The organism is Streptomyces sp. NPDC104381, from assembly GCF_055583745.1.
In genome coordinates, this window is sequence record NZ_JBVJNK010000003.1 from 912,169 (window position 1) to 959,549 (window position 47,381).

The following is a 47,381-nucleotide window of genomic DNA, read 5'->3' on the forward strand; positions in this document are numbered from 1 at the left end:
GATGATGAAGCAACTCGACAAGCTGTGTCATTTGTGCAGTCAAGGTTTCCCTGGGCGCTCGAATCAAGCAGTCCCATGGTTGACCCTACGGCCGTGGGGACTGGGCAGAAGACCGTTAGATGGCGCCAGCGAGTGGACGGCGTCCTCATGCCGATGAGAATGGACGTTGTCGTCGAACCGAACGGCCGTATCTCTGCCTTCACGGGTCGCAAAGAAAAAGGGCCGAGCATACCTCCAGCTCACAAGATCACCGCAGCCCAGGCGCAGAAGATCGCTGAGGGCAGTGTCCCCAACGGTGAGTATGATAGCTCGGAAATGCTAGTACAAAAGAATGCGCAGGGGGAATGGGAAACTCGGTGGGCGGTCAATTTCGCACTTCCTCCAGTGGAGGGGAGTGGGGAAGAGGTGCCTGTGCAGCAAATTGCCTATGTCGTGATTCATGCGGAAACGGGGAAACTGATAGAAGTGAACTACGGTGACAAGGTAACCTGAAGACCCCAGCCCGGCATCAGAATGAGTGATCCCTTTCCATCCTGCGGTGGGTACACGTGAAGATGTTGATCGCTTCGCGTGCTCGGACGACGGAGTGAAGCCGATCATGGCTGGATTTCTCGTTGCTCGGGCGGGCCGGTCCGGGCCATGCGGAGGTTCGGCAGCTTGTCGCGCCACAGGTGCCGCTCGCCGGTGTCTTCGAATCCGTAGTGCTGGTAGAAGTTGATGGCCCGCTCGTTGTAGGCAGTAACCCACAAGCGGATGGGTGCGTCGTTGGCCCAGGTGAGGAATGCCGTCATCAAGTTGCGTCCGATGCTTCGGCCTTGCGCCTGGGGCATCAGGTACATCGGTCCGAGACTGACCGCTTCGTCGCGGCGCCCACACAGGAAGCCGATGATCTCGTCCCCCTGGCGCACGACACGGCAGAAGAGATGTGCGGGCCGGCGCTCAACCTCCTCGATGAACTCCCGCCACTGGGCGATGCCCTCGTTGGTGACCACGTCGCCGCGCTGCGCCCGGATCCATGCCTCGTCGATCCCTGCGTCCTGGTTGGGGTAGGTCAGTAGCCAGGCCGCCAGGAGGGTGTGGGCAAGGCCTGGGGCGTCCTCCACTCGGGGGGTGTCGATCACGAAGTCCACCTGGGCATTGTTCAGCGTGGTCCTTCGGGTTGTCTTGCGATATTCGTCGTCCCACACGCTTGCGGGGCCACCCGCTTCAGGCTGGGTCGAGATGAAGGGTGAGGGCTGCCTGCACGAGGTGGTTGATGCGGGTGGTGCTGCAGCGAAGTTTGCGGAGGAGGCGCCAGATCTTCAGGGTGGCCATGGCTTACTCGCCGACGGCGCGGATGCTGGCGTGGGCGACGTTAACGGCCTGCAAGCCGGGTGCAGGTGTCACCGCAGTGCAAGTGGGCGAGGACCAGCAGGGCCTGACGTGGCGCGGGGCAGGCGCCGCCAGCGGGTGCCCAGCCGACGCCGGTGCTCGGCGAGCAGCCGGGTCAGGAACGCAGGCGCGAGTTGGACAGGTCGATCCCGGGCGGGTAGGCAAGCCCAAGGAAGCTCCTGGTCGGGCGAGTGATTTTGATCGTGAACTCGTCCACCAGGAGCTTCGCTCTTCCGCCAGCCCAACTGGCCAGCGGCACAGCAGGTTGAAGTACGGGGTGCCGCTGTATACCCAGGGAAAGCGACCCGGTCCCTGTACAGGGTCGTGCGCCCCTGCCCAGGCCTGATGGGAACCTCTTCCCGGGCGCGCGGGGAGAGCGCACCCTGGTCCGCAGCGCCCCGCAGGCCAAGGCGCTGCAAGAGGCAGGGCGCACACGAAGGACGCATCACGCACTTCGGCCTGCTGGCCCAGTGCCCAGAGCGATCTCGCTTGTCAGACCCGCCGTCTATGGTCTGCCCATGACATCGATGGATCTTGTTGCATTCGATCTGGCGTGGGATCGCTTGGAATCCTGGCTCGTGGCGCATTCGCCCGCAGATCACGCTGCCCTTCGGCCGCCGGCAGAAGCTGGTGAGATCGCCGAGTTGGAGCACCGCCTCGGCTTTGCCCTTCATCCGGAGCTCAGGAGACTTCTCGCTCGGCGAAATGGTGTCGTCGAGCCGGAGTGGGGCAGCGGGTCCGGTTCTGGGTTCTTTCCGGCAGGGGGCATCCTGCCTCTGGGGCATCGACTCATCTCCATCGCCGAGGTCGCAGAGATGCATGCGATTCTTGTGGGCGTTGGTGAGGACAACGCTGAATCTGAGCTGTGGGATGAAGAGGATCTCGCTGGTCACCTCCACCAGTGCGTGCCCTTCGCTATGCCAAACGACGGTGGTTTCGCGTTCGTCGACCATCGCCCCGGCCCCACGTATGGACATGTATTCGAGATGGGAATCGGCTCTGGCGACCTCGAGGGAACACTCTGGGGCTCGAATCTGACCGAGTTCGTCGGGACCATTGCGAATGCGTTGGAGACCGGCGGTCCGTTCAAGTACTACTGGCCCACCGCCTTCGAGCACTCCTCTGGCCGGACCTGCGTTGAATGGGAGGTCCGTGCGTAGGCCGGCGAGCTGGAGCGACACCTCGTGTGGACCTTTTGGCTCCCGATTTGAGGGACCCCTGCGTGGAATTGTGAGGTGCGGAAGAGGACCTTGCCTCATGGCCCGGAGACCGACACGAGCATGATTTACCACGAAAGGACGACCGGGACAGCCCTTAAAGGCTGTCCTGTAAGTGATCTTGGAGCTGGTGCGTGCGGGCAACCGCTGGGGTCATCGTCGTCTATCCCGGCGAGCGCGAGATTGTGAAGACGGGCGATGCCGAGCATGGCGTGGTAGACGCCGTCACCTTTGAGCCGGCAGTCGCGGAGGATCTTCCAGCTCTTCATCCGAGCGAAGGTGTGCTCGACGCGGGCCCGGATTCGTTTGTGGGAGCGGTTGTGTTCTTCCTTCCAGGCCGGGAGATCTTCTCCCTTGGCTCGACGGTGCGGGATGACGAGTCCGGTGCCTCGGTAACCGCCGTCCGCGATGGTCATCGTCGTGCCGACGGCGTCCTTGACGCCGGATTCTTCCCGGCCACGGGAGTCGTGGCGGTTGCCGGGCAACGGCTGGCCAACCACGACGACCAGGCGACTGTCGGCGTCGATGACGACCTGGTGGGCGGTGGAGTAGCGGTGGTCTTTCGACTGCTTGGCGATCGAACGGTCGCGGGTGGGCACCAGAGTGCCGTCCACGATGAGCACCGTGTCCTTGGCGAACCGCTGGCGTGGATGGAGCGCGAGGAGCGGGCCGAGGTGGTTGATGACCCGGTCTGCTGGCGATTTCGAGATGCCGAACAGCGGGGCGCGCTGGCGCATCGTCAAGTTCGTACGCCAGTAGGCCGCAACCAGCAGGATGCGGTTCTCCAACGGCAAACCCCACGGCCTCCCGCGATGCGCGTGCGCGTTGGCTGCGGTCTCACGGCGTATCGCGGTGACCAACTTGCTGAAGCAGCGCGGGCTCAGCCCTGTGAAGGGGGCTATCCAGGACGGCTCCGACGCCGTGATCACACCAGCCACACCAAGATCATGTCAGGGGCGTGCGGTCGGCTCCGTAACCGCGCTACGTTCGCGGTATGCAGCAGCCCTCGGACAAGGTTCCCGCCCTTCTCGACGGACCGGCCGTGGACGTCTCTGACGCCCAAGAGCTCCTCCTTGGCTATCTGGACTGGTATCGCGAGACCTTGATGCGCAAGCTCACCGGACTGTCCGACGACCGGCTCCGTGCGCCTGTCGAACCGCTGGGCTGGTCGCCGCTCGGTCTGGTCCAGCACCTTGGCTGGGTCGAACGACGGTGGATGCGATGGGGGTTCGGCGCCGTGGACCTCATCGCCTATCCACCCGGCGGAGACACTGAGGAGTGGACGGTCGCCTCCAGCACCACCACCGCGCAGGTCATGGCCGACTACCAAGCGGAGGTTGCCGCCGCGAGCTCCCTGATGACGACTGCCACCTTGAACGACAAGGCACGTCTCGGTGGCCGCTTCAAGACACCCGACCAAGCACCCTCGCTCGGCCGGATCCTCTTCCACCTTCTCCAGGAGTACGCCCGCCACGTCGGCCACCTCGACGTCGCGCGCGAGCTCATCGACGGTGCGACTGGTGAGTGAAGCACCCGGGGCTGCTGATGCTTTACGGGACAGCCTTTAGGCAGCGTCGTCAAAGACTTCGGCCTGGGCGGCCCGCAGCATCCGGTCGAACGCCCCATCCGCCGCCCACCTGTGAATGCGCGTGTGGAACTGTGATCGTTTGAAGACACTCCCTAGTTCGTCCGGGGGGTACCGACGAGGGCGAGAACGAGGAGGTCGGCGTTGTGCGCGGCTTGGGTCAGGATGCTGTGCGCGGGGCCGTCCAGGACGTGTCTGTGCACGGTGACGCCGTTCTCGAGGGCGGTCCGGTCGGGGAGTGCCGCGTCGAGAAGTGCGTCGGCCGTCGGTGAGTCGGGGCCCGGTGGGTCCTGCCGCGTCTCCTGTCGGCTCCGGGCGTGAATCGCGACCAGGTCGCAATCACGGGCCCGTGCTTCCTGGAGGGCGTACGCGACGTGCGCCGCGCCGGTTTCTGTTCCCTCCGCGACACCGAGGACGACCTGCCCGGCTGAGGAGCGTTCCGGGACGGAGTCGCCGACGAACACGACGGGGCACCACGCTCGTTCGGCGACACCAGGCCCGATGGAGCCGATGAACAGGCGGCGCACGAGTGCATCGTGTCCGCGGTGGCCCACGACCAGCACGAAGGCGTCCTCTCCCGCGCGGACCAGGACCTCGATGGGTTCCCCTGGCAGTACTTCGGCGTGGACCCTGATCTCGGGGCGGCGCCGGCGGGCCCGGGTCTCGGCGTCGGTGATGATCTCTTGGAGTGCGGCGGTTTCGGTCCGGCCCTCAGGGAGATCCTCTGCAGGGGTGGCGCCTTCGAAGCGTTCCCATACGGAGGCGTGCACGATACGAAGGGGCCGGCCGTGCAGAGCGGCCTCGTCCGCGGCCCAGTCGATTGCTCTCATGCTCGATGGGGAGCCGTCCACGCCCACCGTCACTGGTCTGTCCACCGATCACGCTCCCTTCTGTCACCAGTGAAACGACCGTCTGCGGGGCCCGCAAGCCGCACGGGCCCTCCCGGCCTCCGGATGCTCGCGGTCAGCGTGGCGGTTCGCCGCGGCGGACTGAGCCCGGGGCACGCGCACCGTGGTGGTCGGCTCGCGCGGAGGAGAGGAGCTGCCAGGGCACGCTCATCACCACGACGCCGGGAGTGAAGCGCAGGCGTGCCTTGATCCGGAGTGCGGACTGGTTGTGCAGCAGGTTCTCCCACCAGCGGCCGACGACGTACTCGGGGATGTAGACGCCGAGGATGTCGCGGGGACTTTCGCGGCTGAGGGAGCGTACGTAGTCGACGACGGGCCGGGTGACCTCACGGTAGGGGGAGTCCAGGACCTTGAGGGGGACGTCGATGCCGAGCAGCTGCCACTGGTCCTCCAGCGCGCGTGTCTCGTCGTGGTCGACGGCGACGGTCAGCGCCTCCAGCCGGGCCGGCTTGGAGGCGCGCGCATAGGCCAGGGCCCGGAGCGTCGGTTTCTGGACGTTGGAGACCAGCACGATCGCCAGGACGCGGGAGGGAGCGGCGAGATCGGCGCGCGGATCGGTGCTTGTCAGCTCGGCGGCGGTGCGGTCGTAATGTCCCCGGATGGCGCGCATCAGCAGCCACAGCACCCCGGCGGCGACCACGGCCAGCCAGGCACCTTCGAAGAACTTCGTCAACAGGACCACCACCAGGACCAGGCCGGTGAACACCGCGCCGACCGAGTTGATGACCCTGGCGATGCGGTGGCGGCGCCGCAGCACGGGATCGCTCGCCGTGGACAGAACTCGGTTCCAGTGCCGGACCATACCGGTCTGCGAGAGCGTGAAGGAGGTGAAGACGCCCAGGATGTAGAGGTGGATCAGCGCCGTGACGCTGGCCCTGAACCCCCACAGCAGCAGGCCGGCAATGACGGCCAGCCCCACGATGCCGTTGGAGAAGGCGAGCCTGTCGCCCCGGTTGTGCAGCTGGCGGGGCAGGTAGCGGCGCTGCGCGAGGACCGACGAGAGCAACGGGAAACCGTTGAACGCGGTGTTCGCGGCGAGGACCAGCACAAGCGCGGTGGCGGCCTGGATGTAGTAGAAGCCGATACTTCTCTCCCCGCCGAGGACCGCGGCGGCGATCTGGGCGATGACGGTGCGCTGCTGGTAGGTGGAGCAGGCCTGACCCAGCCCGGTGAGCCGGCAGGCGTCATCGGCGATGTGGACCTTGGAGATGATCGCGAGAGTGGTGACACCGAGGAACATGGTGATGGCGATGACGCCCATCGCGGCCAGGGTGGTCGCCGCGTTGCGTGACTTCGGTTTCCGGAAGGCGGGAACGCCGTTGGAGATCGCCTCGACGCCGGTCAGCGCGGTGCAGCCGTTGGAGAACGCCCGCAGGGCCAGCAGCATCAGCGCCACACCGGCCAGCTGTGCGTCACCCTCCTGCGGCCGGATCCCGTACGAGGCGCTCTCGGCCACCGGCGCGTCCCCGGCCAGGTACCGGAAGAGCCCGGTGGCGATCATGATGAGGACACCGCTGACGAACAGGTACGTCGGCGCGGCGAAGGCCCGTCCGGACTCGCGTACGCCCCGCAGGTTCACCACCATGAGCAGTGCCACGAAACCCAGCGCCATCGGCACTCGCTGGGCGTGCAGCTGGGGGACGGCGGAGATGATGTTGTCCACGCCGGAAGCCACCGACACCGCCACGGTCATCACGTAGTCGACCAGCAGGGAAGCCCCCACCACCAGACCGGCCTTCTCGCCGAGGTTCGCGGACACGACCTCGTACGAGCCCCCACCACTCGGGTAGGCACGTACGACCTGCCGGTAGGACAGCACCACCACCGTCATCAGCGCGACGACCGCCGCCGCGATCCACGGCGTGAAATGCACATACGCCAACCCGCCCAACGTCAGCACGACCAGGATCTCCTGTGTCGCGTAAGCAACCGACGACAAGGGGTCCGAGGCGAAGATCGGCAGAGCCACACGCTTGGGAAGCAACGCCTGGCCCATCTCACTGCTGCGCAGGGCACGGCCGACCATGAGCCGCTTCGCCATCCCGGAGATCCTGATCACAGTAGCGAAGGTAGAACGGCAGCCTGCCGATCCGAAGGACCACCGCCCCGACGCACGTCAGCGCTTCCGGCCCACCAAGGCTTGCTCGCGCCGGCCGGGCATGCGCGAAGGGGGGAAGGATCCTTCCCCGGAAGAATCTCTCCTCTTTTCGGGCACGCGAGGCGGGGCCAAGGTGGATGACGTGGTGATGAGGCAGCCCCGGAAACCGGAAAGGAATTCCGGACGTACGAACCCGCTCCTCCACCCCGAAGGACTTTGCACATCATCCGGCGTGCGGCGCCGGAGACGCTTTCCGGAATGTTCCGGAGAACGGAGAAGAAGCCGCCGTGCGGCACAGCAAACGCGCAACCCGGCCGCTTCGCCGACGAGGTCCAGGCGGTCGCCACCGGGGCGAGGCGACCGGGGCCCGGGTGGCGCGGGCCTGGCTGCCGGCCAAGGGTGAAGACATCGCTCCGATCCCCGGCACCGACCGGGCCTCCCGCGTCGAGGAGAACACCGCCGACGCCCGCGTCCTGGCCGTCGACCAGCTCGCCCGTCTCGACAACCGCTGCTCATGGAGAAGCGACCCGCTCCCCCCTTTTTTTCACCTCCTGCCGGCCCGGCAGAGAACAAGGAGACACGCCATGTCGCAGGAACCCTCCGCGGCGCAGCAGGCCATCGGTGACATCACGCCCAAGCTGGCCGACCTGACCGACCAGGTTCTCTTCGGAGACGTCTGGGAGCGGCCCGGCCTCTCGCCCAGGGACCGCAGCCTGGTCACCGTCACCGCCCTCATCGCTCTCTACCGCAGCGGCCAGCTCGACTTCCACCTCAAGCTGGCGATGGACAACGGGCTGACCGAACAAGAGCTGAGCGAGGTCATCACCCACCTGGCCTTCTACGCCGGATGGCCCAACGCAATGGGCGCCGCCGGCCAGCTCAAGGCCATCCTCGCCGACTCCGGCCAGGCGGGAGTACCGGGAAGCAGCTCTTCGTGAGACCAGGCCCCGTCACCGGGGTGCCGCACGGCGTGGATGCCCCGCGCCGAGGTGCGGTGCCCACAGGGCCCACGAGCACCCAGCAGCCCCTCAGCAACCGCAACGATCCAGGAGACACCCGATATGGCCGACCACCCGTTCGAGCAGATCTTCCCGCTCGGTGATACGAACGACGCCTACGCCGAGAACTTCATCGGACAGAGCTACCTGGCGCCCCTGACCGGCGGGAGCGTCCCGGTCAGCAACGTGTCCTTCGAGCCGGGCTGCCGCAACAACTGGCACATCCACCACGGCACCGGTGGTAGTGGCGACCAGATCCTGCTGTGCACGGCCGGCAGCGGCTGGTACCAGGCCGAAGGCCAGGACGCCGTCAGCATGACCCCGGGCACCGCGATACGCATCCCGGCGGGCACGAAGCACTGGCACGGTGCGAAGGCCGAATCGTGGTTCTCCCACGTCGCCTTCATCACGCCGGGCGAGGACGTCAGCAACGAGTGGCTGGAGCCGGTCACCGACGAGGTGTACGGCCGACTGCCCAGGAGCGGAGAGAACGCATGAGCACCCTGAACGAGACCTACACCCTGTCCAACGGCGTCGAGATCCCCAAACTCGGCCTGGGCACATGGTTCATCGACGACGACAAGGCATCCGACGCCGTACGCGCGGCGATCGACATCGGCTACCGCAACATCGACACCGCCCAGGCGTACGGCAACGAGCGCGGCGTCGGAGAAGGCATCCGTACCTCCGGCGTGGCGCGCGGCGACCTGTTCGTGTCGACCAAGCTGGCCGCGGAGATCAAGGACTGCGACGCGGCGACCGCAGCGATCGACGAGTCGCTGGCGAAGCTGGACATCGGTCACATCGACCTCATGCTGATCCACGCCCCGCAGCCGTGGGACGACTTCCGCGGCGGCGACTACGCCGAGGGCAACCGCCAGGCGTGGCGCGCACTGGAGGACGCCCACACGGCCGGGAAGATCCGCACCATCGGAGTGTCGAACTTCCTCCGGTCCGACCTGGAGAACGTCCTCGCCCACGGGAGGGTGGCACCGCACGTCAACCAGGTGCTCCTGCACGCCGGCAACACCCCGGCCGAGCTGCTGGCCTTCTGCGAGGAGCGGAACATCCTCGTGCAGGCCTACTCGCCCATCGCCCACGGCACGCTCCTGGACAGCCGCCGGATCAGGACGATCGCCGAGAAGTACGCAGTGAGCGTCCCACAACTGTGCATCCGCTACACCCTGCAACTGGGCACCCAGCCGCTGCCGAAGACCGCGAACCCCGCGCACATGCGCTCCAACGCCGACGTCGACTTCGAGATCTCCGAGGAAGACATGACCGCACTGCGCACCCTCGACGAGCGCGACTACGGCGAGCACGCCGCCTTCCCCGTCTACAGCGGCAAGTAGGACCCGTACGCGGGCCGGCCGCCACGCACCACGCCGCGGCCGGCCCGCCGCGTCACCGCCGCCAGGACGGCGGCAGAGCCACACCCAGGGGGAGCTCCCACGCGACGGACACGATGAAAGCACTACTGCTCGGCCGCGGACCGGAGTGGGTCCTGGACGACGTGCCGGTCCCCGAGTCCGGACGCGGTGACGTACTCATCCGCAACTGTGCCTCGGTGACCAACAACGCTGACCTGCCCCATGCTCGCGGAAGCCGACCCCACCCACGGCGGCACCGGCAAAGGGGTCCATTGCCGGGTTCGAGTACGCCGGGGAGATCGCCGCCGTCGGCCAGGACGCCGGCGACTGGAGGACCGGGGACCCGGTCATGGGTACCGTCCCCTCCGCGTTCGCCGAGTACCTGGTCGCCGATCACCGGTTCGTACTGCCCCGCTGCAGGGCCCTAGCCCCAAGGCCTTCGCCCTGGTAGTGGCGTGCGCACTGCCGACCGCACTGCTGACCGAGTTCGGCGCGCTCACCATCGCGGGCTTCCGGCTGGGACAGAGTGTCCTGAGCACGGGAGCGTCGAGGGGCATCGGCATGATCGGCATCCAGATCACCAGGGTCTTCGTCGTCTACGGCGACCTGCTCACCAGCCTTGGCGCGCCCACCGTGATCGTCACCGGCAACAACGACGATCTCGCCCGCACGGTACTGGTCGCCACCGGCGACAAAGGGGTGGACGTGGTGCTCGACCACGTCGCCGGTGACCCCTTCGCCGCCTACAGCATCGCCTCGTTCGACACCAGGGGCACGGTGTCCACGCCGGGCAGCTGACGGCGTACCAGCCGCGTCCTGCCGCACCAGCCGGCGCCGTGGGGGTGCCCTCGCGGCGCGGCAGGACGGCTGACGTTGGCGGTCGCCTGACTCGACACCACAGGCATGGTGTCCACGCCGGGCAGCTGACGGCGCACCAGCCGCGCTGACAGCGGCAGCCGCCCTGCCGCACCGTGGAGTCGCCTTCCGGCGCGCCCTGCCGCCCGAGTACGGCCGGTTGTGGGCACCGCCCCCGCACGACCGCACGACCGCGACGCCCCGCACTGGAACGGCCCGGAACGGCCCGCCCGCCCGCAACAGCCCCCCACGCCCGCAACGCCCCGCAACGGCTCCGCCACACCCCCCGCCTGTCCTCTCCACCGCCCCCGCCCGTCCCCGTGTCTCCGCAGAAAAAGGAGCCGATCATGGACAAGAACGTCTACGGCCCGTGGGCGGTCATCGCCGGTGGATCCGAAGGAGTGGGTGCCTCCTTCGCCGACCAGCTCGCCAACGCCGGTATCGACCTCGTGCTCATCGCCCGCGTGACCGGCCCTCTGGAACAAACGGCCGCTGACGTCCGCGCCAAGGGCGTCGAGATACGCACCCTCCAGCTCGACCTGCTCGAGACCGGCGCCCTCGAGACAATCCGTACCGTCACCGACGGCCTGGACGTCGGCCTGCTCATCTTCAACGCCGGCGAACACCTACGGCCACGACTTCATCAGCGGCGAACTCGACCGTGTCCAAGGCGTGATCGACCTCAACATCACCGCCCAGCTCGCCCTCACCCACTACTTCGGCGAGGCGATGAAGGAACACGGCCGGGGCGGTATCCTGCTCGCCGGCTCCCTCGTCGGCTACATGGGCCAGGCACGCCTGAACACCTACTGCGCCGTGAAGGCGTTCAGCCGGGTCTTCGCCGAGGGCCTGTGGCCGGAACTCGCCCCGTACGGCGTGCACGTCCTCGAACTCGTCCTCGGCGTGACCCGCACACCCGCGATGCAACGGGCCGGCCTGCGCATGGACGCCTCCGGCCTCCATGTCGCCGACTCCGACGACGTCGCCCGCGAGGGCCTGGAGCACCTGGCGGACGGCCCCCTGCGGATGGCCGGCGGCAACCTGGCGACAACCGAGAAACGCGCCGCTGTACGGGAGCGCGCCGGCCTGGTCCGCGGCGCCCACGAGGCCTGCCAGCGCCTCCTGCCCAAGGAGTGACGGGCATGACCGTCGACGAGACCACCATCCCCGCCGTCCTTGCCCGTGCCGCCGCGGCCCACCCGGATCAGGAGGCACTGGTCGACGGCGACCTGCGGCTGACCAACCGTCACCTGCACGAGCGGGCCCACGCGGTCACCCGGTCGCTCATGGCACTCGGCATTCAACGCGGCGAACCCGTCGCCCTGTGGGCACCCAACAGCGCCCGCTGGATCACCACCGCGCTCGGCATCCTCGGCGCCGGAGCCGTCCTGGTCCCGGTGAACACCCGCTACACGGGCGACGAGGCGCGCCGGCTCCTGGACAAGAGCCGCGCCCGGCTGCTGTTCGTCGAGAACGGCTTCCTCGGCACACCTCCGGCGAGGACCCCCGTGCCCGCTCTCCCCGACCTGGCCCACGTGATCGACCTCGCCGAACCGGCGGCCACCGCCGGCACCGAAGGCGCCACCCACGGCGCCACCGGCGACGGTACGCGCCCAACCAGTGACGGTCCGCGCCCCACCGGCGGCGCCCAACGGCGCCCACGACGCCCACGACGCCCACGGCGACGGTCCGCCCCCCACCAACGACGCTCCCCGCGCCACCAACTGGCCGGCCTTCCCCCACCTGGGCACCCGCGTCCCCACCACCGACGCACAAACCAGAACAGCCCGCGTACGCGAGGACGACGTCTCCGACGTGCTGTTCACCTCAGGCACCACCGGCCACCCCAAAGGAGTGATGACCACCCACCAGCAGAACATCCGCACCTACCTGGGCTGGTCCCAACGCACCCCGACTCACCCGAGGCGACCGCTACCTGATCATCAGCCCCATGTTCCACTGCTTCCGGCTACAAAGCAGGCGCCCCGGCATGCCTGCTGCACGGCGCCACCATGGCGCTCCAGCCCGTCCTCGACCCCGCCCAGACCCTGCGACTGATCGAAACCGAGACGATCACCGTCCTGCCCGGCCCGCCCACCGTCTTCACCACCCTCCTGGACACCCCCCGCCGCCACCTGCACGACCTCTCCTCGCTACGCCTCGCCGTCACCGGCGCCGCCACCGTGCCGGTCACCCCCATCACACGCCGACGAGCCGAACTCTTCCCCGTCGTCGTCACCGCGTACGGGCTCACCGAGTCCTGCGGGACCGTCACCGTCTGACACGCTACCGACAACGACGAGACCATCGCCCATACCGCCAGCCGCCCCATCGACGGCGTCGAGGCCCGCATGACCGGAACCGACCACCACCCACTGCCCCCCGGACACGACGGCGAAGTCCAGGTCCGCGGCTACAACGTGATGCTCGGCTACCTCGACGACCCCGCAGCCACCGCCGCCACCCTCGACGACCAGGGCTGGCTCGCCACCGGGGACATCGGACACCTCGACGAAGAAAGGCCGGCTCACCCTGACCGGACGCCTCAAGGACATGTACGTCGTCGGCGTACCCGACGAACGGCGCCGAGATCGAACAGCTCCTCAACCGCCACCACGCCATCTCCGAGGCCGCCGTCATCGGCGTACCCGACGAACGGATCGGAGAGACCGGACGCGCCTACATCACCCTCCGCCCACACACCCACACCACCCCGGCGCAACTCATCACCCTCTGCCGCGAACACCTCGCCAACTACAAAGTGCCCCGCGAGATCACCATCCTCAACGCCTTCCCACGCAACGCCGCAGGCAAGATCAGCAACACCGACCTCTGGACACCCGACCCCACCCCACGCCCGGCAGGAACACCCGAAGGGACGACACCATGGGAAACACGGATCTTGAGGCGGTACGCACCCTGCTCCCGACGATCGCCCCCGTGCCCAGACCACCGACGAAAAGGGACAGGCCCCCCAGGAGACCATGCGCGCACGACGCGAGACCGGCATCTTCCGAACGCTCCAACCCCGCCCCTTCAGCGGACAGGAAGCCACCCCCACCAACTTCCACCAGATCACACGGACCATCTCGGCCGCCTGCTGCTCCACCGGCCGGATCACATCCGTCCTCGGCGTACACCCCTGGCACCTGGCGCTCTTCCCCGCCCAGGCACAGGCAGAAGTATGGGGCGAGGACACCGACACGCTCCTGTCCTCCGCCTACGCACCCGTGGGCCGGCTCACCCCCTCGACGACGGCTACCGGCTCACCGGCCGCTGGAGCTTCTCCTCCAGCTGCGGATACGCCCGCTGGGCACTGCTCGGCGCACTGGTCGTCGGCGGCCAAGGACGCCCCGTCGACTTCCTGACCGTGCTCGTACCCCGCTCCGACTACCGGATCGACGACTACTGGATCGAGGACGCCTGGGACGTCGTCGGCCTGCGCGGCACCGCCAGCAACGACATCATCGTCGACCAGGCGCACATCCCCCGCCACCGAGTGATCCGCACCTACGAGACCACCCAACTCAAGGCCCCCGGCCAGAAAACCAACCCTGGCCCCCTGTACAAACTGCCCTTCGCCACCGTGTTCACCACCGCCGTCACCGCACCCCTCGTCGGCGCGGTCGCCGGCGGCTACGAGTCCTACCTGCGCCTCATGAAGGACCGGACCCGGCTCAGCCTGGGCGGCGGCCGCTTCGCCGAGGACCCGCACACCCAGGCCGCCGTCGCGCGAGCAGGGTCCGAGACCGACGCGACGATCCTCCAGATGGACCACAACATGAGAGAACTGACAGCACGCGCGGCCGCAGGACAGGACATCCCCATGGAACTACGCCTACGCACGCACCCGCCGCGACCAGGTACGCGGCACCGAACGCGCGGTCGCCGCGATCGACCTCCCGTTCAAGACGGCAGGCGGCAACTCCCTGCGCCGCGGCAACCCGATCGAACGCGTCTGGCGCGACGCCCACGCGGGCAGCGTCCACGTCGCGAACGACGTCGAACGCACCCTGGCAATGTACGGCCGCAACGCCCTGGGCCTGACAGTGGAAGACAACCTGATCTGACCACCACCCGCCCGCCGGCACCGCACACCCGCCCCGGACCCCACCTCCGCATGGCACAGACATCCACGGCCCCACCCGCCATACCCACGGCACAGCACAAAAACGGGCACCAGCCCCGTACCGGAAAAACCGGCCCGCAGACCCACGCGCGGGCCGAAGGAGACCGCCACGCACAGAGGCACGCCAACCCTCCGCACCACACATAGGCACAACCCCACCACCCCACCACCCATCGACCGCCCCTCCCCGAACACGCCCGCCACCTCGCATCACGGCAAACGCCCCCCCCACCGACACCGGACGCTCAGCGCCTGGTCTCATACCTGGTCAGCACCACGCCGTCGGGAAACGTCCGCGTCTCCACCAGGGTCAGGTTCACCCAGTTGTCCAGAGCCGTGAAGAACGGCGTGCCGCTGCCCACCAAGACCGGCGCGGTGGCCAGCACATACTCGTCAATCAGACCGGCCCGCATAGCCGCTGCGGCGAGCGTGGCGCCACCGATATCCATGGGACCGCCGTCCTCGGCCTTGAGCCGGACGATCTCGGCGACCGCATCACCGGTGACCAGACGTGCGTTCCAGCCGACCACGCTCGCCGTCGAGGAGAACACCACCTTCGGCATCTTCCGCCAGCGGCGGGCGAACTCGATCTCCGCCGACGAGACATCAGGCCGCTGGTCGGCGGTCGGCCAGTAGGAGCTCATCGTCTCCCAAAGCCTGCGCCCATACAGCGCCAGGTCCGTCGCCCCCACCCGGTCGGACCACCACTGAAACAGCTCATCGCTCGGCACGCTCCAGCCGAGATCGTCACCGGGCGCAGCGACGAAGCCATCCAGACTCAGGTTCATACCGAAGATCAGTTTCCGCATGGCGTCAGCCTCCTGTGACTCGGACCTCGGCGTACAGACCAACACGCCCCGGCAAAAACACCGGTCAGGCCACACCATCCAGGGGCCCGGTCGCGATTCGGCAAAAGCCCGCCGGGAGCGAACTCACCGGCATCAACTGCAGCAGCTGCTCCTCGGCACTGTCCATCGCCTGGGCGATCAGCATGCACCGCCCTTCAGGCACCCCAGAGCCCGGCGCCCGTCCACTCCCTTCCCTGCCGAGCACCCGCAACCAGCAGGCAGCAACACGGCCGATCGAAGATGCCGAGATCTCCTGTGGCGGGGGAGCAAATCGACGAACTCCAGCACATGAGAGAGCACGCCGGACCCCAGCCTTCTGGCAGCAGATGAGTTGCGTGCGACAGCGGACAGCGCCCACCCATCCCTACGACCAGTCGAGCACCGAGGATCGACGACTTCTGGCACTGGACGACCGTTCCTCGTGGAGGTACGCCGGCGCCATACGGGGCATACAGGTCCTCAATCGTGCCCATTCGAGTCCGAGACCCGCTAGGGTGGTGAGCTGGTCGTCCGTCAGCTTGTCGCGACGGCTTCTGTGATTGCTGAGATCCGCCGGCCCGGAGGCCTCGGGAAAGACACCGACAGGGCGCAGCGGCGGGCCGCGGAGCTCGCCGCGATCGACCCTGACTGGAACCCTCGGCCGCTCGGGTGGACGGTGGACTGGCAGCGTCGCTACGTGGGCCTGGCAGGTTGGTGAGCCATTGCCCCACAGGCCGGTCGAGGGCGGTGGCGTGCCGGGGCGCGGCCAGCGTTCCGGCCTCCGCGAAGTACGCGCGGGCGGCGGCGAGGTTCTCCTCGAAGGCGGCGTCGGCGGTGTCCCACACGATCCCGAGCTCTTCCAGCTCGTCGGCGCGCCTACCGTTCATGGTCCCGGCCCGGTAGGAGCGCCTCTGGTCGGATAGCCACCGCCCCAGCGGGTAGGCGCCCTCGGCGTGCTCGTAGGGCACCTCCAGGTCGCCTTCGCGCTCGTAGTAGCGGCGGGCTGCGTCGTAGCCGCGCTGCCAGTCCTGGCGCTCGGTGTCGATGACGTTGAACCGCACCCACTTCGCGATCACCACCGGGTCACGGGGAGCCGCGAAGCGCAGCAGGAGCCGCGACTCCTCCTCGCCCTCCTCGGGCGGGGGACCGATGTACAGCGACGGGTCAACGACCGCCTTCTGCTGTTCCTGGGGAATGGCAAGCATCTCGACGGCACGTTCATCGTGTGCCCGCAGCCCCTCCAGAACCTTCACCAAGGGCCTATATGAGGCAGAGGTGAACATGTCCTCCGGTTTTTCACCGGGCGCGAGAAAGACGGGCACGATCAGGGTCGCCAATTTCCCCTGCCCCGGCTTTTGCCGCAGTGCCCGGCCGATGGCCTGGACGATGTCGACGGCCGACCCCTTGGGGTCGAGAAGGGCGACGGAATCGACGGCGCGGATGTCTACGCCTTCACCCAGGACGCGGCAGTTGGAGAGCACGCCGTGCCCGGCGCGTCGGCCGAAGTCGGTGAGGACCTGGCGGCGGTGGTCGGGTTCATGCTCCCCGCACAGCCAGTCCGCCCACACCCGCTCCGGATACCGCCCCGGGTTCGCCGCATGGAGCCGCTTCGCGACGCGGGGCAGCCCTTCCGCGAACGCAGACGCCTCAACGGTGCGGTGGTGAAAGGTGATGGTGGTCTGCAACCCGTGCTCGGCCATGGTCTCCAGCAGCGCGGCCTGCAGCGCGCCCATGCGTAGGCCGCGTACGTCCTCATCCCGTTTCCCCAGCCCGGACAACCGGGCCGGGGTGACGACCGGGTCGGTGAGCTCCACGACCACGACCTGATACCGCGCGCCAGGAGCCCCCGCGAAACGGCCGATGCAAGCGACAGCTCGTAGACGACGGGGCCGAAGATTTTCGGGTCGTCCATGGAACAGGCCATCTCCTGCGGCAACGGATCCCACAGCTTCCCGGCCCCTTCCCGCCGCTCGGCCACGGAAAGCCGGGCCGGGCGCTCCTTCCAGATCCGGGGTGTGGCGGTCATGTACAGCCGGCGCATGGCAGGGATGACGTCCTGGTCATGAACAGCCGCCCACGCCTTCCCAGCCGAACCACTAGTTCTGTGCGCCTCGTCCGTTTTACCGAGTCTGGGAGTGATCGGAATGTTCCTGAGCTGCTCCGATACGTCGCAGACATGTACGCGACACATGGAGCGAGGCGACACTCCCAGGTGCCGACGACGCGCTCATGCCGTCGTTGTTCAGCCTTTAGATCCGGTCGGAGGGCCAGCCAGTGTGACGGATGGTAACCGTCCCGTGGGTGCTTGAGTACCGAGGGTGGTGATCGGCAGGGTGAGTGCTGTTCGCTGTATGTCTATGCAGGTGGGTTTCGTCGGCCCCAGCCTTGTAGCGACGGGCGCGTGCTTATGGGATCTGTGCGGTGGCTCGGCGGACGCGTGCGCTGTTGTCGGTGCGGAGCCGCTCGGTGATGGCTTCGTACTCAAGGCGTTCGGCCGGGGGGAGTTCGGCGAGGGTGTGGGCCAGGTTGTGGCGGACGCTGGTGTTGGAGTCCTCGGCGAAAGTGCGTGCGAGGGACGGATCCCGGTGAACGGCGCGGCCCCAGCAGATCACGGCGGTCTGCCGCATGAACGGTGAGGGATGGGTGGCCATCAGGGACGCCGGCGCGGGGGACAGGCGGTCGAGCGCGAGCATGGTCTGTGCCTGCAGCCAGCCGTGGCCTGGTTTTTGTTCGGGATGGGACAGGTGTGGGAGCAGGCGCTGTTCGACGCGGATGGCTTGTTCGGCGGTGGTGGCGAGGACGGCGGTCGTGTGCAGGATCTCCGCGGGCAGACGCCAGTCTCCTCCAGCGTTGATCTTGTAGCGGCTCAGGGGGTGCTGGGTGCGTCGGTCGAAGGCGTTGGCAGGGTGCTCTGTGAGACCTTGGTACAGGTCCATGAGTCGTTCGAACGTGTCGTTTCGCACGGGCGCCAGCAGGGTTTCAGCGAGGATGGACAGTGCGCGAACGGCCTCGGAGCGTCGTTCGGCGATGTCGTTGTGGTCTTCGGCCCACAACAGCAGGTGTCCTGCGACGCGTTCGCGCAAGAGACTGTTCGGCTCGCCTGTGCCCATGCTGCTCTGGTCGTCGGAGCACGCTGAGAGGTATGCCGCGCACTGCTGCGCGGTGGTGCCCATGGCATAGAAGGGGCGGACGGTCCCCACCGGTTCGGCCAGCACGGTGTCGGCCAGCTCCCGCGCGGTCTCGGCTACAGACGGGTCGTCCACCTGCCAGTCGGCCAGGAGGGCCGTGGCCCCACGGTGCCCTTGCTGCGCCCGTTCGCGTACCACTGGCACAGCCGTCGGCAGGTGGGCATGGAGGCTGACAAGCAGACCCTCAGCGCCTTTTATGTCGAGCTTCCATGCATCCAGCAGGGCTTGAGCGGCCTGGTCGGCCACGGGCAGTTGGGCCTTGATGCAGGCACCCAGGAAAGCCAGCATCTGCTCATCGGTGAACCGGGAGATGTTCGGCTCTCTGGGGATCGATTCGACCAACAAGGGCAGTACCTGTTGCGCTGACGGGGCTGGCAGTCGCTCATCAAGCGCTGCAAGCGCTCCGAGAGCCTCCTTGACCGGTTGGATACCTGTCAGACCTGTCTGCGCGCCTGTGGTGACGATCTCCGTCAGGCGGGCGGCGATGCTCGCGAGGACGTCATCAGGAATGAGATCCGCCTGCTGGCCGATCACCGCTGCGGCCGCGCTGCATACCCATCGTGCACGCACCTCCAGAAGGTCGCGTACATCGAGGAACTCGAGAAGCGGTTCGGCGGCGGAACGTGCGTCTTTCCTGCGGCCGGCAAGGACGAACTGACGCACGGCGTGTTTTCCCTCTCCGGCGCGGTCGAAGACTTCGCCGGAGCGCTGGTGGGAGAGGTTCTCGTCGGTCAGCGCACCGGAGATCCGGTCCTGCCACAGCCACTGGTGCGAGGCCCGTGAGGCATCCGGCAGTCTGTCGTCGACCAGGGCTTCCAGCGCACTGACGGCCGGGTTGAAGGAGAGGTCGATGAGTCGCGTGCCCCTGGCACCGACCGTGCGGGCCGAGAGCATGGCCTGGGACGATTCCCTGAATCCGACGTTGTACTGGTCGGACAGAAAGGAAATTGACCGTAGGGCGTGCCGGGCGTCGCCTCCCAGGCCCTCTCGGGTAGCGGCCAGCACAGCGCGCCGGTAGACCTCGATGGCCTCGCTTCCGAGGTCTGCAAGGGCCAGGGCCCGCCCGCGGCGCATGTGTACCAAGACCGCAGAGCGTTCCGGTATGCGGCCGCCCAGAGCGCGCCGGTCGAGGTCGGCATAGGCCTCTTCTGGGCTTTGTCCGGCTCGTATGGCCAGGTCCGCCAGACAGCACTCCAGCCGAATCCGCAGAAGCCCTGTCTGAGAGGTGACAACCTCGGAAGCCAGATCAGTCAGCCCCGCCGGGTGATCGTCGGGGTGTTCGTCGACAACGATCTGCTCGATTACCGCCAGAACCAGGCGGGCTGCCAGGGGATCGCCCGCCTGCACCACAGCTGCAAGCACGGTTGTGATCGGCGCGAGGTCGTATCCGAACTCGAACCAGTCCGCCAGCGCCTTCAAGACCACGTAGATGTCGGATGCCGTGCCGCCGGCGTCGGAAGCCAGGCGCTCCAGGCGCTGATCTACGAACATGCGGTCGCCGGTCTCGTACCGGTCGAGCATCAACTTGGCCGCGACGGTGAATGCCGCGTCGGCCTGTCCTACGGACGCCAGCAGGTCGCGCTGCCGAGTGCGTAGCTGGTCGGCATGCCCGGTAAACGAGGCATGCTCAAGCGCATCCGCCAGATCGCCGAAGAGCTCGGCAGCCGGCCCCGGCTCCGTCTCCGCGAGTTGCTGAGCGCGGTGCAGGGCGGCCGCCAGACCCAGGTGCTCAAGCGGGTCGTTCAACAGCGCGTAGCCATGCGGCAAGGTCGGAACCGGAAGCGTTTCCACCCCGCAGAAGGCCTTGGCCCATTCTGGACCGAAGACGCCAGCGACAAGGTACGGGCGTTCCCTCAGGGACCGCGAGAGGGCGCCTGCGTCGTACAAGTCGATGTCTATGTCGCCCTGGTACTTCTCCTGCAGGGCGACGAGTTCGTTTTCCACGGCAGTGTCATCGACGACGCACCCCGTTGCCAGGACGAAACGCACGGCGTCGAACCGTCGCTCGGACCATTCCTCAGCAGGCGTCGTAGTGCGGGGCGGACCGGTGAAGTCGGTGACCGCTGCACGGAGTGCGGGCGCCGACAAGGAAACGATCCTGCGCACCTGGTAGACGTGTGTCTGTCCGTTGCGTCTGCCGATGAGGTCGAGTCCACCCTGGTCCTGCCCGGAGCGGCCGTAGCCACGGATGTCGTTCATCCCGTCGATAAGCCACATGACCTCGCCGACCAAGCGCTCGAACACAGGCGGGGGCAGCTTGCCGAAGGGCAACGTTTCGGGGGCCGAGAGGGGTGGACTGAGGGGCAGCTGACTTCGTCGACTGACGAGCGCACCGATACGGATCTCTTCCAAAGGTGATTCAGCGGCCATCCAGCTCTCCCTGCGACCCGCGGCGCTTGTGTGCAGTAGAGACGGATGGTATCGGGACGGACCGCCATAGATCTGCGGCACTGTTTCGGGATCAGATTGCCGTCCGGAGTTGGGTGTGCCCGGGGGATGGCGGGCGGTGGCCGCCGATCGAGGACGCAAGGTCTGCTTGGCGCAGGGCCGAGATACGTGTGTCAGCGTCAGCCGCCACCATAAGTTGAGTACACCCGTCCGGTTGTCAGTGGCAGGTGGCACTCTTTGAGCATGGCCTTCCGGGGAACGTGTTCATATCGAAGGTATTCCGACGTACACGGGCGGTGCTCCATGAGTGGTGGTCGGGTGATACGCGTGCATCGCAAAGACCTGCCGTCCCCTGACGGCTGCCGCTGGTGTGGCGACGATCCGGGTCACCACGGGTCTCAGTGGGTGGCTTCGGCCGGTCTGCATACGTGGGAGGCGCCGACGCCGCAGCAGCGGCTGATGCGTATGAAGGCGCGGCGCGCGGCTCGTCAGGCCGGGGCGGCTACCAAAGATGCGGCCCCGCGTCCTGCGCGCGACTGACGAGAGCATCGAAGACCGTGGACAGGGCGGCGGGGATGCGGTCCTTTGCGAGGTGGGCGGCGATGCCGACCATGAGGTCTTCCTTGTTTTTCGGTCCCTCAGGGGAACCGCTCTTGAGCAGGTCCAGCAACTGCGAGCTGAACTTGCCGGCCCGTAGCTCTTCGATCTCCTGAGGCTGCCAGGGGCCGCGTTCAGGGTTCGGCCTCCACAGCACGTTCGCTGTCTCAGCCCAGTCGTCGTCGGTGAAGAGGTCTTCGAGCTCGTTGGGGGAGCCGAGGTAGAGGCACTCCTCCTTGAGGTCGAAGCCGTGCTCCTTGAGCTTGTCGTCTCGGAAGGCGCGCTTCTGATTGGTGCGGCTGTCCTTGTCGACGACGAAGGCGACGTCGCGGCCGTGATCCTTGAGGAACCGGGCGAATCGCAGTGCGCCCTCGTTGCTGCCGCCGGCCCACAGGCAGATCCCGGCGGACTGGATCGGGAAGCCGGCGTGCTTGCGGAAGAGGATGGGGAACGCGGATGTCTCGGATACGCCCTCCACAGCGACGAAGAACCGCTCGTGCAAGAGGACGCTGTTGCGGAACCCCAGCGTTGTCGCGATCGTCGACAGATGCCGACGCACATCCTTGTCCGCGCTGTCCTCGCTCAGAACCTCCGCCCGAACGCGGCCCTCATGAGTACGCAAGTGCACCACAGAGGAGATGTCGACCCCGTCGATCAAGTTGAGCGAGTGCGTCGCCACGATGACGCGCGCGTTGGGCCGTGACGACTGCAACTGGATCAGCGCCATGATGCGCCGCTGATGGGAGTAGTCGAGGTGGGTGTCGGGCTCGTCGTAGACGAATACGACATCCGACTCGGACGCCTGAGCGGCGTCGCGCTGCCCCAGGTCGTTGCTGCTCTCCCACAGGGCCAGCGAGATCCGGCGTGAGCGACCGGTTCCGGCCGACGAGAGTGGGAACCGGCGGCCCTGCGAGTCCACAATGTTCAGCTCGACCCCGACCAGTGCCGGACGCACCTGCACCTGAGGGTCCAGTTCCACAGACGGCAGGGCGCACCGCCGCGCGATATGTCCGCGGATGCTGTCGATGTCCGCTGTCAGCGAATCGGCGAGATAATCCTCAAGGTCTGCTACGCGCTTGACCACCTCATCGGCCCGCGTGTACTCGGCAGCCGGGAGTTGAGCAAACTCTGGACCACCGCCTCAGGCGCCTGGACCGAGTCGCCCTTGAAATACACCATTGACGGCATCGCGGCGGCTACCTCGGAGTCCGCTGCCACCCATGCGTCGACCTGCTCCATCTGCTGGGCCAGTTCCCGCAAGGGCTGCTCCCAGCTGTTCCTCGCGTTCGCCTGCCCGACGGGCTCGACCCCGTGCGTGGCCGCGAGTTCCTTGAGGCCCGCCAGCTTCACCGATCCCAAGTCGCGCAGCTCTGGGTTCTGGCAGACGCGGCGGCGGATCTCCAGGAACGTTCCCGCCTCCGGGCGGAAGCGACGGCGGATCTGCACCCGCTCGGGCAGGGCGAAGTGCTGCTGCTCGTCGGCGCTGAGGGTGAACTCGCCCGTCACGGCAGTCTGAGGCACCCGTGCGTGCGGTGCGACCGCGTCCCCGTCGGGCACGGGTTCCTGTCGGCCCCCATCGCCGACGTAGGTAAGATCGCGCTCGCTCAGCGCGGTTCCGTGGAGCAAGAAGTTCAGCGCGTCCAGCAGAGCGCTCTTCCCACCCTCGTTCTGGCCAGTCAGAACTGTCTGTGGCAGGACTGGAACATTGGCGATATCTGCAAGGCAGCGGAAGCCCTCAACGGAAACGGAGCAGATCTGCACGCGCGCCTCAACTCAACAACGATGGAACGGTTTTGGATGAACTATGTGGACGTCAGCTTGAGATCGGGCGGTAAGGATAGTGACCCTTGATGAACCGAGCCAAGAAACCCCCCTTGCTAGGGGAAGCCATCAATGCCAGGTGCACGTCCGCAGGCACGTTGTCGTAGCGGTACACCCCTCCGCTGTGGAAAGCGACCTCGAGCACACGCTCCGCCTGGCTGTAGCCCACCGACCGGACGTTGGTGGAGCGAACCGGCTCATGCAACAAGGTGCCTCCAGCGGCCTACGTGACGGGCGTTGCACGATTGACAGAAAGGATAGCGCTGCGCGCTGCCCTCAAGGATGCAGTTGGTGCGAAGCGCCGCCTGCACCTGACCACGTCGGCCCGGTGACCTCGGTTTGAGCCGATGGCGGCGGATCGTCGACGGTCGAGAAGCTGTGGAACTCCAACGCCGTGACGAGTTGCGCCGACCAGGCCCCAGCGGCCACTCGCACACCGACTTTCGGCCTGCCCAGGCGACACCTCGCTCGCGCGCCACCGCCTACGCCGAGGAAGGGCTCGCAACGCGGCGTTTCACAAGCTTAAAGACTGCCAGCATCCGATCATGTCCGGTCGGTACACGGTTTCTCACGGCGCGACCGGTTCGCTGCATGACTCTCTCGGGCGGGCTTTGTGGCACCGCTCACTACTCCAGACCTAGATGAAGGAGAAAGTTCTCATGGCCGCTTCTACCGCAGTGTCCGGTGTTTCTGATGGGGCGTTGTCGCCGTTAGGGCGGCGGTTGGGTGCCCTGCTGAGTTCCGAGCGCGTGGTCCGTGACCTGCGGCATTACTTCGGCCTGGGCGTGCCGCCCGGCGGGATGCCGTTCACCGGGAGTCGGTTCGAGCATCTGGCGGGTGGGGGAGACCGGCCGGAGGTCGCCGGCCGGATCACGGCGGAGGATCTGATCGCGGTGCAGACCTTGTCGGTCACCGTTCCGGCACCTGTCGCGCTGGACATCCTGGAGGGCCGCCTCGGCGCGCAGTTGTCCGGTCTGCTGCATGCCATTCCCAGGGACATCGACATGGCCGACGCCGAAGCGGACGTCTTGGCCGAGGGCTCGCCGGCGGACCAGGCCTGGCACCTCCTCTGCGACCAGTACGGAGTCGACTGGGTGATCGCTGGGAAGCTCCTAGCCAGGAAGCGCCCGCAGCTGCTGCCGGTCTACGACAAGGTGGTGCGCTGTGCGCTGGACCGCCCGCGCCCGTCGTTTTGGCTTGCGCTGCATGCCGCGCTGCGCGCGGACGACCGCGCCCTGCACCGCCAATCGCTCGAGCTGCGCCAGATCGCTGGGGTGCCGGAGACAGTGAGTGCGCTGCGGGTGTGCGACGTGGCGGTGTGGATGGGGCACCGAGCGGAGGAGCACGCCTGCCCTCGCTGACCGCGGCAGCAGAGGTGCCCCTTGGGTGTTCTGGCGTATGAGGGTGACGGACTTTACCAACTGTCACTTGGGTGTGTGGGACGTTCGCGTGGAGTGGTCCAGGGACGTGGGGTAGGGGTGTGGACTCGGGGGCGGGAGTGCTGCCACCGGGGCGGTTCCCGGTTCGGAGGAGGCGGCACCTGATGGACGGCCGGCTGGTAGTGGGCGACTTACGCGTACAGGAGATCGTCCGCGGGGACGGGCGGGTGTCCTACACCGTCGTGGACATGGACTGCACGCTTGTGGCGGAGGCGGACGGGTTCCTGCGTTCCTGCCGGGCGGGTACGGACCGCACGTACGCGTATGTGCTGGTTGATCATCTGCGGTGGCTACGGTTCGCGGGCCTGGACACAGGCGCGGTGTCGCTTGAGGACCTGCGGCACTACATGGCGGCCCTCGGGGCGGATTACCCGGGGCCGTTCGGGCTGCCGTGGCGCGAGGGGAAACGCCCCTACGGACACAGCGCACTGAAGACCGCCGCGGCCTGCCTGAAGGGCTTCTACCTCCGCCTGGGCACCCGCGGCGTGAACCCGGCACTGGCGGAGGCATTGCGCGCGACCCGTTTGCCGACGCGGGCGGACCGTCGGCGGGCGATGCTCGGGCACATCCTGCACAGCATGCCCGCGAACCCGCTGGCTCCGGCAGACCGGATACGCCGACACCCGAAGATGCTGCCCGAGGGCGCCCGGGATCTGTTGCTAGAGGCGGTGTCATGCGCGCGGGACCGGATGGTGGTCACGTGGCTGGCCGACGGCGGTTTCCGGATCGGTGAGCTGTGCGGGCTGCGTCTGGTCGACCTGCACCTGCGCGAGCAGGCCGCGTGCGGTCAATGCCGGGGGCCGCACGTGCACATCTGTCACCGCGAGGACAACGCTAACCGGGCCCGGGTCAAGACCAAGTCCCCCTGGACGTCGCAGGATGGCACTGTGTGCGGGGGGACGGTACGCCGGGTGAGTCCGGCGATGATCCACACCTACTTCGAGTACATCACCACCCAATACCCCGCCCAGACCGCTCGCGGCATGCTCCTGGTCAGCCTGCACGGCCCCACCCGGGGCCAGTCGTGGAGCACGGCCGCGGCCCGTGGCATGCTGCGCCGGGCCGCATCCCGTCTGGAGATCGGCCGAGTGGTCCCGCACGCTTTCCGGCACAGCTTCGCCACCGCAGTCCTGGACGCCGCACGGGGTAACGCAGTGATCGCGCGTGACGCCGGCGGCTGGGCCTCAGCGGCGACCGTCGAGCAGGTCTACGGCCACGTGGACGTCCACGACCCGGTCTTCACCGCGGCACTGGAGCAGGTCTGGGGGACACAGCCGTGATCCCGCTGACGCTGCTGCCCGGCCGCACCGACACCACCCGCATCGGCCGCGACCGGCTCGAACTGCTCACGGGCCTCATAGAGGCCCCCTCATTCGATCCGCTCTTCCGCGACACGCTGATCTTCATCCCGCCCCAGCACCCGGTCTTCGCCTGGCAGTGCGGCGTCGACGGCTGTGAGCGCATCCGCCGCGTCAGCCACAACCTGTGCGGTTCCCACTGCCTCGAGTGGGAGCAGGCAGAGCGGGCTGGCCAGTCCAAGCGTGCCTTCATGAACGCCGCGACGCCGCTTCCGGCCGCGCGGGGAGTGGACTACGGGCGCTGCCGGATCTGCCCCGACCGGCCGGCCCTCAGCCCCACGACCCAGCTATGCCACCAACACCAGAACCGCTGGCAGTATGGCTCGGCGGCGCCCATTGACCGGAAGCACCTCAAACGATGGGCTCTGGACCAGCCCGCGCTACCCGGCTTCGGCCTCTGCAAGGCCCGCTGCCCGTTCCTAGCCTGCGGCTCGGTGGGCTTATGTATCCAGCACCAGGCTCGTTACCAAACCCAGCAGCGTCCGGGAGGAGCCCGGTCGGAACGCATCCACGGTCGCATCAAAGACCGACGCCCACTCCCCGTGACGTACGACGACGAGTCCGCTTTCCACGCATGGTGTGCCACCACGGGACCCGTGTCACAACCGGGACTGATCAACCTCCACCCGCTGCCTCCTCTGCTGCGGGCCGAGATCCAGTGGGGCCTGCACACCCATGCCCAGGCCGCACAGCACTCCGAGTGGACCACCAACGGCATCAGGAACCTCGTCAGACATTGCCAGCGAGGCGGCGTCACGTCCCTGATGGACCTGCACGACGAGGGCTACAAAGACCTGACCCGCAAGCAGATGGACTCCGAAGTCCGCAAGATCATATGGGAGATCGTCAACGGTCTGCGCTGCGTCTACTACAGCCCCTCGGACAGCAAAGACGCCGGCTTCCTGGAGACCGATCACTTCGGACGACGCTTCAAGAACGCCCAGAGCCACTTCGACATCACCGCCGTACCGCAGCGGTGGCTGCGCGACCTGCCCTGGGATCATCTCGCCGAGTGGCTCCGTTCACCGCAGTGCCCCCGTACCCGCGGCCCCTTCGACCAGATGCGCCGCGCCGCCGTCGAACTGGGCGTCTTCCTCCAGACTGACGCCCCCGAGGCCGGGCACGACCCCACCGTGCTGCGCCGTGAACACGCCGAGCGGTTCGTCGCCGACCAGCGCCACCGCGCCCGCCACGGCCTGCCATCCCTGGGGATGGTCCTGGTCGACGGACGATCCCCCACCGTCACCGACCTGAGCTGCCAATTCATCTTCAACCAGGCGCGCAAGCTGCTCTACAGCGCCATCCCCGCCGGCCACGCCGAACGCCTCGGCATCGACACCGGCTTCCTGACCGCCATCCCCTTCGGCGGCACCGGCCTCAAGCAGCGCTCCCGCAACCCCTTCAGCGACGACGTCGCCCGCGCGCTGACCGACGAGACCAACCTGCGCCGCCTGGAGGAACTCGACCTCAACGACCGGGGCCTGCGGGACATCTGGGAGACCATCGTCGCCACCGGGCGCCGCTGCAGCGAGGTCGTCGGTCTGCGCCTGGACTGCATCGGCCGCTACCGCGGCCTGGCCATGCTGTGGCACGACCAGACCAAGGTCGGCAACTACAACGAGGGCATCCGCATCCCCGAGCCCATCTACCAGCGCCTCGATGCCCGCCGCACCAAGACACTCCAGCTCTTCGAGAAGCGTTACGGCCGCACCCCGGCAGCCACCGAACGCGCCGGCCTGGCCCTGTTTCCCTCCCGCATCCGCAACCCCAACGGCCGCCAGCCGATCTCCTACGGACACTTCAACGAGCGCTTCAGGACCTGGATCTCCGACCTCGACCTCGGTGGCGCGTACGTCGCCCACCAGGCCCGCCACACCCTGGCCACCAACCTGCTGCGCGCCGGCGCCATGCTCACTCACATCCGCCGCTACCTGGGCCAGCTCTCCGAGCGCATGGCCGAGCACTACGTGAAGATCACCCACAGCGACCTCGAAGACGTCCTGAACACCGTCTGGGTGGCAGGCCCCGGCGCACCCCGCCCAGGTGAACTCCTCTCCGGCACCACCACCCCCATTGACCGCGAGACAGCCCTCGCCCTGGCCCTGGACTCTCCCGCCGCAGCACCCCCGCCGACGGCGGCTTCTGCACCTACCAACCCGTCGTCGACGGCGGAGCCTGCCCCTGGAAACTCGACTGCGAGAACTGCGACAACTTCGTCCTCTCCGGCGCAGACCTCCTCTACTGGCGACGCAAAGCCGAACAGTGGCGCTCCATCGCAGAGAACGCCCCCGACGACGCCACCGCCGACTACCTCCACACCGTCTTCGAACCCACCGCCCAGGCCATCAAAGGACTCGAGCAGGCCCTGGCCGCCCTCGGCATCCTCGACGAAGCCCTCACCCTGGACCTTCGGCGCCCCCAGGACTACTTCCACCGCACCTGGAGTACCGCCTTCCGCGCCCGAGACCTCGCAGCACTCAGGCCCCCGACGACGCCACAGGACAGCCATGAGCACGTCCCGCACCGACGCAGCCGCCCAAGCCCGCCGCCAAGCCACCCAAGAGATGCTCGAACGCCTCCAGACCGCGCTGGCGGCCGCAGCACGCGACCATACGCCTGTCACCGTCGCCGCCCTCGCCCGTACCGCCCGCGTCTCACGCACCTTCCTCTATCAAAACCAGCAGGCCAGAGACCTGATCGAGCAGGCCACCTGCGCAAGCAGACCCCATCCCGCAGTCTCCAACAGCGGCAGCCGCGCCCAGCCCGCCTGGAAGGAACGTGCACTCAACGCCGAAGACGCACTCACCCAGGCCCAGCGCGAAATCCGCACCCAGCGCACCCACATCGCAGAACTCCTCGGCAAGATCCGCGACCTCGAACACGACCTACCCGAGGGCTCCCTCCAGCGCATCGTCACCGAGAACACCACGCTGAAGCAGCACGTACGACAGCTCACCCAGGACAACCAGCAGATTCAAGAGCGCCTGACCAGCGCCCGCCAGAACAACCGCTTCATGGACAAACGCATCGCCGACCTCGAAGCCCAACTCGCTCCGTACCTCACCAACCCAACCCCGCGCCCCTGACCCAGCCTCGGATCACTGCCAAACGGGACGGACCCTGTCGACGACCGTCAGATCCAGTCGATGCCTAGCTTCCGTAGCGCTTCTGTCCAGGGGCGGTTTTGTTGATCAGTGGGTGGTGGGTCGGCCTGGGTTGATCAGTTTGGTCCGGGGTGTGGTGCGGGGTGGAACGATGGGGAGGTTGACGAGGAGGAGTCCTTGGGCAGGGAGCTGGCCTGCGGGTTTGTCAGGTTCGGGGGTTGTTGGTCAGGTGGGGTCAGTTTCATTGCGTGTTGATCAGGTTCGTTGAGCGCTGTTATGTGGTCGTGTTGAGCCATTACAGGGCGGTGTCCATGTCTCGTGCGGTCCAATTGGGGATCGGGGCTGGGGCGTCGGCCAGGAGCTGGTCGATCGCTTCTATGTAGCGGCTGTAGCGGCCGGGCGCATGGCTGAGGGTGATGCCAGGGTGCGCAGCCCGCTGTGGGCTCGCCGGTCGTAGACGGCCATGCGGTCCGTTGCGGCTGCTGTGAGGACGGCGGAGGCGAGGGCGTCGCCGGTGCGGAAACCCGGTAGCGAGGCCAGGGCTGCTCTGCCGGCTTGTGCTGCCGAGCTGCGGCTGAGAGTGGTGTCCCGGGCGGCGATCGTGGCTGCGGCCGTTACGCGGCGTACGTCGGCGTCCGCGAGCGCCATGAGTTCGGCGGCACAGGGCGTATCGGCTCTGAGCCGTTTCCACATCAGCAGTGCTCCGATGTCGGCTTTGCCGATGCCCCCGCTGACACACGCACGGTGGGTCACGTCTTGCAGTGTCTCGTCGTAGTACGGACTGACAGCGTCGGTGTAGGCCTGGCGGGCGGAGGAGAGGCGCTGCCATTGTTCGGGCGAGGGGGCGAACGGGCTGTCTGTCACGGCTTGCTGCTCCGTCCTGCCGCAGGAGGTGGGTCGGGTGGTGGTCAGCCGTTGCTCGGGGCGTTGCCGCGGTGTTCGCGGAGTGCCTGGAGGATGCGCGCCCGGTGTTCGTCCTGGGAGTTGTCGGGGTTGGTTGCGGGGGTTTCGAGGAGCGGGCCGAGGCGGTTGTGCAGCGCTTCGAGGCCGATGAGCGCGTTGAGGCTTTGCAGGGTGTCGTTGTCGATGACGGGGAACAACGCCCGGTCGGGAGGGAGAAGTACGGCGAGAAGGTCGAGCGTGGTCCATGCCTGATCGAGCCGCTGGTTGATCCAGGTCCGGGCGGCCTCGGGTTTGGTGTGGCGCCATGCCCAGATGAGGGTGATCTCCCGCTCGGTGAGTTCGTCGACTGACCGGCTTGCGGAGGGGGCGAGGTGCCGTGCGATCTCGTGGCTTATCAGTGAGCGGGCCTCATCTATCCAGTCGATGGTGGCTGCTGCCTGTGTGTGGTCTGGGCTGTCGGAGTCGTTCCGGGCGGTGACGCGTTGCAGAGTGCGAGCAGCCAGGACGGCTCCGTCAGGGTTCTCGGCCATGGTCTTGAGGATCGCGGGCCGGTCGGGCTCGGCAAGGTCGGTCAGGAGGTCTTTTGCGAGGAAGTCCATGGCGCGGTCTGCGGTGAACAGGCCGAGGGCCCCTTGCGGGGCGGCGGTGAGGTGGCCGTAATACGGGGCTGTGGCTTTGAGGAGCGCGGCCGCCGGTAGGGGAGTGCCGACGGCGCGTTTGTAACCGATGCGGCGGGTGATGCGCTGGGTGTCGTCGCGCAGGCGCAGGAGCAATTCGTCCGCTTCGGTGCCTGGGGTGTTATCGGCCAGTTGCTGCAGGGCGGTGTCGAGGGTGTGCTCGGGAAGGTCGTCGTCGGGGACGCCGAAGACCATGTACCGGTCGAAGTAGTCGGTGCTGCCGATGCCGCGCCGCAGCGCGATGGCCTGAAGGTTGATGCCTTGGCCGAGAGCCTGCCGGACTGGTGCGAACAGCATGCCCATCAGGCCGATCACGCCGTCCAGGTGCTGTTCGGCGACGCCGGCGCCCTGCAGCCTGATGCGCCAGCGGTCGATGCCCTGTTCGGGCCGCTCGTCGCGGTACGAGGGCAGGTCCATGCTGGTGCCGGTAAGTTCGGCTCGGTGCTGCCACAGCAACTGGTAGGCGCGGGGCTCGCTGGTGCGCAGGAAGGTGACGAGCAGGAAGTCGACGATATCGACGTTGCCGGTGAGCTGGCCGAGGGTGGCGTCCACCTGGCCGAAGAAGCGCTTGATGGCCCGCGGGGTACGCAACCGGGCCTGCAGGTACCGGTAGTAGGCCTCGGAGAGCCTTTCATGATCGTTGGGTGTCAGGGTCAGGCTGTGCGAGGCGAGGACTGCGGAGAGGGAGCGGTCGACCAGGGTGTCGGCGTCGCGCTCGCGAAACGCGGGAAGGTCCATTCGGACCTGGATGATCTTTTCCATGAAGTCGCGTGCGCGGGGCTCGCTGTTGCCGACCAACTCACTGCGTTGCAGGACGTCCAGCAGGGTCCGTTCGTCGAAGCTGATCAGGTAGTACACCCCTGGCAGGTGGCCTACCAGGCGTACCAGCTTGAAGACGACGAGGAGCTCTTCGGGGGTGAGGCGGTCCAGGTCGTCCATGACGACGAGGACAGGGTGGCCCGCTTTACGCAGGGCGTCTTCGGCTTTGTGTTTGGCGGCGGATGCGCTCGTGTCGCCGCTGATGCGGTTGCTGACCTCCTGGATCAGTCCCTCCGAGTCCAGGCCGAAGAGAGCGGTGACCTTCCCCAGAGGACTGATGGCCTTGCCGAATCCGCCGATCTTCTCTCGCGCCTCGGACCACCGTCCGTCATTCGGGAGGGCTTCGCGGATCTCGCTGAACAGTGCCAGCGTCAACGACTCCAGGTCGGAGTACAGCCATGGGTTGAGTTCCGCGACCAGCCAGCCGTCATCGTTGGCTGTCTCCCGTAGACGGCATGTCACCTTGCCCAGGACGCTGGACTTGCCTGAGCCCCAGGGGCCGATCAGCGCGAGGACTCCGGTTTCGGTCTGGGCTCGTACCCGGTCCAGCAGGCTGATCACATGCTGGGCGTACTGTCCGTGCCCGAGCAGGTCAGGTCCTTCCTCGTGGTCGAGGAAGGGCTCGTCGTTGAAGAAGCGCGCGTCGGCCATCTGTTCATTGTCGGGGCAGGCCTCGGCTCGGGTACGGGCGTTAGCGAATCAGGTTGGGGGCGATGCCGATGCTGCCCAGGAGGTGTTGTTGGTGGGGGTGGAGGAGGGGCCAGCCGCGTTGCTGGTTGTTGAGCCAGTGGCGGGCTGCTGGGTGGCGGGGATCGGCCTGTGCTTGGTGGTAGGTGCGTTGCCACAGGATGGGCCAGGGCGGGTTCCACCAGGGGTCGATCGTGGCGAGGGCCTGCTGGGTGGGGGAGGGGCTGCTGCGTTTCTTCGCGAGTTGGCGTTGGCTGTCCAGGCATTGACCGAGGGGGAAGCCGGCGTGGACGGTTTTGATCGGCGGGCAGAGGTGGCCGTGTTCGGCTGCCCAGGTGCGGGCATGTTGGAGGGCTTCGGCGTGGGGCCGGGGCCGGGGGCTGGGCGGCCACTGGTCGGCTGTCTGAGCGGTGATGCCGATCGCGTTCAGCAGGTGCTGCTGGTCTGGGTGGAGCTGGTCGTACTGGAGGCACGCCCGGGTGATCCAGCTGCCCAGGACGGTGCTCGGTGCAGGGACGCGGGCGGCGGGGTCGAAGGGTTCGCCGGCTTCGATGTGGTTGCGGGCGCGGTAGTAGTTGCGCTGCCACTCGCTGTTCCAGGGCGGGTTCCACCACGGGTCGATTGCGGCGAGCTCGGTCAGGTGGGGTGAGGGGGGCAGGCCGGCTCGGGCGCGTTGTTTGGCTCGGTTGCGTTAGCTGAGCAGCCACATGCCCAGGGGGTAGCCGTCGTGCCGGGTGTCGCGGGGGGCTGCGAGGTGGCCGTGTTCGGCTGCGTAGGCGCGGGCGTGTGCCAGGGCTGTTTCGAAGCCCGGCCGCAGGTCGGGGCGGTGTCCCAGGCGGCTGCGGGGCTCGCGGGGACGCTTGGGTTCGGCGGCACGCCGTGTGCGGTGTCGATGGGTGGGAGCGGCAGGATCCGCGCCCTTTCCGGTCGGGCTGGGCTTGTCTGTCTGCTGAGCCGGGGCGGCAGCCGGTCTCGGTGGTGCCGTCCGTGCGTGTTCCCGGGCGCTGCGTGCCACTTCGGCAGTGATGCCGATGTCGGTGAGGAGCTGCCGCTGCTCCTCACTGAGCTCGTCGTACGTAGCGCTCTGGCGCCACAGCCAATCAGCGGCACCAGAGTCGTCGAGGTCACTGAAGCCGCTCTCAGCCTGGAGGAGACTGCCGACTGCGGCGTCACGGGCCCCGGAATAGTGGCGCTGCCATGACAGGCCCCAGGGTGGGTTCCACCAGGGATCGATGTCCGCGAGGGCCTGAGCCCGGTCGGCGGGCAGGGGGCGGCGATCAGAGCGACGGCCCCTGCGCTGGTTGCCCAGCCACTGACCCAGTGGGTAGCTGTCGTGCATCGCCGCGTGGGCGACGACGGCGAGGTTGCCGTGGACGTCCGCGTACGCGCGAGCATGCGCCAGCCCTACCTGAAAGCGTTCGGCGGAGCTGCGCCGTCGGGGGCGTGCGGCGGCAGCCGCCGGCGCGTCGATGCCGATGTGGGTGAGGAGGCGTTGTTGTTCGGGGTGGAGGGTGGGGTAGCGGGTGCACTGCAGCTACAGCCATTCACCAAGGCTGTAGCTGGTGGTGGGGAACCCGCGGGCCGGCTCGAGCGGTCCGTTGACTTCCAAGTGATCGTGGGCTTGGTGCCAGGTGCGCTGCCACAGCGTGCTCCAGGGCGCGTTCCACCACGGGTAGAGCGCGTTGAGGGCGGCGGCTTGGTGGGCGGGCACGCGGGTGTGGCGGGTGCGCAGGTTGGACAGCCATGTGCCCAGCGGGTAATCGCCGAAGGAGTCTTCCTTGGGGACGGCCAGGTGCCCGAACTGCTGGTGGTAGGCACGGGCGTGCGCAAGGCTTCTCTGGAAGGCGCGTTCGGCCTGGAGACTGTGGCCGCGCAGCCGTTTCACCGGCCGTGGGTCTGACTGGCCGCTGTCGGTGCGTGATTCCGGTGGGGGCAGGAGATCGCTGAGGGGGGCGGGGCCGGTGCGATGAATGCACCTTCCACAGCTTCTGCTGCGCCGCGGGTGTCGGGTCGGCGCGGGTGAGAACGCAGGAGTGGGCCCAGGTAAACAGTGGTCCGTGGGTGACAGCGGCGAGGCGGTGGACAAGCCACGACCGCTGCAGCTCATGGGCGACTTCGGTCAGAAGAGCGGGTAGCTCACCAAGACGGTAGGGGAGATGGCCGCCCGATTCGGCGACAGCGCGTTGCTGCAGAGGGCGGCTGGCCAGCAGACGGGCGAGGGCGGCGGTCTCGGGATAGCTGATCAGGTCGCGTGCCGCCACCATCCACCAGCCGGGATCGGCGCCGTCCGGGCGTGTGGCATCGAGGCGCGCCAGCCAGGCGCGTTCCTGACGGGGCCAGGGCTGCTCCCACCAGGAGTTGGTGACGGCACGAGCGACCTCGAACGCCGATGCCCCGATGGGGGAGCGGTGCAGCAGCCTGGCATGCTGCCGCTGGGCTTCGATCACTTCCGGGCACCGGCCGAGGGGGACGGTCAGCCCGCCGGTGTGGGGCAGGTACAGGAGCCAGTACCGGTGGCGTGCGCAGACGCGCTGCTCGGGTGCGAGGTACCGGCGGGCAGGCGCCTCTCGTCCGGTACGGGCGGTGGTGCATGCGGGGCAGGCCGGCCCCCATGCGGCGACGACCTCCTCATCGCGCATCAGCCGCCCGACCGAGCCCACCCCGTACTTTCCGCACGGCTCTTCCCGCGTCCATGCGGGCAGCGCCTGCTCAAGCACGTGCTGCGGAACATGGCAGAGTGCGGCGACCCGTTCGCGTGCCTGGGCGTTGGGGTGGATCTCGCTGTCCGGGTACAGCATCCCGGTGAGGTTCTGCAGGCCGCCGACGTCGGTGACGGCGGCGAGCACGTCACGGATCCCGAGGTGGTACCGGGCGGCGATCCTGGTCAGGAACGACAGCGTCAGCTCCCCGTTCAACGCAGCGATGCGTCCTGCCGCGCCGCCGCCCATGGCGGACACGATCCCGCCGGATGCCGCCCGTTCGCGCCCCGCTCGTCTGCTCCGGGGCAGGCGTGCGGGTGCGGGCGTGCTGGACCGGTACGCCATTGCGGAATTCCTACTGCTTCCGTCGTGCGGGTCGGGCCGGCCGGGCCTGGGTTTCGGCGGCTGCGTCGAGTTCGACCTCCGCGAGCAGTTGCTTGGTGATGCGTTCGGTGCCTTCGGTGAGGGCGATCAGGGCGGCTTCGCGGATGAGGTGGGAGAGGCTGCCGATCCGCCCTGCGGTGCGGGCGTGGAGGTAGGCGGCGTGCTTGACCAGGGTTCCGGTCCGGTGCGCGCGCAGCCGCAGCAGGTCTTCCATGGCCCGCACGAGGTTGTCCCAGACCGCCCGGTCCTGCTCGGTCGCGTAGGCCAACGGGCGGTGGCGGAAGATTTTGAAGCGGCCGGCGATCTGCGCGCCGCGCACTCCGCTGAGCAGTGAGGAGGTCTCGATGTCGATGGCGGAGTAGACGAAGGTGGCGGGGATGCGTTCGCCGAGGTACTTGAGCTGGTCGGAGGTTTCCGCGCCGGCGCGCCGCTGGGTGTCCAGGAGGTGGACGTCGTCGATGAGGACCAGCTGGGTGCCCAGTTCGCACAGCAGGTCGCACACGGCGCCGGTGATCTGGGTCTGGTTGAGGCGGTCGGTGACGGGCATGCCGAGGAACCGGGCGAACTCGCTGACGAGCATCTTCGGGGTGGCGGCCGGGGGCACGCTGATGAACAGCACCGGTCTTCTGCTGTCCTGGCCGGGGTGCTGGCGGGCGTCGGCCAGTTGGAAGGACCGCCCCAGCGCCATCATCGTGGTGGTCTTACCTGTCGTGGCCGGGCCGGAGATGATCAGACCGCGCCGGGCGCCTGCCTGCTGGCGGCGGTTGACCAGCAGCAGGCGACGCACGGCGGTGAAGACGCTGTCCATGGCGGGGCTGCGCATGACGGCGAGTTCGGAGTGGTAGTCCTCCCGCTCGGTCTGCGGCCAGGCGGGGTCCGCTGCGTCGTGTGGGGGCGCGGGAGCTCGGTGGACGAAGGCGTCCCAGCCCTGCCAGAGGGTCGGAGGGGCCAGGGGAGCGAACCCGGCGGAGAAGGCGCTCACCATCGCAGTGATTCCTCAAAGGGGTTGTAGACCGTGACGTAGGAATCTCGCGCCGGACGTGCTTGGCCGTCGTTGTCCCCGGCCGGGCCCTCGGAGCCGCCGGGGCCAAGAGGCTGGCGATCACTGGAGGCGTCGGCTTCCTCCGTCTCCGCCTCCGCGTCTTCGGCGAAGGCCTCCTCACTGTGGTCGAAGCCGTCGTCCTGGTCGGACCTGCCGTCTGCGGCCGGCGGTGGCTGGCCGTACAGGATCCCCCACACCGCACCGTCCTCGTTCGCGGTGCCATGGGCGCGTGCCCGGGCGGCGACGACCTTGACCCGGCTGCCGTGTCCGGCGGCGGCGCGTTCCAGGAGCTCGCGCAGGGCGAGGGCCAGGACGTGTTCGTGGCTCACGCGGCTGCCGCGCTGGTCGACGGTGCTCCTGACGTGCTGCCAGGTGAAGTCGGTGAACGGGGCGCTGACCAGGGTGTGGTGGATCCACGGCACCGCCTCCCACCCGTACTCCCGCGGCCGGTCGGGTTGGGGCAGGCGCACCCAGACCTCGTGGGGAGCGTGCGGGTTGTAGTGGATCTCCCACAGGCTGTCCGCCGCCGGTGAGCGTTCGCCGCGGTAGGGGTTGAGGACCTGGTGGTCGTAGGTGCGGTAGTCGATGCGGATGCCGTAGTCGTTGATCTTCTGCCGTTTGACGGGCATCAGCTCGATGTAGTCCTCGCGCCCCAAGGGCACCGGTACGTACCCGCACACGGCGACCAGTGCCGCCCACATCTCGTTCGGCGACAGAGCGCGGCGGGGCATCATCGGGTGCCGCAGCCCGTCGTGCTCGCGCTCCTGCCACCCGCAGATGATCCACTCCTGCAGCAGGTCGTCCAGCTGGGCCAGCGTCCATACCGCCTCGCCTTCGGTATCCCGGCCGCGCTCGCCGGTGTGGGAACCCGTGTAGCCGGCCACGTGCTGGGCGAACAGCGTGTTGATCGAGGAGAACGTGCGCTCCACTTGCCCTTTGGCCGGCCCGTTGCCCGGCGGCGCCGGCTGCAGGGAAATGCCCAGCGACCCGCAGGCGGCGACGAACGAGGACGAGACGAACACCTTGCCCTGATCGACCACGACGGTCCGCGGGGTGATCATCGGCCGCGCCGCGGCACCTTTCAGCCGGTCGTCCACGCTCAGCAGCCGCTCGTACGGGATCACCGAGCATTCCATCGCCAGCACCTCGGGCCACGCGGGCCGCATCGGCGCCGGCATCATCATCTGCGCCAGCAACTGCGCCGCGTCCACACTGCGGGTTCCCTTCGGCCGCATCACGGCCGCGCAGATACTGCGGGTCGCCACATCCAGCGCGATCGTCAGCTCGGGCCGCTCCACCACCCCCTCGTCGAGCACCACGAAGACATCCAGCACGGTGCTGTCCATCATCACCAGCTCACCCGGCGCCATCACCGTCGTCGGGACGAACGGGGGAGCCGGGCGCGCCGAGCGCCAGCGGCGCTGGCGCGCACTGCCCAGCAGCCCTCGCCCGTCGGCCAGGGCGTGAACGAGCCGGTTGAACGTCGCCGTCGACGGCAGCGGCACCACCCCGGGGCCGTGCCGCTCGGCCAGCAGCCGCTCGGTGTACACGCGCAGCCGCCCCAGCGTCCCACTGGAGCGTTCCTGCCCGGCCTCCAGCACCTCGAGCAGGGCGGCCACCACCCGCTCATCCGCCCGCCCCAGTGCCGACCGGGGCCGAACGGCCCGCTGATCCACCAGTGCCCACACCCCGCCGTCGCGGTAGCGGGCCCGCATCCGCCGCACCGTCACCGCGCTGGTCGCCATCCCCGCTGCCGACAGCTCCGCCGCCTTCGCCTCGTCCCGCTGCGCCAGCGTCCGCACCTGCGGGTCGTACGCAGCCCGCGCGGGGCTGGCCGCACCGGATCCGCCGGGGTGCCCGGTCTCCACCTCCCGCACGTGCCGCTCCCAGGCAAGCGCCCGCTCCCGCACCGGTGCGGGCAGCGACTCCAGCAGGCCCAGCGGCGGTACCCGGCAGACGGCCGGCGCGGCCACGACCTCGAACCCCTCGTCGGCGAACAACAGCGACAGCAGCAGTGCCGCCATCTCGCCGTTCTCGGCGATCAGCCGCACCTGCCCGCCGGTGAGGGCCGCTACCGTCCAGGCCCGCCCCTCGAACCGCACCCGGGCCCCCACCTCCACCACCGGCCCGCCGGCCCCCCGGCCCCGTGCTCCCATCACGCCGCCGGCGCCCACACCGGCATCCGCTCATGCATCGGAGCGCCCAGATCGGCGGACAGCTGCCCCGCCCACAGAGCATGGAACAGCGCGGGAAGGACCACCATCGGATCCCCGGTCCGGCGCACGCCCTCCCACAGCGGCGTACGGCTTGCGAACGACTCCCGCAACGCCGCTGCCAGTTGCTGTCCTGCGCGGTACCGCGGATGCCGATACTCGGCCAGCCAGGTCACGTTGGCCCGGTAGACCGGATCGACCGGCCCCAGCACCCAGTACCGCCAGCCCACCCCCGCACACACCTCACCGACCACCGCCGCGAGGGACCGCTGCCGCCCGGAAAGCTCCCCTGCGGCAGTGCAGTCCGCCAAGACCCCCTGGCCGTCGGTGAGCCGGAGCATCACCTGCGGGACATGCGTCCGCCCGCCCTCCGGCGCACGCCACCGCAGTTCCAGCGGCCGACTGGCCAGGCCTTGGACGCGTGGATCGCGGTCGAGGAGCATCAGATGCAGACGCATCGCCCCAGACCCGTAGTGCACGAGCCCCCCGGTGGTCGCCGACCACCACCATCCCGGCGCCATGCGCTTGCCCTTGCGGACTGGAAACGGCCTCAGAGGCGGACACCGCTCGAAGGCCACGTCGGCAGCCGCCGCCGGCCACGGCGAACACTCCGTCGCCCCGCCCGCAGCCAGGAACCGTACGTCTACAGCCCCGACATCGGCCGGCCCGGCCCCTGCCGCATCCCATTCCGCGCTCCGCACACAGAGCCAAACGCCTTATCGGCTCATCCGGTAATGGGCATAACAAGCCAACGGCAAATGCGTACCAGAACCAGATCCCGGTTCTGCCAGGCGTTCCTGACCCCGCAGACGTGCTGTCAGCCGCGCTCGGGCTGCCCTTCGGCCCAGGTGTAGCCCAGCTGAGCGAGGGCTGCTCGTTGCTCCGCCTCCAGCCGGTCACGCCTGGCCTTCTGGTTACTCAGAAACACACCCAGCCTGATCGCCGAACCGTCCGGCAACTGCTCGATGTGCGCCCTTCCAACGACGGTTCTGCCTTCCCGCTGGATGTACTGGGTGAGGGCTGCCAGGCCGCGTTGGAAGGCTGCTGCCTTCCCGGCGCCCTTGGCCGCCGAGGCTGGGGCGGGTGGTTCGGCGGGTTGCACGCCCAGCGCTGTCAGCCGCTGCTGCTGTCCCCCGGAGAGCTCCGCCCAGCTGCGGCGTTGCCGCTGAAGCCATTTGCCGAGGTCGTCGCCCTCGTAGAGGACGCCGGGGGCGATGTCGGGCAGGTGGCCGCCTGGTTCGTCGGCGGCGAGTTCGGCCAGGACGCGGTAGTGGCGTTGCCAGTCCAGTGGCCAGGAGCAGTTCCAGTCGGGGTCGATCGCGGCCAGCTGCGCGGCCCGCGTTGCGGCGCGATGCGGGGACTTGCCGAGGCCGTCTTTCCGGCGGAGGTTGGCCATGTGCTCCCCGACCGGGACCAGTTCGCTGTCGGCGTCGCCCCAGACGGCGTCGCGTCTGGGGGCGAGGTGGCCGTGGGCGCGCCGGTAGGAGCGCAGGACGGCGAGTTTGGTCTCCCAGGCTTCCTCGCCGGGTTCCCACACCATGCCAGCTTCGTCGAGGAGTTCCTGGCGGTGGCCGTCGAGTTCACCGGCGCGGTAGGTGCGCCGCTGCTGGTGCACCCACCTGCCGAGCGGAAACGCCTTCGTAGCCCCGGCTTTGGTCTCGGTGTCGTAGGGGACGGCGTACAGGCCGGTGATGTGGTTCTCTTTCCGCCAGCGCAGCAGGGCCTGGTAGCCCTCCAGCCACACCAGCGATTCGGGCCGATACACCCGCGTGCGCAGGAACGCCGCGATCATCGCCGGGTCGCGGGAACTGGAGAAGTTCAGCAGCACGGACCCCACCGCGCCCTGCGCACCGTCCAGCTCCCCGTCACCGTCACTTTCGCCGCTGGCCCCGACGATGCGCCCGTCCTCGTCGCGGACGAGGTGGTGCGTCTTCGTCCGCGGCTGCCTGGTCAGGGCCTGGGAGGCGAGCTGTTCGACGAGGCGTTCCGAGTGGGAGCGCAGGCCCTGCAGGACGGCTGTGAGGGGGCGGAACGAGGCGGAGGCGACCATGTCGGTGGGGTCTTCGCCGGGCTTAAGGAAGACGGGCACGATGATCCTGGCGGTCTTGGCCGTGCCGTCGGGGTTGGGGCGCAGGGCACGGCCGATGTTCTGGACGATCTCGACCTGGGAGCCGCGGGTGTCGGCGAAGCAGATGGCCTCCACGCCGCGCGCACCGGTGATGTCGACGCCCTCGCCCAGGACCCGCACGCTGGCCAGGAACGCCCGGTGCACGCGCTTGTTGCCTGCGTCGAGGCCGTCGGCGAACTGGCGCAGGACCTCCCGGCGTTCGGCGACGAGGTGGTCACCGCACAGCCACGCCGACCACACCCTGTCCGGGGGTACGTGGCGGCCGGCCTCCAGCTCGTAGAACTCCGCGCCGATGGACGACTTCGGCAGGGCGTCCGCGACGGCCAGGGCCTTCTCGGAGGTCTCGGTCGCATACAGCCGGGCGGCCGTCTGCGGCATCCTCTCCGCGAACGCGGCGGCTTCCTCCACCCGCTGGTGGAACGTCATGACGGTGCGCAGGTTGTGCCGGGCAGCGTGCTCCAGGAGCGCGGTCTGCAGCAGCGCCAGGCGCCGCCCACGCAGCGCCTCCTCCGACAGCCCGGCCACGGGGGAGGGGTCGCGGATCTCCAGCACGTCGATCTCGAACCCGGCGAGGATGCCCCGCTCGATCGCCTCCGACAGCCCGAGCTCGAACAGCCATTCACCGTACGGCCCGTCCGGGTCGCTGGCCATCGTCGCGATCTCCAGCTCCCGGCCGTCCGCGCCCTTCTGCGGGCGGGGGGAGGCGAGGATGCGCGGGGTCGCGGTCAGGTAGAGCCGGAAGTCCGCGGGGATCCGGATGTTGTCGTGGACCGCCGCCCAAGGCCGACCGAGATCACCGGTGGTTGAGTGGGCTTCGTCGATGACGGCGAGGTCGAACTGGGCCATTGTCTGCCCATACAGCCGCTGCCCACCGGCCAGAGCAGTCTCCAGCGGCCCGCGCACCTTCGTCCGGCCGGTGACATCCTCGGGGTCCTCACGGTCCACGAGTGAGGCGTACGTGGCGAACACGACCACCGGCCCGTGCCCCGCCCACAGGGCGAGCTGGATCGGGTGGGTGGTAGTCCGCACGCCGTGCTGCTCCAGGACCTCGTCCTTCTCCAGCGAGCACACCGCGACCATCGGCCCATGGTGGCCGACCCTCCGCCACGCCTGGGCGGTCTGCACGAGCAGGTCGAGGGTGGGGACCATGACGAGGATCCGCCCGCCGCGGAAGCACTCCCGTGCGGCCCACGCGGCGGTGATCGTCTTCCCGGAGCCGGTCGCAGAGACGACGGTCCCGCGCAACCCGTGCGCCGGTACAGGTGACCTCGTGGGAAATCCCGCCCATGCGCGGATGCGCGCGTTCGCTTCCACCTGGTGTTCTCGCAGGCTGATCATCACTCAGCTCCCGCCTGGCCGACGGGTTCCGGTCCGTCCTGCGGCGTCGGTTTCCCGGCCGCCGGCTGCTGCAGGGGCGGGGTCTGCTGTTTGCGGCGACGACGGTGCTCGCGCTGGGCTTGAGCGCGGGCGCATTCGCGGCTGCAGTACTTGATGCCGCTGGTGCGGTTCTGTCCGTATGCGGCGCGGCCACGCTGGCGTACGAAGTTGCGGCGGCAGGTCTCGTTGGCGCACTCGCGGATCGTGGCGTCCTCGGCGAGATGGTTGTACAGCTGGAGGAACGCCACGGCGAGGATGGTGGGGTAGCGGTCGCCCAGGCCGCCGATGCCGATGCTGAACCGCTTCAACGCGGCGTTCAGCTCATCCACCAGGTCGCTGATCCTCATTCCCAGGACGAGCTCGCGCATATGGTCCAGGTCGCGTGGCCACACCTCGTCCCGATGCGTGTTCTGGGCCTGCCACTGCGCCAGCTGTTCCTCGGAGACTTCCGGCTCGATGAGCGCGTCGAGTCCGCCCTCGCGGCGCAGGGCCAGCCAGGTGGTGATGGCCGTCTTGGCCTGCGTCACGTAGAGCGTGGCCAGTTCGCCGTGAAGGGCGAACGGCGCGCGGGGGTGTTCGCGCTCGGTGAGTTCCTTGAGCCGGTCGTACTCGTCTTCGTGCCAGCTCCCGGTGTCGATGCTCCCGCCGAGGTGTCCGTAAGTGCGCATCAAGGCGGCCACGGCATGGAGGTCCCCGGGGTCGACCTCCATGAACTCGCGCAGGTAGAAGTCCTCCGGCACGGGGACCGTGTGCGAGCGGGAATGGAGCTGCGGGGTCCAGACGATCCACTCGCCGTCGGCCCGCGCCCCGCGAAGAGGCATCAACTCCGGTGTCGGCACGGGCGTCCCGGGCCAGAGCGTAGGACGAAAGCGTGGGTCAACGTATGCCGCCATGAGGAGCATCATAGCGTCCAGGGGGGTAGGACGAACTATGAATCCTTCGTATCACGCGTGCGGATGACAGAACTTACCCGAGGGGGAACCAGGGTGACGCAGTGGCAGGACCGCCAGGCGATAGGCGACATGCACGAACGTCGGGTGGCAGCCGCGCTGCGCGCCCGCGGCTGGACCGTCCAGCCCTGCGGACAGGGCACCTACCCGCCCGCCGTACAGGAAGCCCTGCGCCGGACCCGCTCCGTCCTGCGGCACTTCCCCGACCTCATCGCCGCCCGCGGCGCCGACCTGATCACTATCGACGCCAAAGACCGTATGCCCAGCACCGACACCGACCGCTACGCCGTCAGCGCCGACACCGTGACCGCCGGTCTCTTCTTCACCGCGGCCCACGCCCCGACCCCGCTGTACTACGTTTTCGGCGACCTGAAGGTCCTCACCCCGGCCGAAGTTGTCCACTACACCGCCCACGCTTTACGCCACCACAGCGGCGCCTTCCACCTCGTACGCACAGAGCAAGCGCACCGCTTCGACGACGTCTTCGGACCGGCTGGCACAGCAGCTGCGGCATGACAGCCACCGCCCCCGCTCCGCCAGTCGTAGAGCGCGGGCCCCGTGGCGGGTGCCGGCAATTCGGCTGGGCTTTCAACGACGTGGAAACCGTCTGCGCCGATGCGCCCAGAGGGCGGTCGGGGACCGCATCGGCACCCCCGGGGGCTCGGGGAAACATCCTCTCTGCAGCTGAGCACCGGGCGCCAGCGGGAGCCGTCGACCAGGATGAAATGATCTTGCAGAGAATTATTTCCTAAAATTTCATTTGCTAAAAAAGATTCGGCATAATTTTCCAGGAAGGGAATACCGGATATGACTTTCCTGGCCTCGTACTCTGCCGTCGGCCATAAATAGGGCACGAGCTCCGCTGGAGGCGGAGTCACAGAGGAAGTTGCGGACTCGCCATGTTCCTCGATGAACCGCCGTACGCCATGCCGGGGTCCTCTTTCTTTGCCCCAGATCTCGACCGCCTTGCTCGCCGCGCCCGTCCCGTACGGCGCTGCTACGGCCATTCCACCGGGCAGTTCCTCACCGCCGCCCTGACCAACCATTCGTCGGCCCGCCGCGGTGCGCGCGGGCGCCGCTCCGCGCGCTACGCGTGTACGCGAGGCCGGTACGGGTCGGTATCGATCGATGTCAGGGCGCGACGGCACCGTGTCCGCGTCCTGCGGTGCGGGCCGGGACGGTGGGCAGGCGTTCGCCTGCGAGCTGGGCGCGCGGCGTGGTCGCCGGCCCGGCGTGGCCGACTGGACGTAGCGCAGGATCGGGGAGTTCGCGGGTCAGTCGGCCACGACGGTAAACAAGATCAAGGCCAATGCGTTGGCGACGTAGGACGCCGCTGTTTCGTACGAACGCGTGCGTGGCCCGGCCGGAGGTGTTCCGGCCGGGCCACGCACGCGGGTGCCGGCGGGTTCACAGATCGTTGATGCGGCGCTGCCAGACGGTGGGGTCGTCATCGTCGCTGAACGGCCTGGCGGGCTGGCTGAAGACCCCCGGCGCCCCGGTGGTGGCTTCGTGGGGGTCGAGCTGGCCGAGGGCGTCGGGGTTGAGGTCGTAGACGTGCCGGGTACGCAGCGGGTCGTCGAAGAGCCCCTGGTGCAGGGGCCGCTTGGAGACCTTGATGAGGCCGTGGGCGGCTAGTTCGGTGAGGCCCTTGCGGCGGGTTTCGTCGCTGAGGTCGTAGACCTCGCGGCCGATCCGGGGCGAGAGCCAGACCTGCTTGTTCTCGCCGCGCCGCTCGTGCAGCAGCACCAGGTACATGGCGACCGCGGCCCCGGACAGCTCCATGATCCAACCATTGGTCCACAGACCGGCTGGGAGCTGGACGTACAGATGCTCGTCCCGCTGTGCCCGAGGCACGGTTTTGATCGCCGGTCCGGGCGCCTGGTAGGGACGGCCGGTGCCCGCGTCGCTCAGGAGGTGAACGGCCGAGGAAGCTCCCTGACGCCGGCGCAGCTCGATGAACGCCTCGCGATCGAGCCAACGCAGCGCCTCCTGCACACGCCGTACGCCCGCGGGGTTGTCGCCGTAACCGAGCAGCAGGCTCCAGGTGATCGCGGGGTACTGGAACACAGGCCGGTCCTCGTTGCGCGCCAGCCACAACATCGAGAGGTACAGCTGCAACCGGGTCTTGCCGCCCCGCCCGCCGCTGCCGCGCAGCAGCCTCGCCATCGGCGGCGAGTCCCCTTCCACGCCGCCGCGGGCGATGAACCGGTACCGCACAGCGGCACTGCGCGCATGACTGATCAGCAGGGCCTGCTGCGCAGCGGATCGCTGAGCGGCGCGCGCGGCCTTCACCTCGTCATCGGACCCCACGGCCATCGCATAGACTCCTAGCGAAATAGTCAATTTAGTACTGCCATAGCTAAGTGTACTCCTGGAGCCGCTGTAAACGTGGGTCCTAGTTGATTACAAGCAGTCATTGGAGTCTGAAACCAGCGGTGAGTGCCTGGTCTAAAACGCTTGGTCTTGACGCACAGTCTCGCACCGGCGTAGAGTGGGGGACACGTTGAAGCACTCACCCGACATGGGGCGGCCAGGTCTGCCGGCCCAGAGGAGCGGGCGCTGATGCGGAGTGAATGCGTGCGGGAGACCAGAAGCGGGCCTCACGGCAAAAGGACTGACCTCCTTCGTAGGTTTCCGCGGTCTGCAGGCTCTTGGTATGGGTCTGGCCGCCAGGTTCGCGCACGTAAGGGGTGATCCCATCAGGGATCACCCCTTACGTCTTTTCCGCCGCAGAAACGCCTACGGGTCGGGGATGAGGCCCAGGCGGTGACGGCGACGGAGCCGGCGGTGCAAGCAACGGGACGTCGGGCACGACGGGCGGCACTTTGACGGGGACGACGGGTGGCGCGAGCGTCACGGGCAACGCCTCGACTGGCACGACGGGCGGTACCAGTTCCTCTGGCCGTTCAGTGCACCGGGCCGGGAACGGGAACGGCTCACCCTCTCCCCCACACGCCTACACGACCATGTCGCTGCTGAAGTGCACCTTGCCGCGGACCTTCTGCCGAGAACTCGTCGTGGAGCTGGCCGACGGCAGCGGTGATCGCGCAGTGCTTCACGAACTCGACCTTGGCGGCCTCGACGTCGGCTTCCTCGTCGATGTTGATGATCATGGCGCCGAGCATCTCGCTCATGCTCTGGACCGTCGTACGACCTCCTGACCACGACGGCGGCCTGGCCATGGCTCTGACCTGCTGTGGTCGGGACGGATGCCGTGCCGCCGGAACGGCATGTCGGCGAGACCGCGCATGTGAGGTTCTCTGGTGATGATCTGAAATCGGCGGCCCTCCGAGCACACGCTCGGAGGGCCGGGGTGCCGCCTACTTCTTGCGAGAATTGAACTTTTCAGTTAGGCAAATAGCATAATAAATAGTGCCTAGTAGGTACATGAACGTATCGATACCGAACATTATGAAGCTCCTTATATAATTTATTTGGCATGGCACTTCCTTCCCTTTGGGGGTTAATGCCTTACGCTTATCATTATAGCAGACACTTCCTTATGAGGCGAAATCTAAAAAGCCATGAGGTGTTTATGTAGAGGTTATTCGTGAGGTAATTTTCGGCGTTTGTGGCGACCGATTGAATTCACGTGTAGGGCTTCGGCGGGCGGTTGGCCGGCCTCTCGCACGGGGTGGTTCGGCGGGGCCTGCGGCGCGGTGTGCAACACGGCTCAGGAGTACGCCCATGGTGGGTGTACGCGCAGGTCACGGCGCTGCGCCCCGCGCGGGCTCGGGTGTTGGCAGGTCGTACTCACCCCGGGGAGGGGGTTCCCGATATCCGCCAAGTCTACATACATCTACCAAGTGATGCAGAGTGATGCGGCCTCCATTCCAGAGTCGCTCCCGGCCCCGGGAGTGAAGCACCGTCAGTAGTCGTGCCACTGGCGGCACTACGGCATGTCGTTACGACGGCATGTCGTTACGACGGCATGTCGTTACGACGGCAAGATCGATGCTGTTCCGGACCGCCAGCCACACCCCCACCCCGCATAGCCAGCCTGGCCCGCGCGAGCGGGCCCAACGATCCTGGAGGCGCAGCCGGAAGGACCGCCAGGCGGGGGAGCGCAGCGGACCCGCCGGCCAGGCTGGAGCGAAGCGGAAGCCTGGTAGCGGGACGCAGTCCCGCCGGTCCGGGAGCGCAGCGGACGGGCCGTCACCCTGCTTGCGCAGCAAGCAGGGTGTGCGGGTGGCGCAGCCACCCGCCAGCGCTCCCGCGGAGCGGGAGGGGTAGTCCCGCGCGCAGCGCG

Annotated in this window: 37 protein-coding genes and 7 pseudogenes (1 of these 44 running past the window's edge); 21 read left to right on the forward strand and 23 right to left on the reverse strand. The window is 68.1% G+C overall.

Going from position 1 to position 47,381, the window contains the following annotated elements; translation table 11 throughout:
- Window positions 1-492 carry the end of a VanZ family protein gene (locus ACZ607_RS13545; RefSeq protein WP_469734866.1) on the forward strand. 855 nt of this gene lie to the left of the window's left edge, so the window shows 492 of its 1,347 coding nt (coding positions 856-1,347); the start codon falls outside the window, past its left edge; its stop codon occupies window positions 490-492.
- A gap of 104 nt (window positions 493-596) precedes the next feature.
- Here ACZ607_RS13545 and ACZ607_RS13550 read toward each other — a convergent pair whose 3' ends face one another.
- Together ACZ607_RS13550 and ACZ607_RS13555 are read right to left on the reverse strand one after the other, a co-directional pair.
- Complete coding sequence (locus tag ACZ607_RS13550; RefSeq protein WP_469734867.1) at window positions 597-1,130, reverse strand: GNAT family N-acetyltransferase; 534 nt, start codon at window positions 1,128-1,130, stop codon at window positions 597-599.
- 76 nt (window positions 1,131-1,206) lie between these two features.
- Window positions 1,207-1,371 (reverse strand): annotated as a pseudogene (locus tag ACZ607_RS13555) (IS5/IS1182 family transposase); the annotation flags it as partial.
- Between the two features lie 518 nt (window positions 1,372-1,889).
- Between ACZ607_RS13555 and ACZ607_RS13560 the strand changes: the two are divergent.
- The gene (locus ACZ607_RS13560; RefSeq protein ID WP_469734868.1) at window positions 1,890-2,531 is read left to right on the forward strand and encodes an SMI1/KNR4 family protein; all 642 of its coding nucleotides are present in this window, start codon (window positions 1,890-1,892) and stop codon (window positions 2,529-2,531) included.
- 224 nt (window positions 2,532-2,755) lie between these two features.
- Here the strand turns inward: ACZ607_RS13560 and ACZ607_RS13565 are convergent.
- Window positions 2,756-3,526 (reverse strand): annotated as a pseudogene (locus tag ACZ607_RS13565) (transposase); the annotation flags it as partial.
- Window positions 3,527-3,582: 56 nt separating this feature from the next.
- Here ACZ607_RS13565 and ACZ607_RS13570 point away from each other — a divergent pair.
- Window positions 3,583-4,116 carry a DinB family protein gene (locus ACZ607_RS13570; protein ID WP_469734869.1) on the forward strand — a complete coding sequence of 178 codons (534 nt, stop codon included), beginning with the start codon at window positions 3,583-3,585 and terminating at the stop codon, window positions 4,114-4,116.
- A 152-nt stretch (window positions 4,117-4,268) separates the two neighbouring features.
- Here the strand turns inward: ACZ607_RS13570 and ACZ607_RS13575 are convergent, their stop codons facing one another.
- Window positions 4,269-5,048, reverse strand: a complete 780-nt coding sequence (locus ACZ607_RS13575) for a universal stress protein (RefSeq protein ID WP_469734870.1) — start codon at window positions 5,046-5,048, stop codon at window positions 4,269-4,271.
- Window positions 5,049-5,136: 88 nt separating this feature from the next.
- Window positions 5,137-7,140 (reverse strand): APC family permease, encoded by a 2,004-nt coding sequence (locus ACZ607_RS13580; RefSeq protein ID WP_469734871.1) that lies wholly within the window; start codon window positions 7,138-7,140, stop codon window positions 5,137-5,139.
- 623 nt (window positions 7,141-7,763) lie between these two features.
- Here ACZ607_RS13580 and ACZ607_RS13585 point away from each other — a divergent pair.
- The 14 genes and pseudogenes from ACZ607_RS13585 to ACZ607_RS13650 all read left to right on the forward strand — a co-directional run bounded on the left by ACZ607_RS13585 (window position 7,764) and on the right by ACZ607_RS13650 (window position 14,472).
- Window positions 7,764-8,117, forward strand: a complete 354-nt coding sequence (locus ACZ607_RS13585) for a carboxymuconolactone decarboxylase family protein (protein ID WP_469734872.1) — start codon at window positions 7,764-7,766, stop codon at window positions 8,115-8,117.
- Window positions 8,118-8,240: 123 nt separating this feature from the next.
- Window positions 8,241-8,675: a cupin domain-containing protein gene (locus tag ACZ607_RS13590; RefSeq protein ID WP_469734873.1), complete on the forward strand. Its 435-nt coding sequence runs from the start codon at window positions 8,241-8,243 to the stop codon at window positions 8,673-8,675.
- Entirely contained in the window at window positions 8,672-9,529 is an 858-nt protein-coding gene (locus ACZ607_RS13595; RefSeq protein WP_469734874.1) for an aldo/keto reductase, read from the forward strand. Before ACZ607_RS13590 ends, ACZ607_RS13595 begins: the two co-directional genes overlap by 4 nt.
- Before the next feature lie 316 nt (window positions 9,530-9,845).
- Window positions 9,846-9,998 carry a hypothetical protein gene (locus ACZ607_RS13600; RefSeq protein ID WP_469734926.1) on the forward strand — a complete coding sequence of 51 codons (153 nt, stop codon included), beginning with the start codon at window positions 9,846-9,848 and terminating at the stop codon, window positions 9,996-9,998.
- Window positions 9,998-10,345 (forward strand): hypothetical protein, encoded by a 348-nt coding sequence (locus ACZ607_RS13605; protein ID WP_469734875.1) that lies wholly within the window; start codon window positions 9,998-10,000, stop codon window positions 10,343-10,345. The genes ACZ607_RS13600 and ACZ607_RS13605 overlap by 1 nt, the downstream gene beginning before the upstream one ends.
- Before the next feature lie 404 nt (window positions 10,346-10,749).
- Window positions 10,750-10,965: pseudogene (locus ACZ607_RS13610) on the forward strand (SDR family NAD(P)-dependent oxidoreductase); the annotation flags it as partial.
- Window positions 10,966-11,074: 109 nt separating this feature from the next.
- Complete coding sequence (locus ACZ607_RS13615; RefSeq protein WP_469734876.1) at window positions 11,075-11,539, forward strand: SDR family NAD(P)-dependent oxidoreductase; 465 nt, start codon at window positions 11,075-11,077, stop codon at window positions 11,537-11,539.
- Between the two features lie 53 nt (window positions 11,540-11,592).
- Window positions 11,593-11,904 (forward strand): annotated as a pseudogene (locus ACZ607_RS13620) (AMP-binding protein); the annotation flags it as partial.
- 118 nt (window positions 11,905-12,022) lie between these two features.
- Window positions 12,023-12,460: an AMP-binding protein gene (locus ACZ607_RS13625; RefSeq protein WP_469734877.1), complete on the forward strand. Its 438-nt coding sequence runs from the start codon at window positions 12,023-12,025 to the stop codon at window positions 12,458-12,460.
- Window positions 12,361-12,684, forward strand: a pseudogene (locus ACZ607_RS13630) (AMP-binding protein); the annotation flags it as partial. The gene ACZ607_RS13625 and the pseudogene ACZ607_RS13630, both read left to right, overlap by 100 nt.
- Before the next feature lie 308 nt (window positions 12,685-12,992).
- Window positions 12,993-13,205 (forward strand): annotated as a pseudogene (locus tag ACZ607_RS13635) (AMP-binding enzyme); the annotation flags it as partial.
- A gap of 181 nt (window positions 13,206-13,386) precedes the next feature.
- Complete coding sequence (locus tag ACZ607_RS13640) at window positions 13,387-13,770, forward strand: hypothetical protein (protein ID WP_469734878.1); 384 nt, start codon at window positions 13,387-13,389, stop codon at window positions 13,768-13,770.
- 290 nt (window positions 13,771-14,060) lie between these two features.
- Window positions 14,061-14,177: pseudogene (locus ACZ607_RS13645) on the forward strand (3-hydroxy-9,10-secoandrosta-1,3,5(10)-triene-9,17-dione monooxygenase oxygenase subunit); the annotation flags it as partial.
- A gap of 118 nt (window positions 14,178-14,295) precedes the next feature.
- Window positions 14,296-14,472, forward strand: a complete 177-nt coding sequence (locus tag ACZ607_RS13650; protein WP_469734927.1) for a hypothetical protein — start codon at window positions 14,296-14,298, stop codon at window positions 14,470-14,472.
- A gap of 304 nt (window positions 14,473-14,776) precedes the next feature.
- Here ACZ607_RS13650 and ACZ607_RS13655 read toward each other — a convergent pair whose 3' ends face one another.
- The 6 genes from ACZ607_RS13655 to ACZ607_RS13680 form a co-directional block, all read right to left on the reverse strand.
- Window positions 14,777-15,340, reverse strand: coding sequence for a dihydrofolate reductase family protein (locus tag ACZ607_RS13655; RefSeq protein WP_469734879.1), 564 nt, complete (start codon window positions 15,338-15,340; stop codon window positions 14,777-14,779).
- Between the two features lie 194 nt (window positions 15,341-15,534).
- Window positions 15,535-17,172 (reverse strand): helicase associated domain-containing protein, encoded by a 1,638-nt coding sequence (locus ACZ607_RS13660; protein ID WP_469734880.1) that lies wholly within the window; start codon window positions 17,170-17,172, stop codon window positions 15,535-15,537.
- Between the two features lie 591 nt (window positions 17,173-17,763).
- Window positions 17,764-20,916 carry a hypothetical protein gene (locus tag ACZ607_RS13665; RefSeq protein ID WP_469734881.1) on the reverse strand — a complete coding sequence of 1,051 codons (3,153 nt, stop codon included), beginning with the start codon at window positions 20,914-20,916 and terminating at the stop codon, window positions 17,764-17,766.
- A gap of 520 nt (window positions 20,917-21,436) precedes the next feature.
- Window positions 21,437-22,615, reverse strand: coding sequence for an ATP-dependent nuclease (locus ACZ607_RS13670; protein WP_469734882.1), 1,179 nt, complete (start codon window positions 22,613-22,615; stop codon window positions 21,437-21,439).
- Window positions 22,600-23,292 carry an AAA family ATPase gene (locus ACZ607_RS13675; RefSeq protein WP_469734883.1) on the reverse strand — a complete coding sequence of 231 codons (693 nt, stop codon included), beginning with the start codon at window positions 23,290-23,292 and terminating at the stop codon, window positions 22,600-22,602. Before ACZ607_RS13675 ends, ACZ607_RS13670 begins: the two co-directional genes overlap by 16 nt.
- A gap of 52 nt (window positions 23,293-23,344) precedes the next feature.
- Window positions 23,345-23,560 (reverse strand): KTSC domain-containing protein, encoded by a 216-nt coding sequence (locus ACZ607_RS13680; RefSeq protein WP_469734884.1) that lies wholly within the window; start codon window positions 23,558-23,560, stop codon window positions 23,345-23,347.
- Between the two features lie 451 nt (window positions 23,561-24,011).
- On the opposite strand from ACZ607_RS13680, the gene ACZ607_RS13685 reads away from it, so the two are divergent.
- The 3 genes from ACZ607_RS13685 (at window position 24,012) to ACZ607_RS13695 (ending at window position 29,235) form a co-directional block, all read left to right on the forward strand.
- A complete protein-coding gene (locus ACZ607_RS13685) occupies window positions 24,012-24,713 on the forward strand; it encodes a DUF6308 family protein (RefSeq protein ID WP_469734885.1) in 702 nt (233 codons plus the stop codon).
- Window positions 24,714-24,895: 182 nt separating this feature from the next.
- On the forward strand, window positions 24,896-26,071 hold the full coding sequence (locus ACZ607_RS13690; RefSeq protein ID WP_469734886.1) for a tyrosine-type recombinase/integrase: 1,176 nt from the start codon (window positions 24,896-24,898) through the stop codon (window positions 26,069-26,071).
- Window positions 26,068-29,235 carry a DUF6262 family protein gene (locus ACZ607_RS13695; RefSeq protein ID WP_469734887.1) on the forward strand — a complete coding sequence of 1,056 codons (3,168 nt, stop codon included), beginning with the start codon at window positions 26,068-26,070 and terminating at the stop codon, window positions 29,233-29,235. Before ACZ607_RS13690 ends, ACZ607_RS13695 begins: the two co-directional genes overlap by 4 nt.
- A 393-nt stretch (window positions 29,236-29,628) precedes the next feature.
- On the opposite strand, the gene ACZ607_RS13700 is transcribed toward ACZ607_RS13695, so the two are convergent.
- From ACZ607_RS13700 to ACZ607_RS13745, 10 genes are all read right to left on the reverse strand, one after another.
- Window positions 29,629-30,117, reverse strand: a complete 489-nt coding sequence (locus ACZ607_RS13700) for a hypothetical protein (protein WP_469734888.1) — start codon at window positions 30,115-30,117, stop codon at window positions 29,629-29,631.
- Between the two features lie 44 nt (window positions 30,118-30,161).
- Window positions 30,162-32,303, reverse strand: coding sequence for a KAP family P-loop NTPase fold protein (locus ACZ607_RS13705; protein ID WP_469734889.1), 2,142 nt, complete (start codon window positions 32,301-32,303; stop codon window positions 30,162-30,164).
- Window positions 32,304-32,343: 40 nt separating this feature from the next.
- Window positions 32,344-32,997, reverse strand: coding sequence for a helicase associated domain-containing protein (locus tag ACZ607_RS13710; RefSeq protein ID WP_469734928.1), 654 nt, complete (start codon window positions 32,995-32,997; stop codon window positions 32,344-32,346).
- Between the two features lie 33 nt (window positions 32,998-33,030).
- Entirely contained in the window at window positions 33,031-33,873 is an 843-nt protein-coding gene (locus ACZ607_RS13715) for a helicase associated domain-containing protein (protein ID WP_469734929.1), read from the reverse strand.
- The gene (locus tag ACZ607_RS13720; protein WP_469734890.1) at window positions 33,874-34,224 is read right to left on the reverse strand and encodes a helicase associated domain-containing protein; all 351 of its coding nucleotides are present in this window, start codon (window positions 34,222-34,224) and stop codon (window positions 33,874-33,876) included.
- A gap of 1,169 nt (window positions 34,225-35,393) precedes the next feature.
- Entirely contained in the window at window positions 35,394-36,407 is a 1,014-nt protein-coding gene (locus tag ACZ607_RS13725) for a TniB family NTP-binding protein (protein ID WP_469734891.1), read from the reverse strand.
- Window positions 36,401-38,566: a Mu transposase C-terminal domain-containing protein gene (locus tag ACZ607_RS13730; RefSeq protein ID WP_469734892.1), complete on the reverse strand. Its 2,166-nt coding sequence runs from the start codon at window positions 38,564-38,566 to the stop codon at window positions 36,401-36,403. Before ACZ607_RS13730 ends, ACZ607_RS13725 begins: the two co-directional genes overlap by 7 nt.
- Before the next feature lie 53 nt (window positions 38,567-38,619).
- Window positions 38,620-39,255: a TnsA-like heteromeric transposase endonuclease subunit gene (locus ACZ607_RS13735; RefSeq protein WP_469734893.1), complete on the reverse strand. Its 636-nt coding sequence runs from the start codon at window positions 39,253-39,255 to the stop codon at window positions 38,620-38,622.
- Window positions 39,256-39,494: 239 nt separating this feature from the next.
- The gene (locus tag ACZ607_RS13740; protein WP_469734894.1) at window positions 39,495-42,143 is read right to left on the reverse strand and encodes a helicase associated domain-containing protein; all 2,649 of its coding nucleotides are present in this window, start codon (window positions 42,141-42,143) and stop codon (window positions 39,495-39,497) included.
- A complete protein-coding gene (locus ACZ607_RS13745; RefSeq protein WP_469734895.1) occupies window positions 42,143-43,003 on the reverse strand; it encodes a CGNR zinc finger domain-containing protein in 861 nt (286 codons plus the stop codon). The genes ACZ607_RS13740 and ACZ607_RS13745 overlap by 1 nt, the downstream gene beginning before the upstream one ends.
- Before the next feature lie 165 nt (window positions 43,004-43,168).
- Here ACZ607_RS13745 and ACZ607_RS13750 point away from each other — a divergent pair, with 165 nt between their 5' ends.
- Complete coding sequence (locus tag ACZ607_RS13750) at window positions 43,169-43,648, forward strand: hypothetical protein (RefSeq protein WP_469734896.1); 480 nt, start codon at window positions 43,169-43,171, stop codon at window positions 43,646-43,648.
- Window positions 43,649-44,539: 891 nt separating this feature from the next.
- Here ACZ607_RS13750 and ACZ607_RS13755 read toward each other — a convergent pair.
- Window positions 44,540-45,448, reverse strand: a complete 909-nt coding sequence (locus tag ACZ607_RS13755) for a hypothetical protein (RefSeq protein ID WP_469734897.1) — start codon at window positions 45,446-45,448, stop codon at window positions 44,540-44,542.
- A gap of 620 nt (window positions 45,449-46,068) precedes the next feature.
- A complete protein-coding gene (locus ACZ607_RS13760) occupies window positions 46,069-46,266 on the reverse strand; it encodes a hypothetical protein (protein WP_469734898.1) in 198 nt (65 codons plus the stop codon).
- Between the last annotated feature and the right edge of the window lie 1,115 nt (window positions 46,267-47,381).

Coding starts and splice junctions, on each gene's coding strand:
- ACZ607_RS13560 (WP_469734868.1), top strand. CDS start 1,890: ATGACATCGATGGATCTTGTTGCATTCGATCTGGCGTGGGATCGCTTG.
- ACZ607_RS13570 (WP_469734869.1), top strand. CDS start 3,583: ATGCAGCAGCCCTCGGACAAGGTTCCCGCCCTTCTCGACGGACCGGCC.
- ACZ607_RS13585 (WP_469734872.1), top strand. CDS start 7,764: ATGTCGCAGGAACCCTCCGCGGCGCAGCAGGCCATCGGTGACATCACG.
- ACZ607_RS13590 (WP_469734873.1), top strand. CDS start 8,241: ATGGCCGACCACCCGTTCGAGCAGATCTTCCCGCTCGGTGATACGAAC.
- ACZ607_RS13595 (WP_469734874.1), top strand. CDS start 8,672: ATGAGCACCCTGAACGAGACCTACACCCTGTCCAACGGCGTCGAGATC.
- ACZ607_RS13640 (WP_469734878.1), top strand. CDS start 13,387: ATGCGCGCACGACGCGAGACCGGCATCTTCCGAACGCTCCAACCCCGC.
- ACZ607_RS13655 (WP_469734879.1), bottom strand. CDS start 15,340: ATGCGGAAACTGATCTTCGGTATGAACCTGAGTCTGGATGGCTTCGTC.
- ACZ607_RS13665 (WP_469734881.1), bottom strand. CDS start 20,916: ATGGCCGCTGAATCACCTTTGGAAGAGATCCGTATCGGTGCGCTCGTC.
- ACZ607_RS13685 (WP_469734885.1), top strand. CDS start 24,012: ATGGCCGCTTCTACCGCAGTGTCCGGTGTTTCTGATGGGGCGTTGTCG.
- ACZ607_RS13690 (WP_469734886.1), top strand. CDS start 24,896: ATGGACGGCCGGCTGGTAGTGGGCGACTTACGCGTACAGGAGATCGTC.
- ACZ607_RS13705 (WP_469734889.1), bottom strand. CDS start 32,303: ATGGCCGACGCGCGCTTCTTCAACGACGAGCCCTTCCTCGACCACGAG.
- ACZ607_RS13725 (WP_469734891.1), bottom strand. CDS start 36,407: ATGGTGAGCGCCTTCTCCGCCGGGTTCGCTCCCCTGGCCCCTCCGACC.
- ACZ607_RS13740 (WP_469734894.1), bottom strand. CDS start 42,143: ATGATCAGCCTGCGAGAACACCAGGTGGAAGCGAACGCGCGCATCCGC.
- ACZ607_RS13745 (WP_469734895.1), bottom strand. CDS start 43,003: ATGCCTCTTCGCGGGGCGCGGGCCGACGGCGAGTGGATCGTCTGGACC.
- ACZ607_RS13755 (WP_469734897.1), bottom strand. CDS start 45,448: ATGGCCGTGGGGTCCGATGACGAGGTGAAGGCCGCGCGCGCCGCTCAG.
- ACZ607_RS13760 (WP_469734898.1), bottom strand. CDS start 46,266: ATGAGCGAGATGCTCGGCGCCATGATCATCAACATCGACGAGGAAGCC.